Genomic DNA, 48,570 nt, shown 5'->3' on the forward strand with positions numbered 1-48,570 from the left:
CTGCATCGTGGTCAATCCGTGCGACCCGGCTGAGCTCAAGCTCTTCACCGAGGCCGGCGCGGGCGCAGGCAAAGGCGCATGCGCATTCTTCTACGCCACGGGCGGAAGATACGACAGCCCAGCGTTCCACACCTCGGACGAGATGCAGGGCGGCGAATACGAAAACCTCTGCAACAACGTGGGCACGCCTCAGGCCCTCCTCGACATGGACACGGGCCGTTATTCAGTGGACGGCGAACTCATCGTCGAGGAGGCCGGCATGCGCTTCTTCGGGCCGACATACTTCCACAACCCCGGCGGACCGATGGGCAGCAAACCGGCCATGGACACGGTGTTTCACCTGGCCTTCACCACCGGCGTGCTCAAGCCCAAGGTCAAAGAGACAGACCCGGACCTGGTGCCTGACGAGAAGGTCGACGTCGCGGGCGGCGAATACAAGATAAACCTGAACGACTCCTCGCTCGCCACGCCCCAGATCTGCGAGAAGAACACGGACAACTGGATCGTGGGAGACAAGGCGTACAGCAAGTGGCGGTATCTCGATGGCCTGCTCTTCAAGGACGAGGAGGGGACCATCCCGGCAGGCTGCCCTGAGGAGGACAACGACTACACCGGCGGCCAGGCGTTCCTCAGGGGCAAAGCGGTGGACCCCGAGACCGGGAACCTCACCGTCGTGGCTGCCGCCAAGTTCGGCTCCAGCGACGATCTCACCTTCGCATTCAAGGACGTGATGATGTTCATTGTGCTCAAGGGCTGGCTCTGCGACCCCACGGGCAGCGAAGAGACCTTCGAGGGCAATAAGTGCTTCGACGCGACGTTCAACGAGAGGGACGCGATGTCTCAGAAATCGATCATCGCGCAGTGATATGGGCGAACCTGTAATCACATCATCGCCAACAACTCCCTCGGAGCAGCCGCTTTCCGAGCGATGGGGGCTCTCTGTTCATTACGGGCTGCGCATCCCCATCTCCACCTCTATCTCCGAGGGCGGGCTGGGGCATACGCTGGGCGCAGAGCTCACGCTCGCGGAATACTTCGAGGACCGCTACACCCTCGCGATAGAGGTCCCGTTCGGCACGACGGAGCAGAAGATACTTCCGACGGAGGACCTGGAAGGCAACTCCGCGGATCACTTCCACTGGGCGGTGATGGCGGGCCTGGGCAGGTTTTCGCGCTCATATCCCCACTTCGGCGACGACGGCGACTTCAACGCCGCGCTCGCAGTCGGGACCACGCCGCTCATGGGCGGCGGCGTCTCCACCATATCCCGCGGCAACGTGGAGGTAGACGGCGAGACTTACGAGTTCGACGGCTCCTCATCCAACACATTCGACATCGGCAGCAACTATTTCGTAGGCGGAGAGCTCCGGCCATTCGGAGGCCGGGGGCCAGTGCTCACCATCGGACCTTCGCTCTACTACGGCCTGCAGTACGCGGGCGAAGGCTCGGAGTTCAACCGCGTAAAGCTCGAGCTCATGTTCATGGCGAACGTGGGCTACGGCGACGCAAGCGCGATCTCGCGCGAGGAGTCCGAGGGCGAGATCGGCGCCATGGGGATCATGCAGGGCCTGTACATGGCCGGCCACGGGCTCATCCAGCGCGCGCTTTACGACAGGTCGATCAGCAGGCCGATGGAGGCGCTGGACGAGTACGGACTCTTGGGCGACGACGGAGATGCGGAAAACCGCGGCAGCATGTCCGACGTGCCGCTGCTGTCGGCAGGCGCCGCGTTCCTCGCGGGCTCCTCCGGCACGAACAGCACGGCGCTGCGCGCGGGAGAGATGTGGTTCTGGGCGTTCTCCGCGATCAACGCGGGCGGCGGAGTATACTTCCTGGCCCAGGGCAGCGACGCTGCAAAGGGCTCCGGACTCGCGGACGTGCTGGGAACAGCCAGGCTCCTGAGTTATGCAATCGCAGGGATCAACACGCCATCCGAGAGACTCGCGATGCTGCCGGAGGACTCTGAGGCGAGACAGATGTACATCAACATCGCCTCCTATGCGCTCAACTCCGCCGTGATGCTCGTCGGCGCAGGCACGAACAGCGACATAGCGATGTCAGGGGGTGCCGGCGCCAACATGGGCGTAGCGATGTCGCCCGACCCGGTCGAGGGGACCACGGTCGAGCGCACGGACATAGGCTACATCCCCTACACCGCGTACTGGGGCCAGAGGAACGGCAACCGCGCGGGCATCATCGTGCACAAGAGCTGGCACGACCTCCCGTCCGAGAACTTTCAGCTCTTCTCCTCGGCCATGCTGCTCTCGCCCATGCTCACCTTCGGCAACATCGGCAACATGCCGGCCCAGGACAAACAGTTCGCTTCCGAGATGCTCCCCTCGGACGTGGGCGCAGCGCTGGGGCTGGAGTGGAAGACCACGTTCACGAGACTCTCGCTCGGCTTAGACACGCGCGCAGTATCCGGCGGCGAGAATTCGACGGCAGGCATCGGCGGGATGGCCGGATTCGACCTTCTGATTCCGTTCAACGGCGAGGAGGACGGCTCGGGGTTGGCGCTGGGAGTCCGCGCCGCCGCCCACAAGCTCTTTCCCAAAGGCTCAGACGCCGAGATCGCGCCATGGGCCGGGCTCACCCTTCATTTTTAAACTCGATAGAGCGCTTTCGTGACGATGTAGATCGCAACCTCGGGTTCGACCATGTCGCGCCACGTCGTCTTGCCGGAGGCGATCGCCTCGCGGATTTCGGTGGAGCTGATGTCCGGTATGGGCGAGTCCAGTCCGCGCGGGATATTCACGATATCCACCAGTTCCTTGATCTTGTCGAAGTGATGCCACTGCTCCGCCTGCTTGGCTATGTCGCCGCCGGTCACGAGGAAGAACCTCATACCGGGATTCTCTTCAATAAAATGTTCGATCGTCCGGAGGGTCCTGCTCTCGCCGCCCAGCCGCCCCTCCACGTCCTTCACGGTCACCGGGAGGTTGAGCTTTGACAGGGCGAGCTTCGTCATGGCAAGCCTGGCGTCGAACGGGGCAAGCTGTTTGCCGAACGGATGGATGAAGCACGGGACGACCCAGACCTCGTCGGCGATCCCCTTCATGAAGAGCCACCTGACGATTTCGGAGTGCCCCTTATGCGGGGGGTTGAAGGAACCGCCGAATATCGCGACGCGCCTGCGCATTCCCCTAGTGTCCACGGCATATCCTCCTTGCAAAAACTTCCGCGAAAATTAATATACGAGCCGCCGATGAAACTCAACCGAGTTCTCATAGTCACAAAGCCCAGGGGCGAGCAACGAAAGCGCGGCCCTGTCGCCGGATCCCGCGCGATCGAGACGGAGCGCGCGAAGGCGCTCGCCCGCATCGAACGCAAGCTCCGCAGCATGGGCATAACGTACACGACCGTCACGCGCTTTGCGATTCCGGCGACGCGCAGCTTTGACCTCATCATATCGTTCGGCGGCGACGGGACGTTTCTCGCTGCCGCGCACAAGGCAGGCTGCGTGCCGATCCTTGGCGTCAACGCCGCGCCCGACCATTCCGTTGGCTTCTACTGCGCCGCCGCCCCGGATACCTTCGACCGGGTGCTCGCGCGAATCATCTCCGACAAGATGAAGCTGAGGGAAGCGCCGATGATCGAGGCCCGGATAGACGGCAGGAGGCTCCCCTGCCCTGCGCTCAACGACGTGCTCTTCGCAGGCTCATCTCCCGCCGAGACGGTGCGCTATCGCATCTCTGCGAACGAAAGGTCGGAGGAGCAGAAGAGCTCCGGCGTCTGGATAGCCTCGGGTCCCGGCTCCACCGCTGCGATAAAGTCCGCTGGCGGAAGGCCGATGCCCATGTTCTCGCAGAGGCTTCAGTTCCTGGTGAGGGAGCCCTGTCCCAGGCCGGGCTCCAGATACCGCATGACCCGCGGGGTGATCGCACAGAGACGCGCGATCAAGATCGAATCGCACATGCGGACCGCCAAGGCCTACATCGACGGGCACTGGCACGCGTGCGCGGTGAAGCAAGGCTCGACCATCTCCTGCCGCATATCGAAGAAGAGGCTCAAGATATTCATCTGACCGATTCGTCCTTCAAGAACCTTCGGGGCCTGCCGGCATGAGTTCGCGCGGGATGGTCTGCACGCCCTCCACCTCCGGCAGGACGGCGTCCGGGCTGCGAGCTGCGCCCAGTTCCTTGAGGGTGCGCGCGCCGGGGATGACGCGGCTCTCCCAGGAGCCCACCGCGCTGTTGTAGCTTTTGATCGCACCCTCCAGCCCCTTGCCCACCCCGCTCAAGTGTCTGGCGAAGGTGCTGCAGCGCTCGAAGAGGTCCTTGCCCGCATCCGAGATCTTCATCGCGTTTTCCGTGAGCTGCTCCTGCTGCCAGCTCATGGCCACCGAGCGGAGCATGACTATGAGCGTGGTGGGGGTTGCCAGCACCACGCGGCTCTGCATGCCGTCCTCGATGAGCTCGCGATCCAGTTCGAGCGCAGCCGAGAAAAACGACTCGCCCGGGAGGAAGAGGACGACGAAGTCGGGCGCAGGGTCGAACTGGGCCCAGTAGTTCTTCTGGCCCAGGAGCCTCATGTGCTCGCGCACCGCCCGCGCGTGTCCTGCCAGAGCGGCCTGTCGGACATCCTCGCCCGTCGCCTCGATCGCCTTCATATAATCCGTGAGGGGGACCTTGGCGTCCACCACCACCGAGCGGCCGTGCGGCAGGCGGACGACCAGGTCGGGCCGCTGCCTCGATTCGGAGCCGCCGACCGAGCGCTGTGTGTCGAAGTCGCAGTGTTTGGAGAGACCCGCCACCTCGACCACGCGCTCCAGCGTCACCTCGCCCCATTTTCCTCGGGCGGTCGGAGACTTGAGCGCCGAGACGAGAGAACCGGTCTCGCGCGTGAGCGCGCTCTGGCCCTGCTTCAATATGTCGAGCATGCTGGAGAGCCCGCCGTAAGCCTTCTCGCGTTTGACCTCGATATCGGAGATGGCGCGCTGGTAGCGCTCCAACGCCTCGCGCAGGGGCTTCACGTGCTCGCCGATCTTAGGCTCCGCCTGTTTGATGAACTCGTCGCGCGCCTCTTTCAGGACCTCGGAGGATATTCCCCTGAAGGTCATCTGAAGGTTGGCCACCGCCTTCTCCTGCTCCTCGCGCGCGCGCTGGGAATCGGAGAGCCGCTCCTCGAGCAACTGCCTCCTGGCGCGCCAAGAGGACCACAGGATCGCGAGCGCGGCCAGCCCGATGGCGAGGCCTATCATGAATGGGAGGATGTAGGACATGCGGGCAATCTAGGCCAGGGGGAGTTTACTTATCAAGAGGAATGTATTGCCGGGCCAAGCTAGATGATCTTGCTCAAAGCGCTGTGGTGACTGTTGAGACTCGTCAGGGTCGAGGTCATATAGGATGCGCCGGGCAGATCTCCGATCCCATCCATCAATTCTTTTGATTTCTTCTGATACTCCCTCGCCTTGGCGCTCTGACCCCTATTATGACATTCCGCAGCCATATTATAATAATGTCTGGCAGCCGCGATTTTCACATAAGCGCTGTCAGGCGCCAATCTCAGGGCCTCAGCGTAGAGGGCATCGGCTTTCTTACCCTTTTCCTCCAGCCCCTTGTTGCACAACAGCCCTGCGACATGCTCCGGGAGTTCGACGACTACGCTCTTCCCATATGGCCTGCTGACCAGAGAAGCTCCGCTGGCGGCGATCGGGGCCCCGATGTCGTAGAATTTTCTCCTGCCGCCGATCTCCGCCGTCAGACAGACATGATCCTCGTTGCTATAATCGAAGATCTGCGCGAATTTGACATCGACGTCGCTGAGATTGATCTTCTCATCCTTCAGATTTTCCTTCGCCCTCACGACGAGCGCATAGAGGAGATTCGTCCGCTCCGTGCACTCCCCCTTCTTGTTCTCGCAGGCCTTGCCGAGAGAGAGCTCTTCCCTCTTCGTGTCGACCTTCCAGCCCTTCGTGCGCTCGTACGCCCACTCGGCGACCCCTATCAACACCTGATGCTTGTACACCTCGTCGACATTCAGGTTGGGTTGTCTTTCGACGAGTCTCCTTGAATTGACCTGTGCAGTCCGTACGATATTCGCAAGCTCGGCGTCGAACTCTCTCTTCACCGATGCAGGCAGGACAAAATCCACCTCGTGACCGGCGTAGCTGTAGGCTGAGGTGAGTATCTCATCGGTCGGGATTTCCCCTTTTTTTACCTCGGTCGCGGCCGGGGTTGCGGGCGCACCTGTGGGTGCAACTTTAGGAGCGCCCTGCTTGTCAAAGGGACCTCCTGCCCGATTTATCCTGGGCCGCCGCTTTTTCCCGCGCTTCTCTGAGTATCTTCTCCCCCTGCGTCTCAGGTTTTGCCTGAGGGGCCGGAGCAGACAGATCGCCGGTTTCATCATTGCCCAAAGCAGCCCAACCAGATGTAGCTGCCGGCGCAGTTGCCGGCGCCGGGGCTGCAGGGGCCGGGACAGGCGCGGGCGCCGGGGCAGCGGGCTTAGGCGCAGCCGCTGTGGTTGCAGGCTGTGATTGGGGGATCTCGCCCTCTACCTCGGCAATTCGCCCATCAAGTCTCTTCTCAAAATCAGCATCCTGCTTGGGATATTGTTTAGCCTTATTCAAGTAAACAAGCGCCTCTTCCTTGTCCCCCTGCTCGTACTTGCACTCTGCTATACTCCTGAGGGTAGTGTAGTGGGGTTTGACGTCGTAGCATTCCTGAAATTTTGCCTCTGCCTCAACATATTTTCCAGCCTCGTATAATGCCTTGCCTTCAGTATAAAGCGCGCGGGCCTTGGACCCTGCATCATCTTTGGGAGTTTCTGCAGTCGGCGCTGCGGCCGCCGGAGCTGAAGCGACTTTCTGCCGCGCAGCTGTGAGCTCCCTCTGCCAGGCAAACATCCCCTGTTCTGCACCCGACTCCGGGATGACCGGCTTGTCCATGGGTATGCCTGCCGGGGCTGTGCCGGACTGCGGCTTCGGCGCTGCTGCAGGTGTCGGTAGCTGAGCAGCGGACTTGGACTCTTCCGCAGCCGGTTTCGGCTCTACATCCGGCTTTTGTGCAGGTGCAGGGGCTGCCGAATCTGCTGCGACTGTTTCCGCTGTAGCTGCCGGCGCTGCCTTGTCGAGCGCCTGCTGTAGCTGGCCGAGCGGCCTGTCCTCGCTGAGGCTCAGCTTCTTTCCGTTGAGATAGACGTCCACACCCTGCGGCAGGTCCTTGAGGATAGCGTTGATCTTCTTCTGCTGATCCGCCTCGACCGGATCAAAGCCCATGGCGTCGCGCACCGTTTTGCAGTCCTCGGCTTTACAGTCGATGTCTATGCGCGAGCCGTCTGCGGAAACCATGGTCAGCTTCCCTTTGCCCGTCTCGTCCATCGCCTCAGTCAAAGCCTTGTTCACTCGAGCCACGCGCTCTGCCGTCGCCTTGGGATCGCTCTCCTGGATCGCGGCCTGCCTGACCCTCATCTCCTTTGCGCCGCCCTTGATCGAATCCATATACGCGGGGAGGTCGTCCACGCGAGAGGGATCAACAGGCACCTTCGCATCGTTGAAGTAGAGCCTGCCTGCAACGAGCTTGGGCTGCTTTTCCATCTCCACGAATTTATCGCCATCCTTCACGTACCACTTGCCGTCGTTGCCGCGATAGACGTTCGCGTTGTCGGTCTTTATCGCATCCGCGGTCTCGCCGCTTGAATCCTTGATCTTGAAGTTGTCGTAGAGCGACGCGTGTTTGGTCTTTTCGTCCACAGCGCCTGCAACCGTGCGATCGTCTCCCTCTTCCTGTCCCAGCTCGATCCAGTCGCTCCTGCCGCCGACTTCGATCTCCTTGTCGCCGCCCTTCACGCCGAGGCCGTCTATCTTGCCGCTCACACCCTTGCGGCTCGCCTCCTTGAACCATCCACCCTGTCCGCTCTTGGGGTCCTCGACCCAGAAGATCTTCTGGCCTTCGCTGAGCCCGTGCCGGCTCGCATCGCCGCTCACTGTGTAGGCCTTGACGTTCCCCGGGAGCTTCTTGCCGGATGCGCGCTCGAGCTTGAACCCTTCCTTGTCCTGGCCTGCCACGTCGTCCACGAGTCTCGCGCGCTCGGGCGTGCCGTCTATCCCTTCGATCTCCTCAGCGTACCACTCGCCCAGCTTGCGGCCGTAGTCCGCCTTCTTCTGGTCCGCAGTGGCGCCGACCACGACGCCGTTCTCGTCCACCTCTTCCTTCAGATCCTTGGTCGGGAGTTTGTTCAGTATATCGCGGAACTCATCGTCCGCATCGGTGTCGTTGGCCTCGGCCCTCTTCTCGGCAGCCGCCTTTGCGTCGTCCACAATCCTCTTCCACTCAGAAGGCTCGTAGCCCTCGGGCGCCTTCTCCTGCGCGGCCTTCACCACCTCGTCCAGCTTCTCTGCGCCGGTCGCCTCGCCTCCGCCGATGTTGGCGGTGACGTTTACGCCTCCTCCTGCCGGAGCGCTGCCTGCGCCGGTTATCTCACCTCCGCCGGTCACAATCGCCTGACCGAACACAGGGGCGCCGACGTAGACGTTCACGCCATGCACAGGCGCTGCCAGCGCGTTCTGCATCCCCGGGTATTGCATGCCTGGCTTACCGAAGAGGCTGTTCTGGCCATAGTTCTGGGCCGGCCGACCCAGCAGCACATTCAGTTGATTGGAGAACGTGGCGAACATCTCCCTGGAGCTCGTGCCGCCGAGGCCCAGATACCTGGCCCTGGCCTCGCTCGCATCGAACGCCGCATTCTCCGGATTGAGCGCATCCGCGCTGGAATCGGCATCATTGAGATCCGTGTTCCAATCTCCGAGACGGCTCTCGTTGCCCAGATTATTCAGATATCTGGCTATCGTATAGTCGCTAACCACTGATCATTCCCTCCCCATAAACAGACCCCGTGAACTTCCCAACCTCTATGTCTATGTCTCCGATTATGCGCCTTGAGAGCGGAGTGTTCTCGAAAGCGCTCTTGATCTCTGCGTCCAGACTCCTGTCGAGCATCTCTATTTCGCTCAGCTTCTTGAGCACGTGCCTCTCCAGCAGCTGGTGTTTTGCCTTGTACGTCTCAGGTCCCACCTTCTCCGAGTCGAACTCGCTGTAGACCGCGAAGGCGGGATCAGACTCAGGGAGCTCCGGGGAATCGAGCTTCGCGGACCTGGTGAGGTCGATGGCGTACTTCGACTCGCCCTCTGTGCCTGCCTCGCTGTCCGCCTCCCCTGACGAGCCGCCGAGCAATGCGCCGAGCTCGCGGCCGGTGCTCCTGGATTTGCTGCCCACTGCAAAGGTGCTCGAGTTGCGATCCTTCGGCGCACCCTCGTCCTCGATGCCGTCTTCGGATTCCCAGTCTTTTGGGCCGTCCACGACCGCCGGCTTCTCGATGCGCACGCCGGCGAGCATGCCTGCGTCCCCCTTAACGAGTCCCAACCTCTGCGCCTGCGCAGGATCCTGCGCCTTGTTCACGTCAGCGGCCTTGCCTGGATCCCGAGTCCCAGCCCTGTCCTCTGGCCTTGCCCTCGAGGCGTCATGTGTCTTGGAAGCGGGTGTGGCCTTCGGCTGCGCCTTAAGTTGAGCGGCCTGCGCCGCCACCATCGCCTGCCTGGGCTCCGGCTGGTTCTGTACAAAGGCGTCCTGCGCCTGCGTGACGTTGACCACAGGCTGTTTTATCGCGACATCCGCGCCCTTGTTCACCACAGCGGAACCGGTGAGCTGGTTCAAGCCGCGGGCCTGGTCCTTTGCTTGTACGTATTCCCTGGCCGCGTCCCTGGCAGCCTGTTTGTCCGCCACCTGCTGGGCCACGGCCGGCTTCTGCGCCTGGACCGCATGCTCTGTTGATGCAGCCGGTTTATCGGTGTTGACCTGGGGCTTATCCTGGACAGGTCGCGCCTGCTCGACCTGCTTATTGGCTATTTCGCGCGCAGAGTTGCCCTGGTTGCGGATGGCGTCGGAATATTCCTTGCCCCCGGCCTTTGCCTTTTGCCAACCCTCTGCAAAATGTTCGCCTACCCTTGCCATCTAAGGACTCCTCTCACCACCTTGAGTCGAACTGCTTTAAAGTTAACAACCTGAAATCCCTATACTTTGTAACATCCAGGCCCTGAGACAGGGCCCTACTCGCCAGTATATAATGCAAGAGGGAGGCCAAATCGGCCTCCCCCTCCATGTTGATGGGCAATATTCTAACTATATGATTTTATGGAGGATATTAAGCAGATGCAAAGGGGTTGCGGATTTTACTCCCCGCCTGGCAAGGATTTACAGGATTAAAATGGGGTTTGGGGTCACCAGTAAAAGTTCGACCTCAGAAGGCGAGGCCATCGCTGGCAGGCTTCTTTCCGCCCGTCTTTTTCGTTTTTCCTGATCCGCTTGTGGACTTGCCCCCACCGGATTTTGCGACTTTTCGTTTTGACGCAGCGCCTTCCTGCCCTGCAGCGGTTGGATCATCCTGCGGCTTCGGTTTAGGCAATTCGTGCGGAAAGCCAGCCAGCACCAGACCGAACTCGGTCTGCTCTTTTAGCTCATTCTCGATCTCTCTGACGGTGATTTTGACGGAATTTGCCCCAGGGTTTTCCTGCGCCTTTTTCTGCGCCACGACTATGCTGCCTGCCTTGTACATCTGCTGAGCCTCGGGCTTGAGAGAACTGAACCACAAAAACTTGCCCATGGCGGACAGCGCATCCGACTCATTTACAAAGGGAGAATCCTTGGGCCAGTTGACCCGGACAGTGATCTCATTCTCATGGGAAGACTCGGCGTCATCATTGACCTCTTCTGTTTCCGCATCCTCAGCCACACCTGCATCCGGCTTCACTTCCGGCTGATCGCCCTCCGGCTTCTTTGCCGCAGGGTCTGCTTCCGGCTTGTCCGCTGCCAGCACATCTTCTGAATCTTCGGAGATCCATTCGCTTATGGAACCGAAATTATAACCGAGTATTGTGCCGATGATCATACCCGGGATTCCGAGAATAAAAAAACCCGCTCCCAGACCCAAATTTGTATTTTGCAGATTATCGAGGAGCTCCTGATCCTCGCTGTCCTCGGCCGATACCTGCGAACCATCCCCTGATACAGCCGCGTCCGCGGCCTTTTTTATCTCTTCGGCGGACATCCCGGGTTTTATTACAGGGGTTCCCTTGAACTTCTCGGCTGACTTCGGGACAGACGGTCCTTTGGGGCTGTCGGGGCTTAGCGAAGCGCTCTTTTCATCCGCGCAGAAGAAACCGATTTCACCCTCTTTTGTCGCAAAGGTCTGGCACTTCTCGGGGTCTGGGTTTTCAGTGCCCGATACAAAACACCCATTAGTGCCATCGAGAGGTTTGCAATTCTTTACCTGTCCTCCACCCATCTCCACACTCCTTTAAACAGGGGATAGATATCTCCCATATATATTTTCGGCAGGAGCCACAGACAAGTTGCTCATAATGACCGAAAATTACTGCCACACAAAAATACTCATAGTTAACAATACGTTAAAACCTAATCCATTAAGACTTACTGTATCACATTAAACATGCAAGTCAGCATAGCGTTATATAAAGATTTTCCGCATTTTTGAGTTCCTCCTATGGAAGGAGCCGAGCTGCGATCCTGCGATGTAGGCGGCAGCCGATCTTGCGCATGGGGGGCCTCTTCTCAGGACCGGGGAACCTGGCCCTGAACCTCTCCAGCCGCTTGAGCGAGGAGGTCAAGGTGGCCATGTCTATCCAGCCCTCTGACACCGCCCGCCTGATGCCCTCCAACGTTGCGCGCTGTTCGTCCGGCCTGTGGCAGACGAGGACCATGTCCGCGCCGGCAGCGATCGATCTCCAACCGGCCTCATACGGCGAGCACTTGTCGGAGATCCCCTTCATGATCAGATCGTCGGTGAAGACGAGCCCGTCGAAGCCCAGCCCCTTGCGCAGGATGTCGGTCATCACAGGTTTGGAGACAGAAGTAGGGGCATCGCGGTCCAGGTTTGGTGCGGATATGTGCGCGACCATGACCGAGGCCACACCCGCCTCGATGGCTGCCTTGAAGGGGAGGAATTCGCAGGCATCGAACCTGGCCCTGTTGTGTGGAAGGACCGGCAGCCCGAGGTGCGAATCCACGTCAGTGTCTCCGTGCCCAGGAAAATGCTTTGCGCACGCGGCGACCCCCTCGGACTGCATCCCCCTGATGAAAGCCGCGGCCAGCGTCGCCACCTGTGCCGCATCGCGGGAGATGGCGCGGTCTCCTATCACTGGGTTTGCGGGGTTCGTGAGCACGTCCACGACCGGGGCGAAGTCGATGTCCACGCCCACGGCCGCAAGCTCGCGCCCGAGCATCGCACCCAGCTCCCCGGCAAGCTCCTCGCCCCCCTCGCCCGCCCTGCCGAGCGCGGCCATCGGGGGGACCTTCGTGAACGGCTTCCCGAACCGCGCAACCCTCCCCCCCTCCTGGTCCACGCCTATGATGAGCGGGACGTCGGAGGCTGCTCTGAGGTCTGCTATGAAACGCGCGACCTGTTTCGGCGACTCGTAGTTGCGCGAAAAGAGGATCACGCCCCCGGCGCCGGTCTCCTTGAGGAAGAGGCGGTGAAGGGATGTGAGTTTCTTCCCCTCCACGCCCACCATCAGCATCTGTCCAACTGTTGTCATATCGTCACCTTTGTCAGCGCCCCCTGGGCGCAAGCATGTCGCGCAGTCCGTCTCCCAAGAGATTGAAACCGAGCACGACGAGCATTATGGCGATGCCCGGGATTATTGATAGATGAGGAGCCACGAGCAGGAATTGCGTCCCTTGATCGATCATCCCTCCCCAGGATGGAACGTCCACCGGCACCCCGAGCCCCAGGAACGACAGCGACGACTCGATCATTATCACGCCGGCCATGCCGAAGCTGGCATTGACCACAATGGGGCCGATCATGTTGGGCAGAAGGTGCCTGACGAGGATCCTCGGCGTGCGCACGCCGATGGAGCGGCCCGCCTGCACGAACTCTCGCTCTTTGAGCGAGAGGGTCTGACCGCGCGTGAGCCTGGCGAATGTCACCCAGCCCCTGATGCAGAGGATGATGACGACGTTGACGACCGAAGGCCCAAGGAACGCGGCGACCGCTATCGCGAAGAGGAAACCCGGAAACGCAAGGAAGACGTCGCACACGAACGAGAACGCCCTGTCCACGACGCCGCCGCACCAGCCCGCCACGATCCCCATGAGCGAGCCTATGATCAGCGTGATCCCGACCACGCCCACGCTTATGCCGAGCGAGACACGCGCGCCCATGATCATGCGCGAGAGCATGTCGCGGCCGTCCGCGTCGTTGCCCAGCCAGTGCTGCCGGGATGGGCCGGCGAACGCCAGATCGAGGTTGTACGCGCCGGGATCCTGCGGAGCGAGATGCGGGGCGAAGATCGCCACGAGCACGAGGATCGCCACGATTATGAGGCCCGCCTTTGCGGTCACGCTCTTCACAGTTTCACCCTCGGGTCCGCGACCCTGTAGAGACAGTCTGTTACGAGGTTGACGACCACATACGCGAACGAGATCGCAAGTATGCAGCCCTGGACGACCGGATAGTCGCGCCTCGCGATGGACTCCATGAGCAGGGAGCCCAGCCCCGGCCAGCTGAAGATCTTCTCGGCGATGATAGCGCCTGCGAGCAGGGCGCCGACTTGGAGCCCCACGATCGTGATCACCGGGTTGATCGCGTTCCGGAGCGCGTGTTTGAATATCACGCTGTTCTCCGAAAGCCCCTTGGAGCGGGCGGTGGTCACGTACTCCCTCTTTATCTCCTCTATCATGGAGGAGCGCGTGAGCCTCGCTATCATCGCCGCCAGCGCGGCACCCAGGGTTATCGCCGGAAGTATGAGCGAGTGCGGCGAGTCGCGGCCGGAGATCGGCAGCCACCCAAGCTCCACGCTGAAGAGGAGGATCAGGACAGGGCCGAGCCAGAAGCTGGGCACGGAGATGCCGATGAGGGAGGCGGTCATCGTGAGCTGGTCCCAGACCGACCCCTTGCGCACGGCCGCGAAGACCCCCGCGGGTATGGCCGCGGCCACTGCGACGAGCATCGCGCATAGCGCAAGCCAGAAGGTGGCCGACCAGCGCTCGCCTATGAGTTCGGTCACCGGCCTCTTGTCGAAGATCGATCGGCCCCAGTTCCCGGTCACCAGCCCGCCCAAGAATTTCACGTATTGCTCGGCCACCGGCCGATCGAGGCCCATCTCGCGCGCGAGCTCAACCCGGTCCGCGGCTATCGCCTGCTCGCCGAGTATGAGATCCACAGGATCGCCCGGAATCGCGTGTATCAGGAAGAAGACGATCGTGGACACGGCCAGAAGGACCGGGATCGCGGTGAAAAGCCGTTTGATCACATAGTTGAACATGTTACGGTTTTTTGATCTTTGCAAACACGCTGTACGACGCGTCGGGCCTCACGGAGACGCCTTCAAGCCCCTCCCTGTAGATAACATAATTCGTCTCGTACCACAGCGGAATAAACGGAAGGTCGCGGAAGAGGATCTGTTGCACCCGGCCGTATATCCGCTTCCGCTCATCCTCCGAGAGCGCGGCGCGGCCCTCCGCCACGAGCAGGTCCACCTCCGGATTCGAATAGCGCCCGCGGTTGTATCCTTCGGGCGGCGTCATGTCGGAGCGGCAGACGTTGTAGAATATGTCCGGCTCCGTGACGCCGACCCACGAGAGCGTGTATGCTTGGAAGTTGCCCTTCTTGATATCGCGATAGAACGTGCCCCACTCGAACGGCACCACGCGCACGCCTATCCCGACCCGGCCGAGCTGATGTGCGATCATCCGGGCGATGTCTATGCGCTCCTTCACGGTGGAGGTCTTGAGCGTCAGATTGAATCGCATCGCGGGCCCCGCGCCGTCAGGATCGGGCAGCCCCGCGGCATCGAGCATCGCGCGCGCCTTGGCAGGATCGTAGGGATACTGGCCGAGGGATTCGTCATAGGCCCAGTTCTCGGGGGATATGATGGAGTTGGCGGGCCGGGCCATCCCCCTGAAGCGATGGCCGATGATGGCCTCGCGGTCTATGGCATAGGCCACGGCCCGGCGGACCTCGGCCTTGGCGAGCAGGGGGTCGGCGAGGTTGAGACCCACATACGCCACCACGATGCCGACGTCCTCTTTCATCGAGAGCCCGGGCTCCCTCTTGAGCATGGCCTTGATCAGGAGCCTGGGCACCGCGTTCTGCACGAGGTCGACATCTCCCTTGAGGAGCTTGAGCACCCTTATGTTGTCGTCCTGAATGATGTGAAAGTTGAGCCTCGGGATATTCGGCCTCTCGCCGAAATACGAATCGTTCGCAGCGAGCTCCACGACCTTGTCGGGCACAAAGCGCAGGAGTCTGTAAGGCCCTGCACAGAGCGGCGCCCTCCCGAAATCCTCCCCTGCCGCGACGGCCGCCTTCTCGGAGACGATGCCGCGCGTGAGCATGTTGAGAAATGGCGCGTAGACCTCCGAGAGCTCGATGCGAACCGTGAGCCCGTCCTCCGCTTCTATGCGCGAGATCCTCTGGAACGCGGCCTTGAACGGGGAGGCGATCCGGCCCTCGATGATGGACTTGAAGGTGAAGACAACGTCCTTCGCTGCAAGCGCCGAGCCGTCGCTGAATTTCACGCCCGGCCTTATGCGTATGCGGTAGGAACTCGCCGAAAGCTGCTCATACGACTCCGCTATGAGCGGGATCGGCTCCAGGAAATCGTCGAGGCCGAAGAGCCCATCGCAGATGAGGGAGCTGATCTTGGAGCCCTCGGCGTCCGTTGCGAGCCTGGGGTCGAGGGTTGCCGGGCCGGCCGGTATGGCGACCTCGAGCGCGTCTTCAGGGGTCGCCGCGGCCCTGTGACAGGCGCTGCCCGCAAACAGGGACAGCAGCGCGATCGCAAAGGCAGGCAGCGCGCTCATCCGCATTTTCATGATTATCACGCTTGCCCCTCTAGCCCATTTGCATTAATAATAGAGGTTGAATTGGACTCCAGGCTCAAAACCTACGAATAATCGGGGTTTATGTCAAACGCGCGCAAACGGATAATCCTGTCGACAGCCCTCATCTTCGCGTTGGCCGCACCCTTTTCCGCGTCGGCCCAGATGGACCTGTCGAGGGAGATGGCAAACCCGGGTTTCAACCCGGAGCGCACATCCATCGTGGTCGCGGACGTCTCCACCGGAAAGATCATCGCCTCGCACAGGCCGGACCTGGCTCTCAACCCGGCCTCCTGCTCCAAGATCGTAACTTCGATCACGGCCCTGGAGCTTCTGGGTCCTGACTATCGCTTCAGGACGATTTTCGCCGCCGACGCCCCCGCGCAGGCCGGCGCGATCGGCACGCTCTACGTCAGGGGCGAGGGCGACCCATCGCTCATCAACGAGGAGATAGCCAAGATCGCGATCAACCTGCGCGAGAACGGACTGCGCAGGATCACGGGCGGGATAGTCATCGACAATTCGTACTTCAACTCCTTCGATTTCCCGCGCAAGGGCGGCGACGACGGCCGGGCGTTCACGGCAAAGATCTCCGCGGTCGCGGTAAATTTCAACAGCATCGGCGTCACGGTGGCACCGGGGAGGAGCGGAGGCAGCGCGTCAGTGAAGCTGGAGCCCCCGCTCGAAGACTACAGGGTGATCAACAAGGTCATCACCAGCGGCAAGACGCGCATCTATATCAAGACGAGCACAGGCGGCGAGGGCATGTCCGTCACTGTGAGCGGCAGCATCTCTCCCCGCGCAGGGCCCTCCACCTACTGGCGCTCCGTCGAAGATCCGGTCGGATATGCGGGCGCGGTCATCGCACACCACTTCAGGGAAGCAGGCATCGAGGTAACCGGCCCCATACGCAGCGGCGGCATGCCCGCCTCCGCTTCGATCGTAGCGGAGCAGCTCTCCAGGCCGCTTGCCGAGATCGTCTACGACATGAACAAGCTCTCCACCAACTTCGTGGCGGAGCAGATCACAAAGCACCTCGGCGCGAAGCGCATGGGCGCCCCCGGCTCCACGGAAAAGGGCGTGGCAGCGATGGAAGAACACCTGGCGACCCTCGGCGTGCCGAGGGGATCGGCCATGTTCGAGAACGGCTCCGGACTCTCGGCCGTGAGCCGCATATCCGCGCAGCAGCTCGTGCAGGTGCTGGTCTCCGCGTATCAGAACCGCAAGCTGCGGGGGGATTTCATCAACTCGCTCTCGGTCCTGGGCGTCGACGGCACGATGAAGAACTGGGGGAGGATCGCGCCGGACCTGGTGGGAAGCGTGTACGCCAAGACCGGCACGCTCGACGGCGTGAGCACGCTCGCGGGTTACGTCCCCATGAGCGACAACAGACTGGCCGCCTTCGCGATACTCGCGAACGGCCTGCCGAAGGGCGCATGGGCGGCAAAGGAAGCTGAGCTTGCCGTGCTCAAGACGATAGCGGGGATATCGAAATGATGGAAACTCGCGAACGCAAGATCATGGACGGCCTTCTCATACTTTGCATCACCGCGGGCTTCGCATGCTTCGCGCTGATCGTCCTTCCCCAGCAGATAAGCAAGGCAGGAAGCGCCCCCATGCTTTCGGCAAGACACACAAGCATCTCCTCGATAATCGAGCTCTCCCGCCCTGCCGACAAGGCCGGCTCGCCGATCAAAACAGAGGGGATCATAGCGCGCTTCGTGCCGGATGCCGAGCCTCTGGACCCGTTTGCGACGGGAACCGCGGGCGTCCCGACTCCGCCCTCTGACGACGAGTTCGCCGCGGCCGGGGGCGCAGGCGCTGCGGTCGACGACGGCGATCAGGAGACGACCGTGGCTTACGACCAGGCCCGCGCGAACGAAGCCATGCAGCAGGATGCGCCTGAACCGGACCTCGCCGTCGGGGATCCGTACGGCGACTCTCCCTCGCGCGAGAGGCCCTCATACGATGACAGCGGGACGAGACCCGCGGGCACGGGACGTTCCAGCCTCGTGGTCCATCCCCAGTCCAGCATCGCGCTCGGCGCGCCCTCTGCCCTGGACAGCGGCACCGGCAAGCGCAGCATGGCCTGGCTCATCCCGCCCCAGGGATTCGAGGAGGACGTCGCCTTCTGGCGCGACATTTACTCGCGCTACGACAAGGATGCCGTGGTCCTGCACCACCCGCGCTATCTCGACATAGTCTACGACGTGGTCGACCTGCGCGACATCTCGAGCAACCCCAGGCTCAACGAGATCGAACGCGAGCGCATGCGCGAGCAGAGGGTCGACGAGAGAAAGGCCGCGATCACGGGCGCGCTCGAGAAGATCGCCCAGAACCCCGAGCCTGCGGGGCTGGGCGGCGAAGAGCGCAGGATATACGACCTCCTCACGCACGTGGAGGAATCCGACAAGTACAGGCGCGCTGCCCGCGAATACGGCGTGCGCGCCCAGGTGGGCCAGGCGGACAAGTTCATCGCGGGACTCAAGTACTGCAACCGCTACCTGGGCGAGATCGAGAAGATATTCGCGGCCTACGGCCTGCCTAAGGAGCTCACGCGGCTCATATTCGTGGAGTCGATGTTCAACCCAATGGCGATGAGCTCGGCCGGCGCCTCCGGATTCTGGCAGTTCATGCGCGGCACGGGAAAGCTCTATCTCAGGATCAACGACCTTTATGACGAGCGCAACGACCCGATAGCCGCGACGCACGCAGCAGCCAAGCTCCTCTTGAACAACTACGAGGTGCTCGGGAGCTGGCCGCTGGCGATAAACGCGTACAACGCGGGCCGGGGGAGGCTCTCGCAGGCCGTGGCGCAGCTGGGGACCAGGGACATAGGAAAGATCATGCGCAACTTCTCGCACCCCTCCTACGGCTTTGCCTCGCGCAACTTTTTCCTCGAGTTCCTGGCGGCGTACGACGTGGCCGAGCACTACAACCGCTTTTTCGACAATATCAATTTCGACGAACCGCTGCGCTACGAGGAGGTCACCTTCGATTACCACGTCTCGGTGCCCGAGATAGCGAGGCTGGCGAGGATACCTCTCGACGAAATCGCGGAGCTGAACCCTCATCTCACCAACAGAGCCGTGGAGGGGGTAAGGCTCCTGCCGGCCGGCACGAAGATCCGCGTGCCCGAGAACAAGGGCGAGATCATGATCGCCCTCTCCTCGCGCTCGCCCAATAGCCGCAAGGGGCCGGTGCACCACGTGGTCCAGGACGGGGAGACTATGTCTTCCATCGCCGCGATCTACGGCATCACGCCCGTAGAGATCATGAAGCAAAATCGTATCGGCCGCTCAGTCCACCGCGGCCAGACCCTCAAGATTCCAGTGAGATAAAAAAAGGCCCCGCGGGTGCGGGGCCTTTCGTATGCGCATGCGAATCGACTACTCTACCAGGCCGAGCATCTTCAGGGCAGATGTGTAGGCCTTCTGTACAGGCTCAATAATTCTTTGCTCAGAGCATGTCCATCCCCTTATCCAACTATCCTCACACTTAACCGCCACCAGAGTGTCCCCATAGGGTGTATGTCTTTTCTGAATACCCATATAAATATATACATCGTCTCCTGTATCGATCAATCCGTTAGCGTTGTTATCATTGACAACAAAGGACCTCATTTGACCCAGGATCTTCGCGTGACCGTGGAAGAACAGCAATATAGATCGGCCCATACGCGTAAATTGGACTCTGTCAGACTCTGCATCAAGGTCATCCAACTCCGAATTATGTCCAAACTCGGCATCTAAACTGTAATAGTCGCGTCTGTAATCATCTTTATATTCATATTGGAATAGAGGATATCTATCCATAATCGATAGACGTGCGTCATCCCTAAGAAAGTCTTGCACAATTGGTTTTATTCCCTCGCCTGCGCCGATCATGATGTCCTCCTTATTTATTCAGTATTATTTCTTCAGCTCAAAGACATACCAATCATCGTCCCCCCCCCCCCGCAAAAAGTTTCGGGGTATTTTGGGGCAGGGGTTATTTAAGTTAACTATAATCAGTTGACTTTTTATTTTAAACCAAGTATATTATATAGTTGTGAAGATATCATATCAAAGCATAATCAGGCGTTTTGCGCGCCACGGCGTGCTGCACCGGGAGGCTGTAAAAAACGACCTCGCGGCATTGAATCAGCTCATCCACCAGGGCTTTGTCCGGAAGGCGTACAAGAGCGGCCGACTCTTCTACGAACTCACCGAAAAGGCGTTGCCTCTCCTGGAGCGCCAGCGCATAAAGCTCCTCGAGGATGCGCGAATGCACTCGCTAATCGATGGGCAATCCGCTTTTTTCCGCGCCCTTCTCGAGGACGTGAGGTTTCTGGATGAAGCGAGCCCTGAGGCGGAGGATTTCATCTTTCTCGGTGACTGGCAGCTAAATCGACCGGTCGTCTCATCGCAACTTGAGCTCGCCAAGCTGCGCTTTTATCGCGATCGCGTCCCAAGGCGCACCAGGAAGGCGGCATGAAAAAGACAGGGCGTAAGAGTGCAGCAACGCGCGAAGACCTGCTCAGGATATTTGGACAGCTCGACGACCTGTTGGCAAAACGGAAAAAGAAGATCTCCGTCACGGCGATCGGTGGGGTCTCGATCATCCTCCAGGGTATTCGCGACCGTTCGACCGCAGACATCGACATCGCCAACGTTGGAGATGCGGTCGCGTTTCAGGAGGCCTGTGTCGGTCAAGGTATTCCGGTCGACATCGTCACCGTGACTTCCACCGTGGACTTCGCGCACGCCCCAAAGGTGGTCCTCTTTCGCGGCAAGGCGCTGGAGGTGAATTCGATAACAGCCGAGGACCTGATCAAACTCAAGCTCGAGAGGTTCTACAAACAGGACCCGGAAGACATCTATGCGATAATCGAAAAGACTGCGCTGCCGTACGAACGATACAAGGCCATAGTCTCTGACATGATCCCGGACTTCATCGGCAACCCACGCGTGTTTCTCCTCTCTGCGATGATCGTCGTCGAGACGATCTATCCTGAAAACAAGGCGGACTTTGAGAAACTGCTGAGGTCCCATTGAAGGGCAGGCGCAGGAGTGTTTGCCGAGCGGCGTCAGGCAGCAGGGCTTCCGGGCCCTTGCCTGAAGTCGCCTTAAGGCGCGCTTACGAGACGAGCGTATTCAGAAGTCAAAAAGCCGATTGGCGTCGCGGCTTGAAGGCTGACGCGAGGAAGACATTCAAGCCGCATGACGCTAACGGCCTTTTGACGATGAATAGCGAGCGACGTGCGCCAGCGACGAAGGAAGGGCACGGAAGCCCTGCTACGGAAATGAGGGTTGCACGAGTCAATTCAACATGTTAGCAAGCTGCGAAATGAAGCGGACCCTCAAGATATCGGCCTTCATCATCCTGGCGGCGTTTCTCGTCGTCGGGTGCGCGCGCACGCCCCAACCCAAGACCAGCGCCAAGCTCATAAAAAAATACTTCAAGAAGTACGGAAAGAAATATCCCACCACCATCTACGGCCAGAACCGGGTGAAGGAAGTGGAGATCACAGGCCAGGAGGAGATCCACAGGCACCTGGTCGCGCTCAATTCGTTCCTCACCCTCCAGAACGGAGAGGTCCAGCGTATTCACGTCACCCTGGAGAAGGGCCCGTTCGGCTGGAAGTTCGTCTCGTGGGAGCTGGCAGCTCAGTCAGCAGGGGCTGCAGAGGCCTCGTCGGAATAACAAGAGACATCTAGAGAATCACCGTCCGTGGTCAGGCTGATCGCGCCGTGCCAGTCTGTGCGAAAGACCCTCGCCCCTGTCCGCTCGATGCGCGCAAGCGCGTCCTTGTGTGGAAAACCGTACGGATTGCCAACGCCCGCGGAGATGACCGCTATCTCAGGACTGACCGCGCGCAGGAACTCCTCGGAAGAAGCATCGTTGCTCCCGTGGTGCCCCACCTTGAGCACGTCCGAGTCGAGGTCGATCCCGGAGGAGATGAGCGATGTCTCGCCCTCCTTCGTTAGATCGCCGGTGAAGAGGAAGGAGCGCGCCCTCAGGGATATGCGCACGATGAGCGATGTGTCGTTGATGTCCTCGGCAGCAAGATCTTTGGGCAAGGAGATCTCGAGCGTTGCCCCTTCTATCTCCTCTCTCAGACCGTGTTCTCCGACCGCGACCATGGGCACGCCGGCAGCGCGCGCAGCAGCGACGAGCACATCCCAGTCTCCGGCCTCCTTCTCCGGCGCAGCGAGCCCGTTGGTCCAGAGGAGCCTCGGCCCGAAATCTTTAAGCAGAGAGACGATCCCGGCATAGTGATCGTAGTGCGGGTGAGTGAGCAGCACACGGTCGATCCTGCGCACGCCCATGGCAAGGAGCGCCGGCGCGAGCACCTCCTTACCCACGTCGATGCTCGATCCCTTGATACCGCCGGCATCGATCAGCAGGTTCTCGCCGCCAGGGAAGCGCACGAGCGCCGAATCCCCTTGGCCCACGTCGAAGTAAATCACCCTGAGCCTCTGATCAAACGCGGGCAGCGCCCTGTAATATATAACATCCGTGAACATGGCGATCATCAGCGAAGATACCATGATCTTTTTATACGGCAATCTCTTCCACGCCGCAACGCAGGCCAGGGCCGCGTACGCCATCGCCACCTCGGCGATCGACGGCGCCCACCTGCCGATCAGGGGCTCACCTGCGCTGGAGGCGAAGGAGGCGCTCTTCACCAGGACAGCGGCCACGGAGCCCGCCGCGGACCATAGCCATGCCGCTGAATCGGGCGAGAGCGCCGCCACTGCCGTAGCGACAAGGACCAGCGGCTGCAGCAGGAACCCGGTAAGCGGCACTGCGATCATGTTGGCGAAAATCCCGACAGCGGTGAACATTTTGAAGTGATATCCGACTGCCGGGGCCGTGGCCAACGTCGCAGCGAAGGAGACCGTCGCCGTGGCTGTGATCCAATACAGGATTCGCCTTCGCACGCCCGGCGCCTCGCCGCTCCCGCGAATCCACCTCATCATCGGCACCGCGATCGTCGCTATGCCGAGTACTGCGAAGATAGAGAGCTGGAACGACACCGAGAGGGTTGACTCGGGAAGGATCGCCACGATCGCGATCACGGCCGCCGCTATGGTGCAGAAGGCATCCGGCCTGCGCATCAACATCACGCCTGCGAGGAATACCGACAGCATCACGGCCGCGCGGATCGCCGAGATCGAACATCCGGTGAAGATCACGTAGAACCATACCGCGGGGATCGTGAGCCCGGCAGCCATGATCCTCACCGGGACGCGGCTCACCAGGGGTGGCACGAGGCCGATGCTCGCCCTGACGAGGAGATAGATGAGGAGCGCCACATAGCCCACGTGCAACCCTGATAGGGCGAGCAGATGCGCCAGCCCCGAACGCGCGAACCAATCGCGGAGATCCTGCGTGACGAACGAGCGATCGCCTATGGCCAGCGCCCTGAGGATCGCGTCCTCCGGCTGCCCCGCAGCCTCGTCTATCGCGCTTGCGACGCGTTTCCTGGCCCGGCCGACCGCGCCCCGCAGAGCCTCGCCATCCTGATCGATGTGCATCACAGGCCCGCGGGCATTTGCCACAGCGCCGACGCCGAGCGACATGAGATATCGTGCGTAATCAAAGGCTCCCGGATTGTCGAACTTCCTGGGGGCCTTGATCGCGATGAGCGCGCGCACCCGATCTCCGTCCGCAAGTCCCTCGGGCACGTGCCTTGCGTTCACGCGCACAGAGCCGCCTGCCGAAGACAGAGCGCCCTCGTTTGCGCCGCACGCGGAAAGTTCAAGATCGAAGGACGCGCCCCACTCCTTCAAGCGCAACGGACCGTCGACCGAGCCTTCGCACAAGAGCGGCGCGTCCCTGCCGGCGCCGGCAGGCAGATCGAGCGCGTGCGCTGCCGCAGACTGCGCGCGCCACGCGCCGAACAAAAACGCGGCGCAGAGCGCGAGAACCAGGGAGACGTTACGAAATTTCCTGCGGATAAGAAAAGAGATCAGCGCGAGCGACAAAAACGCAGCAGCGAAGATCGTGGACAGCATATCTGAATGGGATATCTCGAAGCCTGCAAGAGCGCCCGCGCTAAGCGCACAGGCGAGGGGGACCAGGGCACGGCACCGTTGCGAGCACGATGTTGATCTCTTCGTAGAGCTTTGCCGCCTCGTCGCAGACTGCATCGTACTTTGAGCTAGTCTTCCTGCGCGAGAGAATCAAGCCGACTTTATCGCGAAGCCCCTCGATATAGCTGCGCGCGGCCTCGGTCGGACGCAGCTCGTACAGCTTGATGACCGAACGCACATTGATGTTGTTGAGCCAAAGGTCATCCCCCTCCAGTTCCACACTCATGCCGCCGGTTATCGTATCGTATATGTTGCCGAGGCGGCCGAGCACCACGTGCTGCAGCGACATGATCATTCCGTTGAACGGCGCGTTCTCTTTTCCGCCCTTTGACCAGACGAACTTCTGATAACTGTACAGGCCGTGGGACAATCCGCAGAGCAAGCCCACATCGTTCGGATTGTCGTGCACCAGCTCACGCACACTGCAGTCATTTACGCACACGCCGCTGCCCTGATCAAAGGTCCAGCGCTGGTCAGGTTCAGGATTGAAAGTCAGCTGGTGATCGAGAGGAAGGTCTGTGGCATGTGTTCGCTCCGCCTTGCCGCCGCGGCCTATGACCTTCCTGGTGAGATCTGTCAACCTTCTGATATTGCTTATCATCTCATTCGCTTGGGATATGGCACACCCGCCCCTATTCTATTTATCGGCAAGCAGCCTATCCAAAGTTGCGGCATAGGCAGGATAAAGTGCTCTGCCCTGCTTATCTGCCGCCAGCACCTCTTTCATGGCCTTGAGGGCATTTATCTGCGCCCGGCTCATTTCCAGGTTGCGGATATTGTGCCCCCTGAAGAAGATCTCCCCCCTCTTGCTGTCAAAGTGTATGGAGGCAACCTCCTCATCCATGATGAAAGTGTATGTGACGCGGTCCTTGTAGACCGCGATCACGCTGTCCGCGGCGCGCTGCTGGCCCCTGTCTGCATGCCTCGAACGGCCGCCCATCATACGAATGAGATCCAAAGAGGATGGCTTGTGCTCTGAATCGCCATCCTCGCCCACCATCGCACGTTTCACTCGCTCCCTCATGACGACCCCCCGATTTTTCCCTCCACCCCCCTTTATTGCAGGTAACGTGCCAGCGACCCGGCTCAAGATGAGTTCTAACTAATGATAACTAAGTGTGATTTCCTCACTATGCAGGCATGCCCTGCTCTCAAATCGGGAAGGATTCTCAAAACGAAACTGAAAGTGGATGAAATGAGTCAGGATTTTGACACAAAACGAACCTGCTTTATTGTGTTTAAGAAACGCACTATAAAGCAGGTTCATGGTGTTGTAAGGATAAACGTATGAAGAAAGTCACGATAGACTGGGATTCGATCAAGGGCACACCCTTTCAGAAGAAGGTGTGGAGGGCGATCGCAACTATCCCGCGGGGACAAACACGCAGCTACGCGTGGCTCGCGAGGAAGGTCGGCAATCCAAAAGCGTATCGTGCGGTAGCGGCGGCCTGCGGTGCAAACCCCCTCGCCCCGCTCATCCCCTGCCACCGCGTGATCGCCTCCGACGGCTCCCTCGGCGGCTTCTCAGGGGGCCTATCATTAAAAAGAAGGCTGCTTATGTTGGAGGGTGTATTGGTGAAATAATAGATAGTGTATTGGAGATATATTAGACAAGCAACACTCAGTCTCGAAATCATCTGTGCACACAAAAATTCCTAGCAACCAATTCGCCTCTGCACCGATAAACAAATACCCATTTTGAACAACAAAGGAGAATTGACATGGCACAGGACAGCACACTCAAGACCATCGGAGAGACCTTGGCCTCAGTTCTGCTCGCACCGCTCATGGTGACTGGATGTTCAAACGTTGAAACATATACCCCGGCCACTGAAGCGCCAGGCGACTCAAAAGAAGATGCGGCCAAGAAAACCGAATATAACACCCTCCTGAAGCTCAAGCTCCAGGATGAGCGCTGCGAGAGCTACTATGATGAAGATATCAAACCACCCACAGCGCTCTCCGATCCGAAAGAAATTTCCGTCTATGAGCAATGCTGTATTAAATACGATTACAATTTCGTAAGTAGCTTTTACTATGATTCTATTTTCACCTGTGATTGTTCGCTCTTCTCCCCAAAAGTGGAAGAAGCCTGCAATAAATCAAGGAGGGAACAGTTTGCGGAGAGAGAGGCGAGAAGGGAAAATGCCTGCTTATGTTCAAATATATCTGCCGGCAGTACTAGCAACAGCCTATTAGGCCTGTTCTTGGATTCGATCTCCGATAGTGTAGTTGAGTCGGTGAAGGCCTTGTTCTAAAACCTAGGAAGCGCTCACACAAAAGGAACGTTTCTCGCACGAGAGACGTCCTTTTTTATGACTTCTCATCCAATGAGCCTTTAAGGGCTTCAATTGACGGCAGGGCTTCCTCAAGCTCTTTGGGAAGCGCCCTGGTGAGTTTATAAGCTGATACCCCGATGGGTTTCTGCATGTCCCGCAGCGCATACTCGACGACCAGTCTCTTCTTGGATTTGCACAGGATGAGCCCTATCGTGGGCCGGTCATCACTGTGTCTTAAGAGGTCATCCACCGCGGACAGGTAGAAGTTCATCTTGCCGGCATGTTCCGGCGCAAAGTCCGTGGTCTTGAGGTCTATAACGATGAAGCAGCGCAAACGCAGGTGATAAAATAAGAGGTCTATAAAATAATCCTCGCCATCGACCTGTATTCGATACTGGCTGCCTACGAAGGCGAAACCCGAACCGAGTTCCAGTAAGAATAATCGCAGGTGGGCAAGCAGGCGCTGCTCCAGTTCACGCTCGATCGCCTCCTCTCCGATGTTCAGGAAGTCGAAGAGATAGGGGTCCTTGAACACCTGCTTAGCGAGATCCAACTGAGCCACCGGCAGGGTCGAAGGGAAGTTGGACTGCGCCTTTCCCTGGCGCTGGTACAGACCGCTCTCGATCTGATGGACGAGCATTACCCGCGACCAGCCGTGCTCGATGGTCTTTCGCACATACCATTCGCGTTCATTGCCTGACTTGACCTTGTCGATCAGGATGCAGTGGTGAAACCACGGTATTTGTGCAGCAACCCGCTGCACAAATTCAGCATTTCGATAGGCCTCGGCAAAAGCGCGCATGTATTTGATATTCCTGGGAGAAAACCCCTTGAGTTCAGGAAAGGTGTGCCGGAGGTCAGCCGACAGACGGTCGATGATCTTTGCACCCCAACCGGCCTTTTCCTGGCGAATGAGTATCTCGTTTCCAATATGCCAATAGAGAAGGACGAGTTCCCTGTTTGCCGCAAGGCCGGCCCGGATTTGAGCCTTGCGGATTCGCTCTTTCAGCTCGCTGAGGAAGGAGCCGTATTCCGTTGGCAACACCGCCATCTTGCCTGACGGCTTGGTATCCATTTAGCATCTTCATAAGCAAGATGCGTGCCCGTAAAATCCCTATAATTATCAAGCTCACTCTGATTACAGGCTGCTGCGTTTCTGTGCAGTGCTGCAGCGATCCTGTGCACCATTGAAAGACAGGCACCCGTTGTTTGGTTGGTAGGCATGCAAAATTATCGAGCATGAAATAGAAACTTTATCTCCATAATTTTCGCCAACTTATCTTCCCCAATCAAAAAACTTCGCAACTAATTTGCCCCCCCCCCCGATAATAACTAAGAAGGCGGGGCTCAATGATCGGGGAGATCATATGGGCGACACAACTGCAGTAACCAGCACCACACCGAATGCAATCGTAACAACCAGCGCAGGCCATCCGTTCCTGTTCAACGAACCTCTTGGAAATATGGGCTTAGACTTCAATCTCCAAGTACCTATCCTTGACAGTCGATTTTCTACGAGAATCAGCGTTGGCACAATGGACAATCTATCTGGTCCGCAGGGAACATCGCTCTTCCATACCAGACTTGGTGTCTCTCTAGGGGATTATATTCCTGACAATATAGAAAAATTTTCATGGATGCCCAATCTGGGTGTTGGAATATATCTTGAATATATAAATGTATATACAAATACACCCGACGACAATTGCTTAGGATGGGGCATTGAAGGTTCTTTTTTCTGGTCTCTTACCAATCATATGGCTGTAGGAATAACCGTTTCTGGCGGTCAATACTGGTCCTTAACAACGCCGAAATACATGGATATGTATATTGAACCGGCATTGTCCATGCGTGTTGAGCTGTAATCCTTAGCACAACGAAAAATATCAGGGACGTTTCTCGCACGAGAGACGTCCTTTTTTTACTCCATGAGGAGCAAACCTGGCTATCGGCTTTGGGTGGCGGCGGATCGGGGGACCCCCATTTGACGCCAGCAGCCGCGCAAAGTCATCCGCAGAAACTCGGTGATTGATCGCGGCGATGCCGCAAATGGGGGTGATCCGGCGACAGGACCCGAAGCCGATAGCCTCGCGACTATCTTATACCCCCATCGACGGCACCCAGTAGGGAGCATCGCCGCGGCGAGAGTCCATCATAGTCAGAACCTCGAAGGCAGCCAGTCCAGTCTCGATGCAGCGCTTCTCAGCCAGATCCTTCTTCTCAGTATCGATGAACTCGTTCTTGTGCCGGTTGGCGTAGATCGCGCATACAGCGCCGGCGCGGAAGCCCCGAAGTTGCGCGAGCGTGAAGAGGCAGGATGTCTCCATCTCCATGTTCGCCACGTTCATGGCGTCCAGCTTGGCCGGGAGCTCGGGATCGCGTGGCGGAAAACCCGGGACCTTGCGTGCCTGCGCGCCGTAGAATCCGGGCGCTGTGGCGGTGAGGCCGAGATGATGCGGAAAACGATTCCTGCGCGCAGCCTCGAGCAGGGCCAGCATCACCTCGTAATGCGCGACCGCAGGATATCCCTCGACCACGAACTGGGTGGATGTGTTCTCGAGCCTGACTGCACCTGAGGAGATCACGAGGTCCGCGAGCTCGATGCCTTTCCTCAGCGCACCGGAAGATCCGATCCGGATCATGGTGGGGTTCTCCACAATCTGCGAGAGTTCCACGACCGCGATCTCGGTGTTGTCAGGCCCCATGCCGGTGGCCATGACCGTCATCGGCATCTTGCGATAAATGCCGGTGATGGTGACGTACTCGCGCGAGAGGATCGGCTCCCGCTTCTCCTCGAAATAGCCGGCCACGCGATGCGCGCGCGCAGGATCGCCGCACAGGAGTATGTTCGGCGCAACGTCCCCGGGCGCACAGCCGATGTGATACTGCCGGCCCTCCTTTGTGGAGACGATCTCAGCGGACTTGAATGTCTTGCCGAACATATTCCCCCCGATCACTGATCACGGTTTTTTCACTCCCCTGAACGTCAACCTGTGTATCGCCGTGGGACCGTATTTTGCAAGCTCGGACATATGCAGCTCCGTGCCATAGCCCTTGTGCACCGAGAACTTGAACTGCGGGTATCTGCGCTCCAGATCGCACATCATCCGGTCGCGCGTGACTTTGGCGATGATCGAGGCGGCTGCGATCACGCGGGAGAGGGCGTCGCCCTTCTTGATCGCGGTCTGCGGGATCGTGTGCTCGATGGGCCAGGGCCCGTCGATGAGCAGGTGTTCGGGAATCACGGAGAGCCCGTCCACCGCGATGCGCATGGCCTTGAGCGCCGCCCTCAGGATATTGATCCGGTCGATCTCGTCGTGCTTTACGCAGCCGACAGCGGTCGAGGTGGCGGCCTTCGCGATAATATCGAAGAGGCGTTCGCGCTCTTTCTCCGTGAGTTTTTTGGAATCGTCGAGGCCGGAGATGACAAGGCCCCTTGGGAGGATCACCGCCGCCGCGACCACCGGGCCCGCGAGACACCCGCGGCCCGCTTCGTCCACGCCGGCCAAATGAACGACGCCGCTCTCATAGAGCGGCGTCTCGAATCTTCCGGTATCTATCGGCTGCGGATCAATCAGCAGCTGCTGCCTCATCCGCCGCGGCTTCGTCACCCGCCACCTCCGCCTCGTCGTCAGCGACCTTTATGCTGTCAAAGCGACGCCCCTCGATGCGAGCCGCCTTGCCGGAGAGCTCGCGCAGATAGTAAAGGCGCGAACGGCGCACCTTGCCTGCGCTCGCGACCTCGATGCGATCGATGAGCGGCGAGTGCATCGGAAAGACGCGCTCCACGCCCACACCGTAGGAGACCTTGCGGACCGTGAACGACGCGTTAACAGTGCCGCGACGGCGGCGGAGGCAGACGCCCTCGAAGAGCTGGATGCGCTCCTTGTCGCCTTCCTTGATCTTGCAATAGACGCGCACCGTGTCCCCCGGCCTGAATGCGGGGATATCCTTCTTCATCTGCTCTGAATTGATTTTCGACAATATATCCATGGCTACCGCCTTATGCAGGGGACCCTGTCCCCGCGAAATCGCGTAACATCGCGAAAAGTCGAACGCTTCTACAAGGATAGGTCCTGTTTGTCAACTGTTCGATGTATCCTTCAGAAGTTCCCTGTCTTCGTCTGAAAGCTCAATCTTCTCAAACAGATCGGGCCTTCGGGCCCTGGTCCGCAAAAGCGCCTGGGCCCTGCGCCAGCGCCTGATCTGTGCATGATTACCTGAAAGGAGCACCTTCGGGACCGCCTCACCCGAGAATTCCTCGGGCCTCGTGTACTGCGGATATTCGAGCAGACCGGCCTCGAACGATTCATCCCGGGCCGAGTCCTCGTTGCCCAACACCCCGGGCACAAGCCTCACCACGGCGTCGATGAGCGCCATGGCGGCTATCTCGCCGCCGGAAAGGATGTAGTCGCCGATCGATATTTCCCTCTCCGCGACAAGTTTCCTCGCGCGCTCGTCTATCCCCTCGTAGCGGCCACAAGTGAGCACGATCTGGTCGAACCCGGCGAGCTCATTCGCCAGCTCCTGCGTGAAAGGTTCGCCCTGCGGCGTGAGCAGGACCTTGAGGCATCGCCCTTTCCTGGGAACCGCCTCCACCGCATCCACGAGAGGTGCGGCCATCATGACCATGCCTGCGCCGCCTCCGTACGGCGTGTCGTCCACAGTGCGGTGTCGGTCCTTCGTGTGATCGCGGATGTCGTGCAGATGGAATTCGACGAGCTCCTTCTCCCTCGCGCGCTTGATTATAGTCTCGCCGAGGACCGAGGAGAACATGTCCGGAAATATTGTGACGATGTCGAATCTCATAGCTGTCATTCTTCAACCATCCCCTTGAGCGGCCTCACGACCATCCTCTTTTTCTTTACGTCGATGTTCAGCACGATGCTGTCGATCGCAGGGATGAGTATCTCAGAGCCGCTCTTTGCGCCGTCCGGCAAGACCTCGTAGACGTCGTGCCCGCCCGCGGTGAAGATCTTGACGACCGTGCCAAGCCTTCGGCCGTCCTCCGTGACGACCTCCATCCCGAATATCTGGTGACAGTAGTATTCGCCGCTATCCAGTTCGGGGAGCTTCCCCTCGTCTATGAAGATATCACGGTTGGTGAGGCTCGCTGCAGCCGTCCTGTCGAGGACGCCCTCGATCCTGAGGAAATGAGAACGGCCTTGCCTGCGCAAGGCCGCTATCTTGTAAGTCTTGTGCGATCCGTTCTCCGGATCGTCTATCAGTATCTCGCCGCCTTCCGCGACCGGAGGCTCGCCGCTGATCCAGTGGACTGCGCACTCGCCCTTGAGGCCTACCGGACGGCCGATGCGGCCGCAGAGGATGAGTTTGGCCACGCAGGACTACTCCAGGATCTCAAGCACGGAACGCTTGCGAATCTTGGTCGAGGCGGCTGAGAGGATGGTGCGCAATGCGCGGGCGGTGCGACCCTGTTTGCCGATCACCTTGCCCAGGTCTTCCTTTGCCACGCGAAGCTCGACCACCGTAGTCTGCTCGCCTTCGACCTCGTTCACCTCGACCTGATCCGGTTTGTCGACCAGCGCCTTTGCCATCACCAGGACCAGCTCCCGAATCGGTTCCTCGGCCATAGGGCTTCCTCCTCAACTTTACTGCAGGCTCTGCAACAGATGCGACACTGTCTCCGTGGGCTGTGCGCCCTTGCCCAGCCAGTATTCGATGCGCTCCTTCTTGCCGACAACCCTCTTTTCCTTGTTCTTGGGATCGTAGGTACCTACGACCTCGAGGAACGAACAGTCACGAGGGTTTCTCTCGTCGGTCACCACGATGTGGTAGAAAGGCTCATGCCTCTTGCCTCTCCTCGCTAGCCTGATCTTGACTGACATGTATCCTCCGAAATATAAAAAACACAAATTATTTGGAACGAAAAATGAAATTGACGGGGCGCTTTATCAGGAAAACGCCCGGGAAGTCAAGCCTTTAAGCAGCCCTCTGCCAAGTCCCCCCTTGGTGAACTTCTTCATCATCTTCTCCATGGCCTCGAATTCCTTCAGGAATCTGTTTACCTCCGGGACCCCTATCCCTGCGCCGCGCGCGATCCGGCTGCGTCTGGAGCCGTTCAAGAGCCGGGGGTTGGCGCGCTCCCCCTTCGTCATGGAGAGGACGATCGCCTCCTTGCGCCTCATGAGGCGCTCCATCTCGGCGCTGTCCATGTTCGCCGCGACCTCACCCATGCCCGGCACCATGCCCAGGAATTTATCGAGCGGGCCCATCCTTTTCAGCATCTTCATCTGTGCGAGGAAGTCGTCGAAGGTGAAGCCGCGGCCGGCGATGGCCTTGCCGATCTTTTCAGCCTCGCCCTCTGAGACCTCGCTCGCGACCCTCTCGACGAGGGAGACCACGTCGCCCATGCCGAGTATGCGGCCTGCCATGCGCTCCGGATAAAACGGCTCCATCTCCTCGATCTGCTCGCCCATGCCTGCGAACAATATCGGCTTGCCGGTCACGTGCCTTATCGAGAGGGCCGCCCCTCCGCGCGCGTCCCCGTCGAGCTTCGTGAGGATCACACCCGTGATCGGCAGCGCCTCGTCAAATGCCTTTGCCGAGCGCACGGCGTCCTGGCCGGTCATCGCGTCGGCGACGTACAGTATCCTCTGGGGCTCGGCCTCCTCGGCGATTGCGCGCATCTCGCGCATCATCTCATCGTCGATGTGAAGCCTCCCCGCGGTGTCGATGATGACGGTGTCGTATCCGATTTTCTCCGCCTGTTTGAGCGCGGACTTCACGACCTTGGTCGCCCTCTGGCCGCGCTCGGTCTCCCAGCAGTCCACCTTGGCCTGCCCGGCGAGCGCCGCGAGTTGCTCGATCGCCGCGGGCCTGTGCACGTCCGCGGGCACAAGGAAGGGCCTGCGGCCCTGGCGACGGCACCAGAGCGCGAAGCGCGCCGCAGCCGTCGTCTTGCCGCTGCCCTGCAGCCCCACCATGAGCGCGATGAGCGGCGGCCGGCATGCGAAGTCGAACGGGACGGACTTGCCTCCCAGCACACGGATGAGCTCGTCGTGCACGATCTTTACGAACTGCTGCGCCGGCGTGATGGAATCGAGGACCTTACTGCCCACGGCCTGCGCCGCCACCGCGTCCACGAACTCCTTGACCACCCCGAAGTGCACGTCCGCGGCGAGCAGCGCGAGCCTTATCTCGCGCGCGGCCTGGCTCACGTCCGCATCGGTGAATTTTCCGCGGCCCGAGAGTTTCTTGAAAGTGGATGAGAATGAGTTCCTGAGCGCGCCTAGCACTTGTCCGCCTCTCCGAGTTCTTTTTCGATCTCGGCCGCGATCACGGCCGCGAGCCTCTGCGTCTTCCCCTCGTCCTCGGCCTCGACCATCACGCGCGCTATCTTTTCCGTGCCGGAATAGCGCACGAGCAGCCTGCCGCTGTCGCCGAGCGCCGACCGCGCGTCATCTATCGCGCGTGCCACGGAGGGCATCTCCTCCAGCGACCTCTTCTCCCGCACCTTTATGTTCATCACGGTCTGCGGAAAGGGGGTGAAGATCGCGGCGACCTCGGAGAGGGGTTTCTGCCGCTGGAGCATCACAGACAGCACCCTGAGCGCGGCGAGCGTCCCGTCGCCGGATGTGGTGTGGTGCAGAAATATGATATGGCCGCTGGTCTCGCCGCCCAAGTTGAGCCGCTCCCGGCGCATCGTCTCCATAACGTAGCGGTCCCCCACGTCAGTGCGCAGGAGTTTGATACCCTTCCTGCGAAGCGCCACCTCGAGCCCCATGTTGCTCATCTTGGTGCCGACCACCGTGTCCTGAGCGAGGCTGCCCTTGGACTGGAGGTGAAAGGCGCATATCGCCAGTATCGCGTCGCCGTCCACGATGCGGCCCTTCTCGTCGCACATGATCACGCGGTCGGCGTCGCCGTCCAGGGCCACGCCCACGTCAGCGCCCGCATCGCGCACGATCTTCGCCATGCGCTCCGGGAAGAGCGCGCCGCAGTCCACGTTGATGTTGAGGCCGTTGGGCGAGTCGCCTGTGGCGATCACCTCCGCGCCGAGCTCGGAGAGGACCGCGGGCGCCACCTTGTATCCCGCACCGTTGGCGCAATCCAGAACGATCCTCATGCCGTCGAGCAGGAGATTTTCGGGGAACGTGCCCTTGAGGTACTGGATATATCTTCCGCCGGCATCGTCTATCCGGTATGCCTTGCCCATCTCGCACGGTCCCGCCATCATGCCGTCGAGTTCGCCGCCGAAGACCAGATCCTCCATCCTGCATTCGATGGAGTCGGGCAGCTTGAAACCCTCGTTGTCGAAGAATTTGATACCGTTGTACTCGACCGGGTTGTGCGAGGCGGAGACCATGACGCCCGCCTGCGCACGCATGCTGTGCGCTATGAACGCTATTCCCGGAGTGGGCAAGGGGCCCACGAGCATGGCGTCCATGCCCATGGAGCAGATGCCGGACATGAGCGCGGATTCGAGCACGTAGCCTGAGAGCCTGGTGTCCTTGCCGATGACGATCCTGCCCAGGCCGGGTGCGTCGCGGAAGACCACGGCCACCGCCTGGCCCAGCTTATAGGCGATCGGGCCCTCCATGGGATAGCGGTTGGCTATCCCTCGAACCCCGTCCGTGCCGAAGAGTTTTCTGGAATTCTCAGCCATAGTCCCCGCGCGGCCTCAGATCGATTGCAGCCTCTCCACCACCTTCTGTATCACCCAGCTCGGCGTGGAGGCGCCGGCTGTGACGCCTATCACGCTCTTGCCGGCGAAGTCGACCGGCTCGAGCTCGGAGTCGTTCTCGATGAAAAAGGTCGGGGTGCCCATGCTGCGGGAGATCTCGGCCAATCGGTTGGTGTTGGAGCTGTTCCTCCCCCCCACCACGACCATCGCGTCCACCTGGCCGGCGAGCTCGCGGACCTCCTGCTGGCGCTGGTCAGTGGAGCGGCAGATGGTGTCGAAGACGACGCAGTCGCTGTGGCGGGCGCGTATAAGTTTCACGAGCTTCTCGAATTTCTCGCGCTGCTGAGTGCTCTGCGAGACCACGCACACCTTTCCCAAGTCGGCCGGCAGGGCCTCGACCTCGTCCACGGAGTTGATGCACGCGCCGCGCTTCTCGGCAAATCCGAGCAGCGCCTTGACCTCTGGATGCTCGCGATGCCCTATTATAATGATATAGTAGCCTAGTCTCAGATGGCGTCGCACCGTGCCCTGGATGATGCCCACGTCGGGGCAGGTGGCGTCGCATATCTGAGCGCCGCTCTGCTCGAGCCTCTTGCGCTCGGCCGGGGGCACTCCGTGCGTGCGGATGGCCACCGTGCCTTCTATCTCGTCGGGGATGTCGTCGATCACGCCTATGCCCTGCTGGCTCAGCATCTCCACCGCCTGCGGGTTGTGGATGAGGGGACCGTACGTGAAGACAGGCCCGCGCTCCGGGTTCTTCGCGACCTCGAGCACCTTGTTGAAGGCGCGCTGGACGCCCCAGCAGAACCCCGCGGACTTCGCGACTATTATCCTCTTCTCATGAGACATCTTCGCCCTCGGCGATCGGCTTGTCCATTGCCCTGGCCACGTTGTCGAGTATGCCGTTGACGAACGCGCCGCTCTCGGAGCTTCCGAACTTCTTCGCGATCTCCACCGCCTCGTTTATCGTCACTTTGGCAGGTATGTCCGGGCAGCTCTGGAGCTCGAAGACGGCGATCCTCAGTATGTTCTTGTCCACGGCGGCCATGCGCGAGACCTTCCAGTTGGTCGAGTGCTGCGCGATCATATCGTCGAGGCCCTGCTGATCCTGCACCACGCCCATGACCAAAAGCTCGGTGAAACCGCGCATCTCCTCCTGGGTCCCGTGCTCCTCGAAGAAAGATGCCAAGGCATCACGCGGCGGCTGGCCGGTGATCTCTATCTGGTAAAGAACCTTGAGCGCGCTCTCGCGCGACTGACGCCTGGTGCCCATGAATGATTACTTTATTCCCTTGATCGCGTTTGCCATCTCGATCGCGGAGAGCGTCGCGGCGGCGCCCTTGTTGCCGTCCTTGGTGCCCGCCCTCTCGATCGCCTGTTCGAGCGTGTCGGCGGTGATCACCCCGAAGGAGACCGGCACGCCGGTCTCAAGCATCACCGATGAAATGCCGCGGGCCATCTGTCCGGCCACATGCTCGAAGTGAGGGGTGGAGCCGCGGATCACGGCGCCCAGACATATGATCGCGTCGTATTTCCCGGTCTCCGCCATGACCTTCGCTGCGAGCGGAAGCTCGAACGCGCCCGGCACCTTCATCACCACCGTGCCGGCGGCGTCTCCGCCGCTTCGGCCGATGACGTCGAGCGCCCCCTCGAGCAGGCGATTGGTGATGAAGTCGTTGAAGCGGCCCGCAGCTATGGCGAGTTTGAGCCCCTTGGCCGTCAGCTGTCCTTCGATTATCTTTGGCATATGCACCTCTCTCTTTCGTGATCCGTTCACGCCTTCTCCAGCAGATGTCCCAGCTTCTCCCTCTTTGTCTTAAGATAGAACCGATTGTGCCTGCCCGGCTCGACCTCGATCGGCACGCGACCCGAGACGATGAGCCCGTAACCGGAGAGGCCGACGATCTTGCGTGGATTGTTCGTGATCAGCCTGAGTTTGTGAATCCCAAGATCGACGAGTATCTGGGCGCCGATCCCGTAGTCGCGGAGGTCGGCCCTGAATCCCAGCTTCTCGTTCGCCTCAACCGTGTCCATGCCCTCGTCCTGCAGTGCGTACGCGGCAATCTTGTTGTGGAGACCTATGCCCCTCCCCTCCTGCCTGATATAGAGCAGCGCGCCCCTTCCCTCGGCCTTTATCATGTCGAGTGAACGGTTGAGTTGCATCCCGCAGTCGCACCTGCACGAACCGAAGACGTCGCCGGTGAGGCACTCGGAATGGACCCTGACCAACACCGGGTCGCCTCCGGAGAGGTCACCCTTGACCAGCGCTATGTGCGTCTTATCGTCGATCTTCGTCCGGTACGTGATGATGCGGAAGTCCTCTCCCTGGGGGAGCGGGAGCCTCGCCTCCGAGGCCCTCTCCACGAGTAGCTCGGTGCGCATGCGGTGGCGGACGATGTCGGCCACGGATACGATCGGGATGCCGTATCTCGCGCCGAATTCCACGAGGTCGGGCATGCGCGCCATGGTCCCGTCCTCTTTCATGATCTCGCAGATCACCGCGGCAGGGGTTAGTCCCGCCATGGCAGCCAGGTCCACCGAACCCTCGGTCTGGCCGGTGCGGACCAGCACCCCGCCGCGGCGCGCGCGCAGGGGGAAGACGTGCCCGGGCCTGGCGAAATCCGAGGCCCTGGCGGCGGCATCGCAGGCAAGTTTGATCGTGCGGGAGCGGTCGGCGGCGGATATGCCGGTGGAGGTCCCATCCTTCGCGTCTATCGAGATGGTGAAGCCGGTCTTGAACGCCGAGGTGTTGTCGCTGACCATGAGCGGCAGATCAAGCTCGTTCGCGCGCTCCTCGGTCATGGCCAGGCAGATGAGCCCGCAGCCGTGTCTGGCCATGAATGCGATGGCCTCAGGGGTCGCGTGCTGGGCCGCTATAGTGAGGTCCCCCTCGTTCTCGCGGTCCTCGTCGTCCACGAGGATGAGCATGCGGCCCGAGCGCATGATCTCGAGCGCCCGCTCGACCGGTATGGTGGAACGCTCCTGCCCTGACTGTATGTCTATGACTTCCATTGGAGACTCGTGAGTTGTCAGAACCCGTGTTTCTTCAAGAATTCCTCGGTTATTTTAGAGCCCTTCTCGTATTGTTCGCTGTCCAAAAACGTAAGTTTTTCAACATATTTGCCTATAATGTCAACTTCCAAGTTCACGCCGTCTCCGCGCCTTATAGCCTCAAATGTGGTCTTGAGCTTTGTGTGCGGGATGACCATCACCGAGAAACGGTTTCCCGCAACACTGTTCACGGTGAGCGATACGCCGTCCACCGCGACTGAACCCTTTTCGACCACATATCTCGAAAGGTTGCCAGGAATCTCGATGAAGAATTCACGACAACCAGAATGATCTTTGATATCAACAACTTTGCCCACTCCGTCCACATGGCCCTGCACGATGTGGCCGTCGAGCCTCTCCCCCAGGACGCGGGCACGTTCTAGGTTTACGGCGTCGCCGGGCGCAAGCGAACCGAGCGTGGAGCTGGCTGCGGTCTCGGGCGAGATCTCCGCCCAGAAGTTGCGGCCGAGCCTGGAGGTGATAGTGAGGCAGCAGCCGTTCACAGAGACCGAGTCGCCTACGTTGGCCCTCTCAAGATCGAAATCGCACTGGATCTCGACCTCCATGAGATCGTTCTTTGTCTTTGTGGAGCGGACCGCGCCCACTCCCTCTATTATGCCTGTGAACATCTCCGCCTCACCATGCCGTCGATCAGGACGTCGTCGCCCAACGCCCTGATGCTCACATCGCAAAGCCCTATCGCCTCGTCCATGCCCTTTATCGAGAGCCCTGACATGAGATCCTTGCCGCCGCCGCCCAGGAATTTGGGCGCCACGAAGATCGCCATCCTGTCGACGAGCCCCCTCGCCACCATGTCCGAGATGAGGCCGGCGCCGCCCTCCACGAGCACGGAGTTGATACCCATCCCCCCCAGGGCGGCCAGCGCCTCGCGCATATCCACCCTGCCGTCCTTGGAGGCAGTCTCTACGATCACGTGGCCCATCTCCGCGAGCTCGCGCGCCCTGACCCTCGACGCCTTCTCGGTGGTGAGCACGATCAGATTGCCCGGGACACGAGCGAGCAGCTTGAGTCCGTCACGGATCTTGAGCGAGCTGTCGGCGACCACGGCCCTGGTCTCGCGCTCTTTTTTTCCGGGTATGCGGACCGTGAGGCGCGGATCATCAACCAGCGCCGTGTCGATCCCTATCATCACTGCGTCGCAAGAGGCCCTCATCCTGTGCACAAGGCGACGCGACTCCGAATTCGATATCCACGAGCTCGATATCCCGTCGGCCGCGGCGATCTTTCCGTCCAGCGTCACCGCGGCCTTCGCAGTGACAAAGGGGAGGCCTGACTCCATGAGTTTGTTGTATGCGGCGTTGATCGCGCGGCACTCCTCCGAGAGCACCCCTGCCTTCACGGCGATCTTGCGCTCCTTGAGCTGTGCGATCCCCTTGCCGCGCACCGCGGGGTTGGGATCGATCGCGCCTGCGACGACGCGTCTCACACCGGCGCGGGCTATGGCCGCAGTGCACGGAGGCGTGCGGCCTTGATTGCAGCACGGCTCCAGCGTCACGTAGAGGTCCGCGCCGCGCGCCTTCGATCCCGCGGCCTTGAGCGCGTTGATCTCCGCGTGCGGCGCGCCGGCCCTGCGGTGAAAGCCCTCGCCCACGATGCGGCCGCCCCTCACGACGACCGCGCCGACCATGGGGTTTGGCGAGGTGCGGCCGGCGCCCTTGAGCGCCAGCTCGATCGCCCTCTCCATGAATGTCTCGTCTCTGTTCATCGATCAGCCCTACTGCCTGTCCCTGCCGAGCAGGTCCGAGAGCTCGCTCATGAACTCGTTGATGTCCTTGAACGAGCGATAGACCGAGGCGAACCGCACGTACGCCACCTCATCCAGATCGTGCAGCTCCTGCATCACCCTCGCCCCTATCTCCTGGCTCTTGACCTCCGGTTCGCCCAGCTCGAGCGCCCATCGCTCGATGCGGTCCACCAGGGAATCAATCGTTTCGGTGGAGACGGGCCTCTTCTCGCACGCCTTCTTGATGCCCGATGCGATCTTGGCGCGATCGAAGGCCTCCCGCCGGCCGTCCTTCTTCGCCACCGCGGGCAGGGGCTCCTCGACGCGCTCGTAAGTAGTAAAGCGCTTTCCGCAGTCTTCACACTCGCGGCGGCGGCGTATGATCAGGCCGTCCTTCGAGAGGCGCGAGTCGATGACCTTGCTGTCCTGCCTTGGGCAAAAGGGGCACTTCATATTGTCGTCAATCCCTGTAGATCGGGAATCCCTCGCAGAGCTGCCTCACATCGGATTTGACCTTGGCCTTCAGTTTTTCGTCGGCGATGTTGCGCAATACGCCGGCTATCCAGTTGCCGATCGTCTTCATCTCGCCCTCCTTCATGCCGCGGGTGGTGAGGGCGGGCGTGCCTATGCGTATTCCGCTGGTGATGAACGGGGAGCGCGTCTCGCGCGGGATGGTGTTCTTGTTGACCGTGATTCCGGCCTCGCCTAAGGCCAGCTCAGCGTCCTTCCCCGTGATGCCGGCGTCGGTGAGATCGACGCTGAAGAGATGGGTGTCCGTGCCGCCCGAGACGATCCTGAATCCGTGCTCGACCAGGGTGGCGGCGAGCGCCCTGGAGTTCGCCACTATCTGTTTGCAGTAGACCTTGTACGAGGGCTCCAGCGCCTCCTTGAACGCGACCGCCTTTGCGGCGATGACGTGCATGAGGGGGCCTCCCTGCGTGCCGGGGAATATCGCCTTGTCGACCTGCTTTGCGAGGGGCTCCCTGCACATGATGATCCCGCCGCGCGGACCGCGCAGCGTCTTGTGCGTAGTGGAGGTGACGTACTCGCAGTGCGGGATCGGGCTGGTGTGCAGACCCGCCGCGACGAGCCCAGCCGGGTGTGCGATGTCGGCCATCACGGCGGCGCCCACCTGATCGGCGGCCGCGCGGAACTTGGAGAAATCGATGTCGCGGGAATAAGCCGATGCGCCGCAGACGATGAGCTTCGGCCTGTGCTCCTTGGCCAGCCTCATTATCTCGTCATAGTCCAAAAGCTCCGTCTCGGGGTCGACGCCGTAGGAGACCACCTTGAAATACGTGCCTGAAATCGAGACCGGCGAGCCGTGCGTCAGATGCCCGCCGTGCGAGAGGTTCTGGCCCATTATCGTGTCACCCGGCTTGAGCGCCGCGAAATAGACGCCCATGTTCGCCTGGCTGCCGGAATGCGGCTGCACGTTCGCATGCTCGCACCCGAAGAGCTGTTTGAGCCTCGATCGCGCCAGCTCCTCCGCCTGGTCCACGTACTCGCACCCGCCGTAATAGCGCTTGCCGGGATATCCCTCCGCGTACTTGTTGGTGAGCACGCTCCCCTGTGCCGCCAAGACGCGCCTCGAGACGAAATTCTCAGAGGCGATGAGCTCCAGCTTGTACTCCTGACGCTCCAGTTCGCTCTGTATCGCCCGAGCGATCTCGGGGTCGAATCCCTTGAGATCCTCTGAAATCATCCGAACCTCCCCTCAGATCTTTTCGTCGAGCTTCGCGACCCTTGCCTCGTGCCTCCCCCCGTCGAACGGGGTCTTGAGGAAGATGTCGAGAAGGCGCATCTGCGCATCGTGATCCGGTTTCCGCGCCGCCAGACAGGCCACGTTGGCGTTGTTGTGCCTGCGGCTCATCTCCGCGTCGAACTCGTCGTGGAGCACCGCCGCGCGCACAAAGAGATGGCGGTTTGCGGCCATGCACATGCCTATGCCGGAGCCGCAGACGAGGACGCCGCGCTCGGCCTTCTTGTCGGCCACGGCCGCAGCGACCGGCCCGGCATAATCAGGATAATCACACCTGTCGGGGGAATTGGTCCCGAGATCGAAGATCTCGTGGCCCTGTTTGGCGAGCCGCTCCTTGAGTTTCTCCTTGAGCGTGAACCCAGCGTGATCACAGCCTATGGCGATTTTCATAATAAGGGGTCCCGGTCACTGCATTCTCGCGGAGAGGAAAGCGACCACGTCTGCCACACAGCGCAGCGCCTCCGCCTCCTCGTCGGTTATCTCGAGGTCGAATTCCTCCTCGACTGCCATGACGAGCTCGATCATGTCCAGGGTGTCCGCTCCGAGATCGCCGGTGAAAGACGCATCCGGCGCAACCTCGTCGGCAGCCAGCCCCAGCTGCTCGGCAACTATCTCGCCTACCCTGCTCTCGATGCTCTCCATCGGGCGAGGCTCCAATCCTTAGTCAGCCTGTTTTACTATCTCGCGACCCTTGTAGAATCCGCAGTGGATGCAGACGCGATGCGGAAGCTTGGGCTGCTTGCACTGCGGGCAGATCGATAAACTCACGCTCGGAAGCTTTGAGTTCGCCGAACGCCTCTTGTTCTTACGCGCCCTGCCCTGTCTATTTTTTGGAACTGCCACGGCATGCTCCTTTCTCGTTACTCGCCTGTTTCTTTGCCTTAGCTTTCTTTCCCTTCACCTGAAAACTCTTCAGGGCACCGAAGCTGCTCTTGTGTTCCTGCGGCGGGCAGCCGCACGGCCCCTCGTTGAGATTCTTGCCGCAGCGCTGGCAGAGGCCCTTGCAGCCCTCTTTGCACAGGTGCTTCATAGGCCTGGCCAGCGTGATTTGCTCGCGGACGACCTCTCCCAGATCGATGCTGTCGCCCTCGTAAAAGCTGAACTCCATGTCCTCGGCCACGAGTTCGATCTCGAGATTCTCCTCGAGCCTCTGCTGCCTCTTGCTCTCGTACAGAGGCGCCAGCACCTCGTGGATGTGCAAACTCTCTGATTCCTCGAACGGGGCGAGGCAGCGATCGCAGGCCGGGTGGGAGATGAGCTCCACATCGCCGTCCACGCCCACGTTGCCTTCCACCCTCGTCATGTGCAGCGAAAGCTTAGCCCTGCAATCCGTCTCTCCCAGGGAGTTCCTAAGCACAGCGCCGAGCCAGACATCCTTCTCAGTGGCTTCAACGTCCATGCCCTCTTCAGGTATGTCCTCTACAAATATCTCCATCGAGGCATGCCCCCTAGCAGAGCTCCGCACGCGCGCCTGTCTCCGCTGCAGGCAGCCCCTTTTCGCCCGTGCCGGCGAGGATGATTTTCTTTATCCTGTTGTCACCGTCCACAAAGACCTTGCGCGCAGCAAAATCGTTAAGCTCCGCCTCGTCGTACGAGGCAAAGCTGCCGACGATCACCCTGTCGCCCCTCTTCACGATGTGGGCCGCAGCGCCGTTTATCGCGACCTTGCCCGACCCGCGCTCGCCCGGGATGACATAGGTCGCAAGCCTGGCGCCATTTGTAATGTCCCAGACCAGGACCTCCTCATATTCGATGAGATCCGCGGCCTCCATCAGATCCAGGTCGATGGTGATTGAGCCCTCGTAATTCACGTCGGAGTCGGTGACCGAGACCCCGTGGATCTTGGATTTGAGCATCCGCCTTTGCATGGCCGGGGACCCTATAACGCAAGCTTAGTACCTGTCAAGCAAAGGATTAGCCTTAAGTACTTAAAGTCGTTCATGAATTCGATTCCATAACCCGTTGATTTCCCAATGCTCCGCAAACCCTGCGCCCTTGCCTTTTGAGGAAAGGGGTGTTAGGTGGGCCTCATATGATACTGGATTCCCTTGGAAAAGAGCTGCTCGGCAACATCGTGGTCTTCGGGTTCGGGTCGCAGGGAAAGGCACAGGCCAGGAACTTGAGGGACACCGGCTGCAATGTGCAGGTCTTTCTCAGATCCGCAAGCCCCCGCCTCTCTTCGCTCCGCGCCACAGGCATCGACCTCATATCAGACGCGTCCATTGCTGCCGCAAGGGCGAATTGCGCCGTGCTCCTCCTGCCGGACTCGGAACAGGAAGCATTCTACAGGGACTACCTCGCGGAAAATCTCCCAAGAGGCGCGCTGCTCGTCTTTGCGCACGGCTTCGCAATCCACTACCGAAGGATCACACCCAGGCCCGATCTGGACTGCGCGCTGGCTGCCCCCCTGGCGCACGGGGACGCGCTGCGGGCCGACTTCAAGGAGCGCGGCGGAGTGCCATGCGTGGTGGCGGTGGCGCAGGACGCGACAGGCCGAGCGAAAGAGAAGGCCCATGCCTATGCACGCGCGATCTGCGGCAGGGGTCCGTTCATCGGCTCGACCTTTGCCGAAGAGGTGGAAACGGACCTCTTCGCGGAACAGGCGGTGCTTTGCGGAGGGATGCCGGAGCTTGTCCGCGCGGCGTTCGATACGCTGGCGGACGCGGGCTACAATAAAGAGATCGCGTACACGAGCTGCCTTCGGGAGCTGCGCGCGATCGTGGACCTGATGTGGAAAGACGCCATAGCCGGCATGCTCTCCAAGGTCAGCGACACGGCGCGCTACGGCGCGATAACGCGCGGTCCCCGCATCATCAGCAAATCCGTGAGAGACGAACTCAGGCGGGTGCTCGAAGAGATAAGGTCCGGCAAGTTCGCGACCGAGCTCGCCCGCGAAAAGGAGAACGGCTTCGCACGGCTGCACGATCTGATGGCCGCGGCGAGGGAGCACCCGATCGAGAGGATACACGAGGGCTTCGGCCCTGACCCGAGCCCCGGAGACAACCTCAAGGGGGAGCGATGAAGAGAAATCCCGCGGTCGCAGGGCAGTTCTATCCGGGAACAAAGGGCTCGCTCGCACAGGAGGTGGCCGGATTTTTGGAGGCCGGCGTGAACCCCAGAAAAGCGCTCGGCGCAATCGCCCCGCACGCGGGATACATGTACTCCGGCGCAGTCGCGGGCAAGGTCTTCGCGAGCATCGTAGTGCCGAAAAGATGCGTGGTGCTCTGCCCCAATCACACGGGCATGGGAACGCGGGCCGCGGTCTGGCCGCGCGGCAGCTGGTCCATACCCACGGGCGAGATACCGGTGGATGAGAAGCTCGCAGCCGGCATGCTCAAGGCCTGCGACGACCTCCAGGACGACATGACCGCGCACATCGGCGAGCACTCGCTGGAGGTGGAGCTGCCGTTCCTGCTCGCCCGGCAGCCCGACCTCGCCATCGTCCCGATATGCATCTCGAGGGCAAACCACGAAACATTGAGGCGCATCGGGGAAGCCATCGCCAAGGTCATCAAGGCGGATGGCGGCGACATCCTCCTGGTCGCAAGCTCTGACATGAACCACTACGAAGACGAGAAGCGCACGAGGGAAAAGGACGATCTGGCCATCGAACGGGTGCTCGCGCTCGACCCCGAGGGTCTGGTCGACGTCTGCGCATCAAAGCGCATCTCCATGTGCGGAGTGCTGCCGACCGCCGTGCTGATCACGGCATGCAAGGCGCTGGGGGCAAGGAAAGCCACGCTCGTGGCGCACGCCACCTCTGGCGACGTCTCCGGCGATCGCGATGCAGTGGTGGGATATGCGGGATTCGTTATAGAGTGACCTAGAAGACCTCTTCCCAGCTCGACTCGCCAAGACCGCCCTCTCCGGGCTCTCCGCCGGAATAACCCTCGCCTGGCGCCTGATTCTCATCATATGTGAGATCGATCACCGCATTATTCCTGATCGTGATATCGCCCACTGCGACCATCCCCCCGACGGCGGTGAAGCCGGCGTTGTTCTCGATCCTTATGTAGGACTGCGACTGTATCCATCCGGTGATATTGGCCGTTATGTTGTTCGATATCACTATCCTGCTCTGCGCGAAGATCGCCGGATTCCCTGACGCCGCGGTTATCGTGACGTTCGAGTTATTGCCGAAGACGATCCTCCCGCGCGTTATGATCGTCCCGTTGAGCGTGAATACAGAGTTGTTCGACGAGGTCACATTCCCTGTAACGTAGTATACGCCGCTGTAGGCGCCGTTCGTGAAATTGAAATTGCCCGTCACCACGTGGTCGGCGTTCGCCTGCCAGTAAGCCCAGTCGGGCGTAGGCACGGAAGAGTTGGGGTCATTCTCTTCGGGCAGATCGTGGAAGACGACCCCCTCGTTTTCGTCGACATCGCCGCCGGCCGCTACGGGGCCGTAGACGTCTCCGGTCGCATTGTTGTCCACCGTGATGTCGGTTTCCGTGTACATGGCGCTGGAATACGCCTTCGGTTTGCCGCTGCCCCTGGTGAACGCCTGCTGTATGGAGCGCGTGACGCCTCCGACCGCGCCGTCCACGCGCACCGTAGCGGTGTTGTTGGTCTTCGCCACATACGTTACTGTGAAAGAACCGGGATTGAAACTCTTCGTGTAGCCCGCGTTGTCGCTCCAGTTGTTGTCATTCTCCAGTTGCTCCGCCTCATAGGCGAGGCCCGCCTCGGCCACGCTGAAGGCCTGCTGCGTCTTGATCTCGTCCACGACCATGTACGCGGAGCTGGATATCAGCGACACCGCAGCCATGCCCAGCAGCGCGAAGACGACGAGCACCACCACGACCGCGAGTATGGCGAAGCCGCTGTCCGACCTCTTCCTCATGGCAGATTCCTTATCCTCTCCGAGGACTCGATCCTTATGGTCTGATTCCCGGAGGCTATCGCGAGTTTGACCTTGATCACCCTGATCTGGCCCTGGACCGCGGTCGCGTTGCCGTCCTTGTCCAGATAGGTGAAGGTGAGCCCCTGTACGTTTCTTGCCAGCACGTCCGCGCCGCGCATCAGGTCTGTGCCCGAGAGCAGGAAATCCACGGTGTTGTTGTCTATATCCACGAACCTAAGCTGCGTCGCGGTGAAGATCTGGATCTGCCCCGGGGCCTTTATCCTGCGGATCTCCTTCTGTATCCTGGAGACCGCAGCCGCGTTCTCCGCAAACCCCGCGCGCCGGTACTGCGTGAACATCCAGTTGTCCACCGGGCCGAAAAGAACCCAGCCCATGAGCGCCACGGCCGACGTCGCAGCGATCACCATTATGAATTCCACCAGCGTGAAGCCTCTCGTGCGCATGATCATATGTCCGTCTTGAGATCGCTCAGCACCACGTTCCCGGTCCAGCCTACGCCCGAGACCGTGACCGCGATCCGTTTATACGAAGTCGGCCCAGCTACGGGGGTGTTGAGATCGGCTGGGTTCACATAATCCACGGCCACCTGAAAGTCGTAGCGCGCGAAATCGCCGCCGAAATTCGTCGGCGCGACATCGACCACGTCCGCGAAGTTCTTCGCCTTGACCTCGGAGATCTTCTCCCTGGCGAGGAAAACCGCCTCAGTGGCCAAGTCCAGGTTCATGTTCTGCGTGGTGGTGTTCGAGAGCACCACCGTGAGGCCGGAGAACGCAGCGCCGATGATCACGATTATGATCACCACCTCGATCAGCGAAAAACCGCGATTGCCTCCTCCACGCTTCATTGGAGCTCCACCATCCCCGTGTTCTTGACGATCCTTATAGTCCTCGCCGATCCTCCCTGCGAGATCGTGACCGTGCCGTCGCTCCCCAGCGGAGAACCGTTCTTGTCGTCGTACGGCGTGCCTATCGGGTTGAACTCCACCTTATTGCCGGCCGCTATCCCGACAGCGGTGATCAGCGTGCCTCCGAACCGGGCCGCGACGTCCACATCGAGCACAGCCGAGGGCTCCGCCGGATCGAGGAGGTCTATATCGCTCACCCCATTCGTAAAATAGACGTTATATCGGTTCGTGGGGTTGGCCTGGAAGCGCACGCCGTACCACCCATTGCGGGCCCTTGCCTGATGCTGGGCGTATCTTATGTCCGAAAGGATCTTGGCCGACGCCGCGTTCAGTCGGAAGGAAGCGAGGGCAGACTGGATCCCTATTGAGACGGCAAACGCCAGGATGCCTACGACCACCAAGAGTGCGATCAGCTCCACGAGCGTAAAGCCGGATGCGCCGCGGCCAAGGTATTTGATAAACCTATAATGATTCATAATACTTAGCCGATGAAACAGCCCCCCATGAGGAATTGATGCATTATATTATATATCTTTTTTCTTAACAATATAATCAAGCAGCTTGGGGCTTTATCCCTCACATTAATTTCCCCTTTATATCTTGACGGTTAGCGAGCCTTCCAATAGGGAAAACCCCCATGAAACCCAGAGTGAGATTTGCTCCTTCGCCCACCGGCGCCCTCCACATAGGGGGGGCGCGCACCGCCCTGTTCAACTGGCTATTCGCACGCCACACCGGAGGCACATTCGTGCTGAGGATCGAAGACACGGACGTTGAGCGTTCGACCAAGGAGTTCGAGCAGTCGATACTGGACGGCATTCGCTGGCTTGGGATGGACTGGGATGAAGAGCTGACCTACCAGTCTCAGCGCATGGATCTGTACAAGGAACACGTGCAGAAGCTGCTGGACGAAGGTAAGGCGTATCCGTGCACCTGCACGCCTGAGGAGCTGGAGGCGAAGCGCGAGAAGGCGATGGCCGAAGGCCGCAAACCCAAGTACGACGGGACCTGCCGGAAAGGACCGGCGCACCCCGGGAGGCCGGCCGCGATCAGATTCAAGACGCCGGAGACAGGCGCAACCTCTTTTCACGACATCTGCAGAGGCACGATCTCCTTCGAGAACAGCGAACTGGATGACCTCATCATCCAGCGCAGCGACGCCACCCCGACGTACAACTTCACGGTGGTGGTGGACGACGTGACCATGGGCATGACTCACATAATCCGCGGGGACGACCACATCAACAACACCCCGCGCCAGGTGCTGCTCTACCAGGCGTTTGACTACCCCATCCCCGAATTCGCGCACCTCCCCATGATCTACGGCCCGGACAAAAAGAAGCTCTCCAAGCGGCACGGAGCCACCTCGGTCATCGAGTACGAGTCCATGGGATATCTGCCGGAC

54 protein-coding genes and 1 pseudogene are annotated in these 48,570 nt (G+C 60.3%); 14 read left to right on the forward strand and 41 right to left on the reverse strand.

The window, feature by feature from the left end; translation table 11 throughout:
- Together WC683_06415 and WC683_06420 are read left to right on the forward strand one after the other, a co-directional pair.
- The coding region (locus WC683_06415; protein MFA4972228.1) for a hypothetical protein at positions 1–865 on the forward strand (865 nt) is incomplete at its 5' end.
- A gap of 1 nt (position 866) precedes the next feature.
- Positions 867–2,606, forward strand: a complete 1,740-nt coding sequence (locus WC683_06420; protein ID MFA4972229.1) for a hypothetical protein — start codon at positions 867–869, stop codon at positions 2,604–2,606.
- Here the strand turns inward: WC683_06420 and WC683_06425 are convergent.
- Positions 2,603–3,154, reverse strand: a complete 552-nt coding sequence (locus WC683_06425; GenBank protein ID MFA4972230.1) for a nicotinate-nicotinamide nucleotide adenylyltransferase — start codon at positions 3,152–3,154, stop codon at positions 2,603–2,605. The genes WC683_06420 and WC683_06425 overlap by 4 nt on opposite strands.
- 51 nt (positions 3,155–3,205) lie before the next feature.
- Between WC683_06425 and WC683_06430 the strand changes: the two genes are divergently transcribed.
- Positions 3,206–4,024, forward strand: coding sequence for an NAD(+)/NADH kinase (locus WC683_06430; protein MFA4972231.1), 819 nt, complete (start codon positions 3,206–3,208; stop codon positions 4,022–4,024).
- A 12-nt stretch (positions 4,025–4,036) separates the two neighbouring features.
- Here the strand turns inward: WC683_06430 and rmuC are convergent, their stop codons facing one another.
- The 9 genes from rmuC to WC683_06475 all read right to left on the reverse strand — a co-directional run bounded on the left by rmuC (position 4,037) and on the right by WC683_06475 (position 15,830).
- Positions 4,037–5,221, reverse strand: a complete 1,185-nt coding sequence (gene rmuC, locus WC683_06435; GenBank protein MFA4972232.1) for a DNA recombination protein RmuC — start codon at positions 5,219–5,221, stop codon at positions 4,037–4,039.
- A gap of 59 nt (positions 5,222–5,280) precedes the next feature.
- Entirely contained in the window at positions 5,281–6,069 is a 789-nt protein-coding gene (locus WC683_06440; protein MFA4972233.1) for a hypothetical protein, read from the reverse strand.
- Positions 6,070–6,220: 151 nt separating this feature from the next.
- Complete coding sequence (locus tag WC683_06445; protein ID MFA4972234.1) at positions 6,221–8,803, reverse strand: tetratricopeptide repeat protein; 2,583 nt, start codon at positions 8,801–8,803, stop codon at positions 6,221–6,223.
- Positions 8,796–9,947 carry a hypothetical protein gene (locus WC683_06450; protein ID MFA4972235.1) on the reverse strand — a complete coding sequence of 384 codons (1,152 nt, stop codon included), beginning with the start codon at positions 9,945–9,947 and terminating at the stop codon, positions 8,796–8,798. The genes WC683_06445 and WC683_06450 overlap by 8 nt, the downstream gene beginning before the upstream one ends.
- Before the next feature lie 286 nt (positions 9,948–10,233).
- Positions 10,234–11,277 carry a hypothetical protein gene (locus WC683_06455; GenBank protein MFA4972236.1) on the reverse strand — a complete coding sequence of 348 codons (1,044 nt, stop codon included), beginning with the start codon at positions 11,275–11,277 and terminating at the stop codon, positions 10,234–10,236.
- 217 nt (positions 11,278–11,494) lie between these two features.
- Positions 11,495–12,547 carry a beta-N-acetylhexosaminidase gene (nagZ, locus tag WC683_06460; GenBank protein ID MFA4972237.1) on the reverse strand — a complete coding sequence of 351 codons (1,053 nt, stop codon included), beginning with the start codon at positions 12,545–12,547 and terminating at the stop codon, positions 11,495–11,497.
- Between the two features lie 13 nt (positions 12,548–12,560).
- Positions 12,561–13,364, reverse strand: coding sequence for an ABC transporter permease (locus WC683_06465; protein ID MFA4972238.1), 804 nt, complete (start codon positions 13,362–13,364; stop codon positions 12,561–12,563).
- The gene (gene nikB, locus WC683_06470) at positions 13,361–14,266 is read right to left on the reverse strand and encodes a nickel ABC transporter permease (protein MFA4972239.1); all 906 of its coding nucleotides are present in this window, start codon (positions 14,264–14,266) and stop codon (positions 13,361–13,363) included. Before nikB ends, WC683_06465 begins: the two co-directional genes overlap by 4 nt.
- 13 nt (positions 14,267–14,279) lie before the next feature.
- Positions 14,280–15,830, reverse strand: coding sequence for an ABC transporter substrate-binding protein (locus tag WC683_06475; GenBank protein MFA4972240.1), 1,551 nt, complete (start codon positions 15,828–15,830; stop codon positions 14,280–14,282).
- A gap of 90 nt (positions 15,831–15,920) precedes the next feature.
- Between WC683_06475 and dacB the strand changes: the two genes are divergently transcribed.
- The gene (gene dacB / locus WC683_06480) at positions 15,921–17,333 is read left to right on the forward strand and encodes a D-alanyl-D-alanine carboxypeptidase/D-alanyl-D-alanine-endopeptidase (protein ID MFA4972241.1); all 1,413 of its coding nucleotides are present in this window, start codon (positions 15,921–15,923) and stop codon (positions 17,331–17,333) included.
- Entirely contained in the window at positions 17,333–19,177 is a 1,845-nt protein-coding gene (locus WC683_06485) for a transglycosylase SLT domain-containing protein (protein MFA4972242.1), read from the forward strand. Before dacB ends, WC683_06485 begins: the two co-directional genes overlap by 1 nt.
- 48 nt (positions 19,178–19,225) lie before the next feature.
- Here WC683_06485 and WC683_06490 read toward each other — a convergent pair whose 3' ends face one another.
- The gene (locus tag WC683_06490; GenBank protein MFA4972243.1) at positions 19,226–19,723 is read right to left on the reverse strand and encodes a hypothetical protein; all 498 of its coding nucleotides are present in this window, start codon (positions 19,721–19,723) and stop codon (positions 19,226–19,228) included.
- 163 nt (positions 19,724–19,886) lie between these two features.
- On the opposite strand from WC683_06490, the gene WC683_06495 reads away from it, so the two are divergent.
- The 3 genes from WC683_06495 (at position 19,887) to WC683_06505 (ending at position 21,521) form a co-directional block, all read left to right on the forward strand.
- The gene (locus WC683_06495) at positions 19,887–20,312 is read left to right on the forward strand and encodes a hypothetical protein (protein MFA4972244.1); all 426 of its coding nucleotides are present in this window, start codon (positions 19,887–19,889) and stop codon (positions 20,310–20,312) included.
- Positions 20,309–20,872, forward strand: coding sequence for a DUF6036 family nucleotidyltransferase (locus tag WC683_06500; protein ID MFA4972245.1), 564 nt, complete (start codon positions 20,309–20,311; stop codon positions 20,870–20,872). Before WC683_06495 ends, WC683_06500 begins: the two co-directional genes overlap by 4 nt.
- Positions 20,873–21,164: 292 nt before the next feature.
- Positions 21,165–21,521: a hypothetical protein gene (locus WC683_06505; protein ID MFA4972246.1), complete on the forward strand. Its 357-nt coding sequence runs from the start codon at positions 21,165–21,167 to the stop codon at positions 21,519–21,521.
- Here the strand turns inward: WC683_06505 and WC683_06510 are convergent.
- From WC683_06510 to WC683_06520, 3 genes are read right to left on the reverse strand one after another with little or no spacing between them, the layout of a single operon-like run.
- Positions 21,485–23,839, reverse strand: coding sequence for a DNA internalization-related competence protein ComEC/Rec2 (locus tag WC683_06510; GenBank protein MFA4972247.1), 2,355 nt, complete (start codon positions 23,837–23,839; stop codon positions 21,485–21,487). The two genes, WC683_06505 and WC683_06510, sit on opposite strands and share 37 nt — an antisense overlap.
- Before the next feature lie 40 nt (positions 23,840–23,879).
- A complete protein-coding gene (locus WC683_06515) occupies positions 23,880–24,518 on the reverse strand; it encodes a hypothetical protein (GenBank protein MFA4972248.1) in 639 nt (212 codons plus the stop codon).
- A 36-nt stretch (positions 24,519–24,554) separates the two neighbouring features.
- Positions 24,555–24,929: a hypothetical protein gene (locus WC683_06520; protein ID MFA4972249.1), complete on the reverse strand. Its 375-nt coding sequence runs from the start codon at positions 24,927–24,929 to the stop codon at positions 24,555–24,557.
- 275 nt (positions 24,930–25,204) lie between these two features.
- Here WC683_06520 and WC683_06525 point away from each other — a divergent pair, with 275 nt between their 5' ends.
- Positions 25,205–25,501 carry an MGMT family protein gene (locus tag WC683_06525; GenBank protein ID MFA4972250.1) on the forward strand — a complete coding sequence of 99 codons (297 nt, stop codon included), beginning with the start codon at positions 25,205–25,207 and terminating at the stop codon, positions 25,499–25,501.
- Between the two features lie 137 nt (positions 25,502–25,638).
- On the forward strand, positions 25,639–26,175 hold the full coding sequence (locus WC683_06530) for a hypothetical protein (GenBank protein MFA4972251.1): 537 nt from the start codon (positions 25,639–25,641) through the stop codon (positions 26,173–26,175).
- 55 nt (positions 26,176–26,230) lie between these two features.
- On the opposite strand, the gene WC683_06535 is transcribed toward WC683_06530, so the two are convergent.
- A complete protein-coding gene (locus WC683_06535) occupies positions 26,231–27,271 on the reverse strand; it encodes a PDDEXK nuclease domain-containing protein (protein MFA4972252.1) in 1,041 nt (346 codons plus the stop codon).
- A 292-nt stretch (positions 27,272–27,563) separates the two neighbouring features.
- On the opposite strand from WC683_06535, the gene WC683_06540 reads away from it, so the two are divergent.
- On the forward strand, positions 27,564–28,061 hold the full coding sequence (locus tag WC683_06540) for a hypothetical protein (protein ID MFA4972253.1): 498 nt from the start codon (positions 27,564–27,566) through the stop codon (positions 28,059–28,061).
- Between the two features lie 234 nt (positions 28,062–28,295).
- On the opposite strand, the gene WC683_06545 is transcribed toward WC683_06540, so the two are convergent.
- The 22 genes and pseudogenes from WC683_06545 to panD all read right to left on the reverse strand — a co-directional run bounded on the left by WC683_06545 (position 28,296) and on the right by panD (position 43,265).
- Positions 28,296–29,138 (reverse strand): nucleoside phosphorylase, encoded by an 843-nt coding sequence (locus WC683_06545; protein MFA4972254.1) that lies wholly within the window; start codon positions 29,136–29,138, stop codon positions 28,296–28,298.
- Between the two features lie 18 nt (positions 29,139–29,156).
- Entirely contained in the window at positions 29,157–29,807 is a 651-nt protein-coding gene (locus WC683_06550) for a ribonuclease HII (GenBank protein MFA4972255.1), read from the reverse strand.
- Positions 29,808–29,847: 40 nt separating this feature from the next.
- Positions 29,848–30,189, reverse strand: a pseudogene (gene rplS, locus WC683_06555) (50S ribosomal protein L19).
- A gap of 90 nt (positions 30,190–30,279) precedes the next feature.
- Complete coding sequence (gene trmD, locus WC683_06560) at positions 30,280–31,005, reverse strand: tRNA (guanosine(37)-N1)-methyltransferase TrmD (protein MFA4972256.1); 726 nt, start codon at positions 31,003–31,005, stop codon at positions 30,280–30,282.
- Between the two features lie 5 nt (positions 31,006–31,010).
- Positions 31,011–31,535 carry a ribosome maturation factor RimM gene (gene rimM, locus WC683_06565; protein ID MFA4972257.1) on the reverse strand — a complete coding sequence of 175 codons (525 nt, stop codon included), beginning with the start codon at positions 31,533–31,535 and terminating at the stop codon, positions 31,011–31,013.
- Between the two features lie 6 nt (positions 31,536–31,541).
- Positions 31,542–31,787 (reverse strand): KH domain-containing protein, encoded by a 246-nt coding sequence (locus WC683_06570; protein ID MFA4972258.1) that lies wholly within the window; start codon positions 31,785–31,787, stop codon positions 31,542–31,544.
- 18 nt (positions 31,788–31,805) lie between these two features.
- Positions 31,806–32,042 (reverse strand): 30S ribosomal protein S16, encoded by a 237-nt coding sequence (gene rpsP, locus WC683_06575; GenBank protein MFA4972259.1) that lies wholly within the window; start codon positions 32,040–32,042, stop codon positions 31,806–31,808.
- 66 nt (positions 32,043–32,108) lie between these two features.
- On the reverse strand, positions 32,109–33,452 hold the full coding sequence (gene ffh, locus WC683_06580; protein ID MFA4972260.1) for a signal recognition particle protein: 1,344 nt from the start codon (positions 33,450–33,452) through the stop codon (positions 32,109–32,111).
- Positions 33,446–34,822, reverse strand: coding sequence for a phosphoglucosamine mutase (gene glmM / locus WC683_06585; GenBank protein MFA4972261.1), 1,377 nt, complete (start codon positions 34,820–34,822; stop codon positions 33,446–33,448). The genes ffh and glmM overlap by 7 nt, the downstream gene beginning before the upstream one ends.
- A gap of 15 nt (positions 34,823–34,837) precedes the next feature.
- Complete coding sequence (gene ispH, locus WC683_06590) at positions 34,838–35,689, reverse strand: 4-hydroxy-3-methylbut-2-enyl diphosphate reductase (protein ID MFA4972262.1); 852 nt, start codon at positions 35,687–35,689, stop codon at positions 34,838–34,840.
- Positions 35,679–36,113, reverse strand: coding sequence for a transcription antitermination factor NusB (gene nusB / locus WC683_06595; GenBank protein ID MFA4972263.1), 435 nt, complete (start codon positions 36,111–36,113; stop codon positions 35,679–35,681). Before nusB ends, ispH begins: the two co-directional genes overlap by 11 nt.
- 6 nt (positions 36,114–36,119) lie before the next feature.
- Complete coding sequence (gene ribE, locus WC683_06600) at positions 36,120–36,587, reverse strand: 6,7-dimethyl-8-ribityllumazine synthase (protein MFA4972264.1); 468 nt, start codon at positions 36,585–36,587, stop codon at positions 36,120–36,122.
- A 26-nt stretch (positions 36,588–36,613) separates the two neighbouring features.
- Positions 36,614–37,852 carry a bifunctional 3,4-dihydroxy-2-butanone-4-phosphate synthase/GTP cyclohydrolase II gene (locus WC683_06605; protein MFA4972265.1) on the reverse strand — a complete coding sequence of 413 codons (1,239 nt, stop codon included), beginning with the start codon at positions 37,850–37,852 and terminating at the stop codon, positions 36,614–36,616.
- Positions 37,853–37,869: 17 nt separating this feature from the next.
- Positions 37,870–38,520, reverse strand: a complete 651-nt coding sequence (locus tag WC683_06610) for a riboflavin synthase (GenBank protein ID MFA4972266.1) — start codon at positions 38,518–38,520, stop codon at positions 37,870–37,872.
- Entirely contained in the window at positions 38,505–39,617 is a 1,113-nt protein-coding gene (gene ribD, locus WC683_06615) for a bifunctional diaminohydroxyphosphoribosylaminopyrimidine deaminase/5-amino-6-(5-phosphoribosylamino)uracil reductase RibD (GenBank protein MFA4972267.1), read from the reverse strand. Before ribD ends, WC683_06610 begins: the two co-directional genes overlap by 16 nt.
- Before the next feature lie 9 nt (positions 39,618–39,626).
- Positions 39,627–40,088, reverse strand: a complete 462-nt coding sequence (gene nrdR / locus WC683_06620; protein ID MFA4972268.1) for a transcriptional regulator NrdR — start codon at positions 40,086–40,088, stop codon at positions 39,627–39,629.
- 7 nt (positions 40,089–40,095) lie between these two features.
- The gene (gene glyA / locus WC683_06625; GenBank protein ID MFA4972269.1) at positions 40,096–41,340 is read right to left on the reverse strand and encodes a serine hydroxymethyltransferase; all 1,245 of its coding nucleotides are present in this window, start codon (positions 41,338–41,340) and stop codon (positions 40,096–40,098) included.
- A 12-nt stretch (positions 41,341–41,352) separates the two neighbouring features.
- Positions 41,353–41,787: a ribose 5-phosphate isomerase B gene (rpiB, locus tag WC683_06630; protein ID MFA4972270.1), complete on the reverse strand. Its 435-nt coding sequence runs from the start codon at positions 41,785–41,787 to the stop codon at positions 41,353–41,355.
- Between the two features lie 15 nt (positions 41,788–41,802).
- Positions 41,803–42,039 carry an acyl carrier protein gene (gene acpP / locus WC683_06635; protein ID MFA4972271.1) on the reverse strand — a complete coding sequence of 79 codons (237 nt, stop codon included), beginning with the start codon at positions 42,037–42,039 and terminating at the stop codon, positions 41,803–41,805.
- 18 nt (positions 42,040–42,057) lie between these two features.
- Complete coding sequence (gene rpmF / locus WC683_06640) at positions 42,058–42,240, reverse strand: 50S ribosomal protein L32 (GenBank protein MFA4972272.1); 183 nt, start codon at positions 42,238–42,240, stop codon at positions 42,058–42,060.
- The gene (locus tag WC683_06645; protein MFA4972273.1) at positions 42,221–42,832 is read right to left on the reverse strand and encodes a DUF177 domain-containing protein; all 612 of its coding nucleotides are present in this window, start codon (positions 42,830–42,832) and stop codon (positions 42,221–42,223) included. The genes rpmF and WC683_06645 overlap by 20 nt, the downstream gene beginning before the upstream one ends.
- A 13-nt stretch (positions 42,833–42,845) precedes the next feature.
- Positions 42,846–43,265, reverse strand: a complete 420-nt coding sequence (gene panD, locus WC683_06650) for an aspartate 1-decarboxylase (protein ID MFA4972274.1) — start codon at positions 43,263–43,265, stop codon at positions 42,846–42,848.
- Positions 43,266–43,429: 164 nt separating this feature from the next.
- Here panD and ilvC point away from each other — a divergent pair, with 164 nt between their 5' ends.
- Together ilvC and amrB are read left to right on the forward strand one after the other, a co-directional pair.
- Positions 43,430–44,419, forward strand: a complete 990-nt coding sequence (gene ilvC, locus WC683_06655) for a ketol-acid reductoisomerase (GenBank protein ID MFA4972275.1) — start codon at positions 43,430–43,432, stop codon at positions 44,417–44,419.
- Complete coding sequence (amrB, locus tag WC683_06660) at positions 44,416–45,219, forward strand: AmmeMemoRadiSam system protein B (protein ID MFA4972276.1); 804 nt, start codon at positions 44,416–44,418, stop codon at positions 45,217–45,219. Before ilvC ends, amrB begins: the two co-directional genes overlap by 4 nt.
- 1 nt (position 45,220) lies before the next feature.
- Here amrB and WC683_06665 read toward each other — a convergent pair whose 3' ends face one another.
- From WC683_06665 to WC683_06680, 4 genes are read right to left on the reverse strand one after another with little or no spacing between them, the layout of a single operon-like run.
- Entirely contained in the window at positions 45,221–46,240 is a 1,020-nt protein-coding gene (locus WC683_06665) for a hypothetical protein (GenBank protein ID MFA4972277.1), read from the reverse strand.
- Positions 46,237–46,710 (reverse strand): prepilin-type N-terminal cleavage/methylation domain-containing protein, encoded by a 474-nt coding sequence (locus WC683_06670; protein ID MFA4972278.1) that lies wholly within the window; start codon positions 46,708–46,710, stop codon positions 46,237–46,239. Before WC683_06670 ends, WC683_06665 begins: the two co-directional genes overlap by 4 nt.
- A complete protein-coding gene (locus WC683_06675; protein ID MFA4972279.1) occupies positions 46,707–47,105 on the reverse strand; it encodes a prepilin-type N-terminal cleavage/methylation domain-containing protein in 399 nt (132 codons plus the stop codon). The genes WC683_06670 and WC683_06675 overlap by 4 nt, the downstream gene beginning before the upstream one ends.
- Complete coding sequence (locus tag WC683_06680) at positions 47,102–47,641, reverse strand: GspH/FimT family pseudopilin (GenBank protein MFA4972280.1); 540 nt, start codon at positions 47,639–47,641, stop codon at positions 47,102–47,104. Before WC683_06680 ends, WC683_06675 begins: the two co-directional genes overlap by 4 nt.
- Positions 47,642–47,802: 161 nt before the next feature.
- On the opposite strand from WC683_06680, the gene gltX reads away from it, so the two are divergent.
- Positions 47,803–48,570: glutamate--tRNA ligase (gene gltX, locus WC683_06685; GenBank protein MFA4972281.1), on the forward strand; the 768-nt coding region annotated here is incomplete at its 3' end.

It is taken from the genome of bacterium (assembly GCA_041648665.1).
Classification (GTDB): Bacteria; UBA10199; UBA10199; order 2-02-FULL-44-16; family JAAZCA01; genus JAFGMW01.

Excerpts from the sequence above, each read along its gene's own strand:
- acpP (MFA4972271.1), bottom strand. The coding sequence starts at position 42,039 with ATGGAGAGCATCGAGAGCAGGGTAGGCGAGATAGTTGCCGAGCAGCTG.
- WC683_06605 (MFA4972265.1), bottom strand. The coding sequence starts at position 37,852 with ATGGAAGTCATAGACATACAGTCAGGGCAGGAGCGTTCCACCATACCG.
- WC683_06420 (MFA4972229.1), top strand. The coding sequence starts at position 867 with ATGGGCGAACCTGTAATCACATCATCGCCAACAACTCCCTCGGAGCAG.
- rpsP (MFA4972259.1), bottom strand. The coding sequence starts at position 32,042 with ATGTCAGTCAAGATCAGGCTAGCGAGGAGAGGCAAGAGGCATGAGCCT.
- WC683_06645 (MFA4972273.1), bottom strand. The coding sequence starts at position 42,832 with ATGGAGATATTTGTAGAGGACATACCTGAAGAGGGCATGGACGTTGAA.
- WC683_06535 (MFA4972252.1), bottom strand. The coding sequence starts at position 27,271 with ATGGATACCAAGCCGTCAGGCAAGATGGCGGTGTTGCCAACGGAATAC.
- WC683_06525 (MFA4972250.1), top strand. The coding sequence starts at position 25,205 with ATGAAGAAAGTCACGATAGACTGGGATTCGATCAAGGGCACACCCTTT.
- WC683_06490 (MFA4972243.1), bottom strand. The coding sequence starts at position 19,723 with ATGATCGGCGCAGGCGAGGGAATAAAACCAATTGTGCAAGACTTTCTT.
- WC683_06530 (MFA4972251.1), top strand. The coding sequence starts at position 25,639 with ATGGCACAGGACAGCACACTCAAGACCATCGGAGAGACCTTGGCCTCA.
- nrdR (MFA4972268.1), bottom strand. The coding sequence starts at position 40,088 with ATGAAGTGCCCCTTTTGCCCAAGGCAGGACAGCAAGGTCATCGACTCG.
- glmM (MFA4972261.1), bottom strand. The coding sequence starts at position 34,822 with ATGGCTGAGAATTCCAGAAAACTCTTCGGCACGGACGGGGTTCGAGGG.
- WC683_06680 (MFA4972280.1), bottom strand. The coding sequence starts at position 47,641 with ATGAATCATTATAGGTTTATCAAATACCTTGGCCGCGGCGCATCCGGC.
- panD (MFA4972274.1), bottom strand. The coding sequence starts at position 43,265 with ATGCAAAGGCGGATGCTCAAATCCAAGATCCACGGGGTCTCGGTCACC.
- WC683_06500 (MFA4972245.1), top strand. The coding sequence starts at position 20,309 with ATGAAAAAGACAGGGCGTAAGAGTGCAGCAACGCGCGAAGACCTGCTC.
- WC683_06610 (MFA4972266.1), bottom strand. The coding sequence starts at position 38,520 with ATGTTCACAGGCATAATAGAGGGAGTGGGCGCGGTCCGCTCCACAAAG.
- dacB (MFA4972241.1), top strand. The coding sequence starts at position 15,921 with ATGTCAAACGCGCGCAAACGGATAATCCTGTCGACAGCCCTCATCTTC.
- ispH (MFA4972262.1), bottom strand. The coding sequence starts at position 35,689 with ATGTCTCATGAGAAGAGGATAATAGTCGCGAAGTCCGCGGGGTTCTGC.
- WC683_06665 (MFA4972277.1), bottom strand. The coding sequence starts at position 46,240 with ATGAGGAAGAGGTCGGACAGCGGCTTCGCCATACTCGCGGTCGTGGTG.
- nagZ (MFA4972237.1), bottom strand. The coding sequence starts at position 12,547 with ATGACAACAGTTGGACAGATGCTGATGGTGGGCGTGGAGGGGAAGAAA.
- amrB (MFA4972276.1), top strand. The coding sequence starts at position 44,416 with ATGAAGAGAAATCCCGCGGTCGCAGGGCAGTTCTATCCGGGAACAAAG.
- ribE (MFA4972264.1), bottom strand. The coding sequence starts at position 36,587 with ATGCCAAAGATAATCGAAGGACAGCTGACGGCCAAGGGGCTCAAACTC.
- WC683_06545 (MFA4972254.1), bottom strand. The coding sequence starts at position 29,138 with ATGTTCGGCAAGACATTCAAGTCCGCTGAGATCGTCTCCACAAAGGAG.
- ribD (MFA4972267.1), bottom strand. The coding sequence starts at position 39,617 with ATGAACAGAGACGAGACATTCATGGAGAGGGCGATCGAGCTGGCGCTC.
- nusB (MFA4972263.1), bottom strand. The coding sequence starts at position 36,113 with ATGGGCACCAGGCGTCAGTCGCGCGAGAGCGCGCTCAAGGTTCTTTAC.
- WC683_06675 (MFA4972279.1), bottom strand. The coding sequence starts at position 47,105 with ATGAAGCGTGGAGGAGGCAATCGCGGTTTTTCGCTGATCGAGGTGGTG.
- WC683_06475 (MFA4972240.1), bottom strand. The coding sequence starts at position 15,830 with ATGAAAATGCGGATGAGCGCGCTGCCTGCCTTTGCGATCGCGCTGCTG.
- trmD (MFA4972256.1), bottom strand. The coding sequence starts at position 31,005 with ATGAGATTCGACATCGTCACAATATTTCCGGACATGTTCTCCTCGGTC.
- WC683_06485 (MFA4972242.1), top strand. The coding sequence starts at position 17,333 with ATGGAAACTCGCGAACGCAAGATCATGGACGGCCTTCTCATACTTTGC.
- glyA (MFA4972269.1), bottom strand. The coding sequence starts at position 41,340 with ATGATTTCAGAGGATCTCAAGGGATTCGACCCCGAGATCGCTCGGGCG.
- WC683_06670 (MFA4972278.1), bottom strand. The coding sequence starts at position 46,710 with ATGATCATGCGCACGAGAGGCTTCACGCTGGTGGAATTCATAATGGTG.
- WC683_06505 (MFA4972246.1), top strand. The coding sequence starts at position 21,165 with ATGAAGCGGACCCTCAAGATATCGGCCTTCATCATCCTGGCGGCGTTT.
- WC683_06570 (MFA4972258.1), bottom strand. The coding sequence starts at position 31,787 with ATGGCCGAGGAACCGATTCGGGAGCTGGTCCTGGTGATGGCAAAGGCG.
- WC683_06450 (MFA4972235.1), bottom strand. The coding sequence starts at position 9,947 with ATGGCAAGGGTAGGCGAACATTTTGCAGAGGGTTGGCAAAAGGCAAAG.
- rpiB (MFA4972270.1), bottom strand. The coding sequence starts at position 41,787 with ATGAAAATCGCCATAGGCTGTGATCACGCTGGGTTCACGCTCAAGGAG.
- WC683_06455 (MFA4972236.1), bottom strand. The coding sequence starts at position 11,277 with ATGGGTGGAGGACAGGTAAAGAATTGCAAACCTCTCGATGGCACTAAT.
- ilvC (MFA4972275.1), top strand. The coding sequence starts at position 43,430 with ATGATACTGGATTCCCTTGGAAAAGAGCTGCTCGGCAACATCGTGGTC.
- WC683_06540 (MFA4972253.1), top strand. The coding sequence starts at position 27,564 with ATGGGCGACACAACTGCAGTAACCAGCACCACACCGAATGCAATCGTA.
- rmuC (MFA4972232.1), bottom strand. The coding sequence starts at position 5,221 with ATGTCCTACATCCTCCCATTCATGATAGGCCTCGCCATCGGGCTGGCC.
- WC683_06430 (MFA4972231.1), top strand. The coding sequence starts at position 3,206 with ATGAAACTCAACCGAGTTCTCATAGTCACAAAGCCCAGGGGCGAGCAA.
- WC683_06510 (MFA4972247.1), bottom strand. The coding sequence starts at position 23,839 with ATGCTGTCCACGATCTTCGCTGCTGCGTTTTTGTCGCTCGCGCTGATC.
- WC683_06515 (MFA4972248.1), bottom strand. The coding sequence starts at position 24,518 with ATGATAAGCAATATCAGAAGGTTGACAGATCTCACCAGGAAGGTCATA.